Source organism: Wolbachia endosymbiont (group A) of Epagoge grotiana, assembly GCF_947251775.1.
GTDB lineage: Bacteria > Pseudomonadota > Alphaproteobacteria > Rickettsiales > Anaplasmataceae > Wolbachia > Wolbachia pipientis.
Genome location: NZ_OX366387.1, coordinates 692,056 through 749,726 on the forward strand (window position 1 = coordinate 692,056; position 57,671 = coordinate 749,726).

Consider the following 57,671-nt stretch of genomic DNA (forward strand, 5'->3'; position numbering starts at 1 on the left):
TGTGCAGTTTTGTTGATTATACCAAATTCAATCACTGGACAAACATCTTTGATAAACGCAGCGTCAGATGTGCCACCACTTGTGCTAAGTATAGCATCAATGTTGGTAACCTTACTTATTGCATCAAGCATAATATCAGTATTCCTATCGGGAGTAGAGAGGAAAACGTCCCTGCTGCTATGCATAGAAAGCTTATAATCGTTAGTTACACTAGAGCATATTTCATCAATCAGCTTATATAGGCCACCCGGTGTTTGTTCATTGTTATATCGAATGTTAAAACATGTAGTTGCTGAACCAGGTATTAGATTGCTAGTATTATTTCCAACATCGATAGTAGTAACTTCGCAATGTGAAGGCTGAAAATATTTATTACCATGATCAAAAGTAGTATTTTTTACCTTACTCAATATCGATATTACCTTATATATTGGATTATCTGCTAGGTCTGGATAGGCAACGTGCCCTTGTTTTCCATGGCAAATTAATTCAAATGTTACAGAACCTCTTCTGCCTATTTTTATGGTATCACCTAATTTCTCACTACTGGTTGGTTCAGCAACCACACAGAAATCCACCTTTTTCTGCTTACTTTTCATCCATTCCAAAACTGCCTTTGTTCCATATTCTTCCGTGCTTTCTTCAGCACTGGTAATCAATGCACTTATCGAACCATTAAATTGAAACTTCTCTGCAATCAAATTTACCATAGCAGCAATAAACGCAGCTACTCCGCTTTTCATATCAGCCGCCCCTCTTCCATATAATATGCCATCCCTCACTTCTGGATTAAATGGACCAAATGCCCAATCTTTTAACTGACCCGGTGGTACAACATCAACATGCCCAGCAAAGCACAAATTTGGTACTCCATTTATATATTTCGCATAGAGGTTTTTAACTTTAGTTCCATTATCACCAAATTCTAAAATCTCACAGTCAAAGCCACTCTTCTTGAAGATTGTTGCTATATACTCTATTGCCCCGCCGTCCCTTGGTGTTATACTCTCAAAAGAGATCAATTTCTTAGTTAGCTCTACAGGGTCAATTTTCATGTCAATCTTAAAATACTTATATTGCTATATTGTAAACACTCTATGCACTATTTAAAACAAATATTACATCAAGCCGAACAAACTTTTCTAAGGGAAGTAATAACAGATTACCACCTTGCTGATGATATCTATGAAATATGCACACGACACGGAAATGACATCTTTCTAGTTGCAGATGAAAATACAGCAAAACTTTTAAACAAAAACGTATTTAATAAAATTTCTCATTTAATTATTCCAACCCCACCTGCCATTCCAGTGTCACGCGCTGGGATGACATCAGGTAGAGAAATGACACCAAGCAGAGCTGCCTCTCTTGAAACCGTAAATCTAGTGAGAAACAAAGTAAAAGACAGTGACTTAATAGTTGCATTTGGTAGCGGCACCGTTAACGATATCTGCAAATATGTAAGCTACCTCGAGAAAAAAGATTATATATCCTTTCCAACAGCCGCTTCTATGAATGGATATACATCCGCAAATGCTTCAATATTAGTAAATGGATATAAAAAATCGTTCAAAGCACATCTTCCAAGAGCAATATATATAGATATAGACATACTTGCCAATGCACCACTGCGCCTCATATTAAGCGGATTTGCAGATTTCATTTGTCGTTCAACAGTTCAGGCTGACTGGCTACTATCTCATTTGTTGCTTAGCACAGAATACAATGAATTACCTTTTACACTTGTTCACGATTTGGAGCAAATTTTGCTAAGAGAATATATGGCGCTTACTAAAAGAAGTAGAAAAGAGGTCCTATTACTTATGGAAGTTCTACTAATTTCAGGACTTGGAATGGTGATGTCAAAAGGCAGCTATTCTGCAAGCCAAGGAGAGCATATGATAGCTCACGCAATGGAAATGGTAACAAAAGATTATTCCTCACTACATGGTGAAAAAATTGCTGTCACAACGATTACTATGGCTAATTTACAGGAAAAGATATTATCAATACAAAACCCAATAATTAAACCGACCACTTTAGATGTAAAACATATAACTCAGTGCTTTGATAATATTGAATTTGTAAGAACTTTTGAACAGAAGCAAATTCTGCAGCAAAAAATCCAAGAGATTATTCGCAAAGAATGGCATAATATTTCCAGTTTAATTAAGCAAAATTTACTACCTGCAAAACACCTGCAAAAAATATTTGAAGATCTGTCAATTCCACACTTACCAGAGCACCTCAATTGGAATAAAGAACAATATTGTAAAGTGGTCGATCTTGCGTTTGCAACAAGAGATAGATTCACCTTTCTTGACTTAGCTAACTGCATAGAAGAAAGTTAAGTTTTGTAGTGAAATTCTGTCATTTAAAGAGATCATAGGCCAAAAGCTAAACCCTTTTCACAATCTCTTATCCATTGTCTCCTCACCTGAGTGGATATACAACTCATTCCAAGTAACTGACACTGGGTTTCACCAATAGCACTGCTTTGCTAAACATAGTTTAGTTCGAGTGGCTGAGGAGGGACTTGAACCCCCGACCAAGAGATTATGATCCTCCTGCTCTACCAACTGAGCTACTCAGCCTAATTGAAAACCTTGCTATACATGTGACCTACATGTTTTGTATAATATTTCAAATCAAACAAAGATTCAAGTTTTTCCGAGTTAATAACCTTAAGTAAGAGTTTATCTTGTTTCAATTCGGCCAGAAAATCACTGTTGTTTTGTTTCACTTTCATTGCATTGCTCTGAACAATTTTATACGCCTCTTCCCTCGCCAAACCACTATTTACTAACTCAAGCAATACACGCTGTGAGAAAACTAAACCTTTTGAAGAATTTAAGTTCTTTTCAATGTTTTCCTTATTGATCACCAATTTATCTATCAAATCTGTTAATCGCACTAAAGCAAAATCCATTGTTATACAAGCATCAGGAGCAATGCATCTTTCCACAGATGAGTGTGATATATCACGTTCGTGCCACAATGCAACATTTTCTAACGCAGGAAAAACATAACTGCGTATTAAACGTGAGAGTCCAGTCAGATTTTCACTTAAAATAGGATTACATTTGTGTGGCATAGCAGAGCTTCCCTTCTGCCCAGTGGAAAAATGCTCAGAAATTTCGCCGATTTCAGTTCTTTGCAAATGACGAATTTCAACAGCAACATTTTCTATTGAGCTTGCAATCACTCCCAAAACTGAAAAGAACATAGCATGTCTATCACGAGGAATGACTTGAGACGATATGATTTCAGGTATGAGTCCTATTTCTTTCGCTACATATTCTTCAACAAACGGATCAACATTTGCAAAATTGCCTACTGCACCTGATATTTTACAAATTGAGATCTCTTTTTGCGCGCTAATTAATCTCTGATAATTGCGTTTAAATTCAGCATAAAATCTGGCAAATTTTATTCCAAGAGTTGTTGGTTCTGCATGCATTCCGTGACTGCGTCCAACACAAACAATATCTTTATAGTCCTCAGCTTTTTTTTTCAATGCTGCAAGTAAATTTTTTAGATTCTCGAGCAAAATATCACAGGACTCTTTCAGTTGCACCGCAAGGCATGTATCCAAAACATCAGAACTTGTCATTCCATAATGAAGATAACGAACATCAACTCCCGCTTTTTTAGCAATATATGTCAGAAAAGCTATAACATCATGTTTTACAATGGATTCAATTTCGTTGATACATTCAACATCAAATTCAATAGCACCAGAGAGGTTCTCAGCAATATTATTCGGAATCACTCCTAACTTTGCTTGAGCTTCACACGCTAATTTTTCTATTTTAAGCCATATATTAAATTTATTATTTTCCTCCCAAATGGAAGACATTTCTTTTCTGCTATAGCGGGGAATCATTTTTGATTTATTCCAATAATGGTGTCATTCCAGTGCGTGACACTGGAATCCAGGTATAAAAGTATTTGCAAATTATTCAATGGACAACGGATTCTAGAAGCATAAAATAATGTCCATGATGAAATAAACTGGATCCCAGTGTCACGCACTGGGATGACATGAGGGAAGCACTGGGATGACACCAGCTTAGCCATGGCAGACATTTCTTTACGACTATAACAAGGGATCATCTTTGATCAGCTATCATCACCATCAGTAGCTTCTTTATTCGCATCTTGCTCTGCTTCTTGTTGCTCAGACTTCTGATTTTGCAATTTTACTTGCCTTAGCTCATTTGCATCTGTTTCGGATTTCACGACGTATATAGTAATTGGTACTACTACTTCACTATGTAATTCTACGTTTACTTGGTATTCACCCAAGTTTTTGATGCTTACTCCACCAAAAGATAAACTACGGTGATCTATCACATGTCCTTCTTGTAGTAAAATTTTCGCAATTTCACGTGTTGTTACAGAACCAAAAATTTTACCATCCTCTGAAGCTTGCTTTATCAATACCACAAACTTATCATGTAGTGACAATGCAAGCTCTTTTGCTACATTTAATCTTTTTATATTCTCTTCTTCCAGTAATAAACGTTGCTCCTCTAGCTTTGTTAAATTTTCCTTGGTAGCTTTCACCGCTTTTCTTTGTGGAAAAAGAAAATTACGTGCATAACCTGGTTTAACTTTGACAACTTCACCAAGCTTACCTAAAGTCCTTATATTTTCCTTTAAAATTATCAACATAAATTACCTAAACTTTTTTAGTACAGTAAGGAATAAGAGCTAAAAAACGTGCCCTTATGATCGCTAAGCGTAACTTCCTTTGTTTTTTTGCACATACGCCTGTTAATCTTCTAGGTAATATCCTACCATAGTCAGAGGTAAACTTGGATAATAAATCTATATTCTTATAATCTATGTCTTCATCTTTAGACGCAGCAAGAGGGCAAACTTTAGAACGCCTAAAGCCAGTCCTATTATTTACAGATACGTAAGAATTATTAAAACTATTTCGTCTTTTCATCATTATGCGCTTTGCTCCTCAATTTGTTTATTCATCATATGAGATTTACCTTCAAAAATTTTATCAACCTGCACAGGAAAGTGGCGAATAACGTTCTCATTAAGTTTCATTCTACGCATAAATTCATCCAGAATGCTTGCAGTAGAACTTATGCACATTATACAATAATGACCGCTCTTCATTTTATTTTTGTGATATGCAAAATCCAAAAGACCCCAATGTTCATACTTGATTAATCCTGATGCTTCAATGTTTTTCAAAAGCATTTCCAACGCTTTGCTCGATTGAGTTGGACCGTTTATTCTAAAATCTTTTAAAATATCTTGAAAAATCTTTATTAGATGTTCTGAAATATTTCTCTTCAAAGCATTTACTGCGTTATGGATAAACGCACTTTTAGTACTGCCTCCTAGAAATTTTGTAAAATCTTGCGTTATTCCTAAATCTTTTAGGTCATCTTTCAACTCTTTATCGATTTTTGACTTCACTTCTTTCAAATTTGAAAGATCTTCTTCTAATTCAACCCATAAAATTTTTGTAAGATCTTCCAAGAAATCAGAGTAAGCAACTAGACTTTCTTTAATGTCCTCAGCACGCACTTCTAACTCTTGTTTTGTAAGCTTGTCATTTCCTTTTTTCAGAATATCCCTGATTTGCTGGAACATAATATCTGCTTTAATATTTTTCAATGAAACAGCTAGCTCTTGGACCATCTCCTCTACTTCTTGCTGTAACAATCCTTGTTGTGCTATAAAAGTAAATTCATAAAGATTCACTATATCTTCCTTTAATACCGATTAAATATTTCATTATATAAAGCTTTTTTATATAAGCAAGTTATTTGTATTAATTTCTACGCCTTTAATCCAGCTTAAGTTAGATATTTCATAAATAACTTGAGGAGCAATTGAGTATGCACCTGGTAATAAGATGCTCACTTTGTGTTTTTCGAGAAGAAGTTTTAGCATTATTTTGGTTCTGCCTTCATCTTTCAATATTGCGTTTAATTCCATAGCGGCTTTTTGCGAATCCGTGCACTCAGTGGTGAGAACTAATTCTTTTATTGTAGAAGTGACTCTTTTTGTAAACTCAGATATATCTTTGCCTGCCAATCTTGTTGTATTTTCCGAAGCTTCAAGATCAATTATCACAAACGTTCCTGGTGAAAATAAATCTCTTTTTTCTTCTATTATTTCATTATTATAGAATGCTATTTCAGAAACGTTATGGGGATCAGAAAGTGTGAGTATAACAAACCTTCCACGCTCTGAGGTTCTCATACGTGCATTTAATATTACCCCAGCAGTTTTTGCTGTTCTATTTTCTCCGATAAACCCAATATTTAACTTTTCCAGAAGAATTCTAAATTTTTCAAGTGGATGATTAGTTAAATAAAATCCTAGTGAAAATAACTCATGCTCTAATTTTTTCTCTTCATCAAAATCTTCCACATTCTCAAGTTTCGGTTTGAGGACATCAAGACTACCAAACAAAGCAGCTTGACTTGATTCTCTATCCTGTTTGTTTTTATTTGCAAAGTAAATCAGCATGTCCATTGACTCATATAGCTGCTTTCTGTTCTTATGCACGCTATCGAATGCTCCGGATTTAATCAGGCTTTCTAGCGCTCTCTTATTTATTATATGACCTGAATTTTGAATGAATTCCCATATGTCCTTACAAGCGCTTGAACGTACGTTCACTATTCCTTCCGCTATAGAAAAACCAACATTCCTCAAGGCAGCAATACCATAACGTATGCGTTCATCCTCTATTGAGAATTCAGCTTGAGACTTGTTTATATCAGGTGAAAGAACGGTAACGCCACTAAACTTTGCTGCATGATAAAATAAATTCAGTTTATCTCTATCATCAATATTCAGATTCATTAGTGCTGTAAAAAATTCTAATGGATAATTAGCTTTAAGGTAAGCCGTTTGATAAGATATAACCGCATATGCTGCAGCATGAGATTTATTGAACCCATAACCAGCAAATTTTGCAACAAGGTCAAAGATATAACTTGCCCTGTCATAATCAACGCCATTCTTCGTTGCCCCTTGGACGAAAAGTGTACGTTGTTTATCCATCTCTTCCTTGATTTTCTTACCCATGGCACGTCTTAGCAAATCTGCTTCTGCGAGACTATATCCAGAGAGAATACGCGCTATTTCCATCACCTGTTCTTGGTAGATTATTACCCCAAACGTTTCTTTTAATATTCCCTCAAGTAATGGATGAATATAATCTGGCTTCTCAAGTCCATGCTTTCTTGCAACATAAGTTGGAATGTTATCCATAGGTCCTGGACGATAAAGGGAGATTAAAGCGATGATGTCCTCAATGCAGTCCGGTTTTAGTTTAATTAAAGCTTCTCTCATTCCCGAACTTTCAAGCTGGAACACTCCAATTGAATCACCGCTTGAGAGCATCTCATAGGTTTTTTGGTCATCTAAAGGAACTGAAGAAATATCGATCTTTTGTCTATCACGATTAATTAAACGACACACATGATCTATTAGCGTTAGCGTACCAAGTCCAAGAAAATCAAATTTTATTAGCCCAGCTTTCTCCACATATTTCATGCTGTATTGAGTGATTGGCAAAGCTGAATTTGGATCATAATACACAGGAACAAAATTTTCCAACTTTTGATCACATATTACAATTCCAGCAGCATGGGTTGAAACGTGACGATATATTCCTTCAAGCTTAAGAGATATATCAAGAAGCTTTGCAATTACCTCATCACTATCCCGTTCTTTCTGCAGATTTTGATCAAACTCTATCGCTTGCGATAAAGTTACAGGATTTACTGGATTAAATGGAACCATTTTAGATATTTTATCCACTTGAGAGTAAGGCATTTGTAATACCCTCCCAACATCACGCAATACTGCCCTTGCCTGCAATTTTCCAAAAGTGATTATTTGAGCAACATAACCGTACTTTTTCTGAACATAATCAATAACCAGGTCCCTTTTCTCTTGGCAGAAATCGATATCAAAGTCAGGCATCGATATACGATCAGGATTCAAAAATCTTTCAAATATTAGGCCAAACTTTATTGGATCAAGGTCTGTAATCTGTAAGCCCCAAGCAACAATTGAGCCTGCACCAGAGCCTCTTCCTGGACCAACTGGAATGCCATTTGCTTTGCTCCAACGAATGAAATCAGAAACTATCAAAAAGTAGCCAGCGTAGTTCATCGAAGTTATCACACTCAGTTCGTAATTCAGCCGATCGTAGTATTGTTTAAGGTCTATGTCTGTCTCATTCGCAATACGGAATTCTAATCCTGCAACTGCCTGCTCCCTCAGTTCTTCATTCTCAGTTTTATTTTCTCGACAAGGAAATTTAGGCAAAATAGGCTGCCTGCTTCTTGGCATGTAAGAGCACCGCTTAGCTATCACTAAAGTGTTATGAATTGCTTCGGGAATGTCGCTGAACAGCTCCTCCATTTCTGCCACAGATTTGAAATAATGCTCAGTGGTTAGCTTTTTCCTGTTATTTTCGAGAGCATAACTACCCTCTGATATACACGTTAATATATCATAAGCTTCATAGTCAGATCTATTTGTAAAGAATACATCATTTGTTGCAACCAGTGGTATATTGCGCTGATAAGCAAAATCTATTAAAGTTTCTTCAAGCTCTAGCTCCTTGCTCAGCCCATGACGCTGCAATTCAACATATAAATGACCATTGAATGCTGAAAGCAGTTTTTCAACCGTTTCTTTATCTTGCCCCAACAATAGTTGAGCCAAACATCCACCGGTTAAAGCGATCAGACCCGTACTTAAATTCAATAGCTCATCAAAATCAACGTAAGGAATATCGCTGTTATTCTTGCGCTTTCTAAAAGACTCACTCACCAAAGTGACTAAATTAGTGTACCCTTGCTCATTTTTTGCAAGCAATAATATAGGTAAATTTTGTTCTGAATGTTTAACTATAATATTGCATCCTATTATTAGCTGTATTCCCCTACTTGCCGCATATTCTGCAAACTCAAGTGAACCAAATAAATTACCTGAATCAGTAATTGCAACCGCTGGCATTTTATTTCGCAAACAAAGGCCGATCAGCTCCTCAATTTTAACCGAGCTTTCAAGCAGCGAATAAACACTATGAACACGTAAGTGTATGAACATAAGAAACTTTAGATCAACAAAAAAGGATAACATTAATTTACTCATGAGAACATAATTTTCATGAGAACAAAAGCCTATAAAATTCTAAAATTAAAATACAAAAACTTACTTGACAAACTCCGCCAGCTCCCTTACCATAATAGTGAAGCTATTGTATTTGCTTTCGCCAATCTGCAGATTAAAAGGTAAGGATTACTTAATGTATCGGCGTCTTATGTTCAATTTTTTGCAGTATATAGATACTGTATGTCTTTACAAAACTTCATCTACATCTAGATTTTTATCTAAATAAGCTGAACGCGCTTATAAAGCGTTACAAGACATCAAAAAATGCCAATACTCGACAGAGATAGTAAAAGACTAGCTAACTTGGGGATTCTTTGTCTTTTTTTCTGCTTAGTAAATTTCTTAAACATTTGCAGCGTAAGTTAGTTGCAGTTAAAAGCGGCTGAATCTCGCTTGTCAAGCGTTTAAAACATAAAAAACGCCAATATTTTAAAGCGGATAATAACCACGGGGCTTCTTTTGCCTTTTTTTTCATTTGGTAAATTTCTTAATGTTTATGGCTAAACGACAACCGTCATCCCGCTGCTTGTTAGCGGGATTTCTTGTTAGCGGCTGAGATACCGCGAATGAATCGCGGTATGACGTAGGGATTGCATTAGCTATAATTCTTTAGTTTTCACTTTTCTTTTAACCTTGCAATGATATTTTCTTTGCCGATAAAAATTAATAGTTTAGCGAGCTCTGGTCCTGTTTCTGTTCCTGTTAAAGCTGAACGCAACTGCGTAAATAGGTTTTTTGCCTTTATATCCACTGTTTGTCGAATAGTTTTGACCCATTCTGACAACGTGTTTTCATTACAATCACCTTGGGGCAATGCATTGAACGCAATTTTTATAAGCTCCTTATCAAGAATCACAGGCTCTATATCGGATTTGCATATTTTCCACCACTTGGCCACCTCAGAAAACCTTTCTATATTGTTCTTTATAAAATACCAAAACTCTGAGGAGTCCACTCCAATTTGATTTAAACGTTCTTGTATAATTTCAAATGGCATTTGTTGCAGCACTTTGCTATTTAGCTTGTATACTTCACTCAAGCTGAATTGTACAGATGCTGAGCTAAATTTTTTAATATCAAATGAGTCAATCAAAGATTGCATACAGGCGCAAGCTTCAATTGGATTGGATGTTCCGAGCTTTACTAAATAACTAACTAGCGCCATCGGTTCAATTTCATCTTCTTTTATAGATTTGATATCTAGCACGCCGGCTCGCTTGGATATCTTGCTATCATCAAAATGTAGCAGAGAAAGGTGAGCAAATGTAGGGATTTTCGCTTTTAATGCTTTAATCATTTGGAGCTGAACTGCGGTATTAGTTACATGATCTTCCCCGCGTACAACATGGGTTACATTAAAGTCAACATCATCAATAACAGAAGGTAACATGTATGTGTAAATTCCATCTTCTCTTTTTACCACAGGGTCACTTATGCTACTGGTTGCAATATTTATTTCACCTTTAACTTCATCATTCCATTTAACAACTTCATTTCTATCCAACTTAAATCTAAAATGTGGTCTTCTTCCTTCTTGCTCATAACTAATTTTCTCTTGCTCAGTTAGAAGTAACGCGCTTCTGTCATATACAGGGGGAAGTCCTTGTTTTAACTGCAATTTTCGTTTAATGTCTAACTCTTCTCTTGTTTCATAGCATGCATAAATATGCCCTTCTTTTATTAACTGCAAAAACACCTCATTGTAACGCTCAAAGCGCTCTGATTGCTTGAAATTTGCATCCCAATTGATACCAATCCATTTCAAATCTTGTATGATATCATTTATATATTTGACATCTGAACGCTGAAGGTCAGTATCATCAAAACGGAGTAAAAATTTTCCATTTTGATTGCGTGTGTACATCCAACAAACCAAGGCAGTTCGTACGTTTCCTACGTGGAGGTAGCCAGTTGGGCTTGGAGCGAATCTTGTTAGCATTTAAATAGCAATATTGTTTACTCTAATTTATTTTAATTTTATATAAATATATGGCTAGAGCAAGCGAGATCTGCTAATACAATTGAGCAAGAGAAGAATAAGTATGGCTATAGCATTGTGGCACCTTTGATATTTGATGGATTAAGACCATATGATAAATTCAAGAAAATTCACAGCTTGACGACAAAGGCTAATGTAGCATTATATTGGTATCATGACTAACTTAGAAAAGATGAGAGAAAAACTGCAAGATCAAATAAATTATCATAATGTTTTGTATCACCAAAAAAATAAGCCAGAAATAAGTGATGCTGAATATGATGAACTGAAGAAAAAGTTAGCTGAAATAGAGCCAGAAATTTATGCAACACAAGATAGTGTTGGTGCTCCACCTGATGAGAGGTTTTCTAAGGTGGAACATCAAGAACCTATGCTTTCCCTTGAGAATGCTTATGATGAACAAGGTGTAGAGAAATTTTTGTCTAAAATAAAGAGGTTTTTAATTGAGGACAAAATAGAGATATTATGTGAACCAAAAATTGATGGGTTGTCGTTTTCTGCAATTTATGAGGATGGAAGATTTATTAAAGCTGCAACTCGAGGTGACGGTTTTGTAGGGGAAGATGTCACTCACAATGTTGCAACAATAAAAGGCTTTCCTAAGTTTTTGCAAGGTGTGCAAGGAAGACTAGAAGTAAGAGGTGAAATATACATCGGTAACAGCGACTTTTTAAAGTTAAATGAAAACGATGAATTTGCCAATCCTCGAAATGCAGCCGCTGGTTCTCTAAAGCAATTGGATGCAAACATTACAGCAAGCAGACCTCTTAGATATTTTGCTTATTCTTTGATTGGTGGAGCAGAGAAAAGTCAAAGTGAGGTACTAAATAAGCTTGAGGCACTTGGTTTTTGCGTAAATGAGCATCAGTCCTTAACGAGTAGTTTAGATGGAATGCTGAAGTTCTATAACGAGGTCTATAACTGTCGCTATAACTTGGATTATGATATTGATGGAATAGTCTATAAAGTAAATGATTTGGTACTACAAAATCGTCTAGGGAATACTCACAAAGCACCGCGCTCAGCACTTGCATACAAGTTTTCTGCGGTTTATGCAAAAACAAAGTTAAATAAAATATTTATACAGGTGGGCAGAACAGGGGTTTTAACTCCAGTTGCAGATTTAGTGCCAGTCAATGTTGGTGGGGTGCTAGTTAGTAGAGCAAGTCTGCATAACCAAGATGAGATAAAACGTAAAGACATAAGAGAGGGAGATATTGTAACAATCAAAAGGGCAGGGGATGTAATTCCCCAGATCGTTGAAGTAAGCAGAGATTCTCGTCTTCCAAATACACCTGAATTTGTGTTTCCTGAAGTATGCCCTGAATGTGGTAGTAAAGTACGTCAGGTTGAGGGAGAGGCTGCAGTAAGATGTCCTGAGGAATTTGCCTGTAAAGCTCAAATAATAGAAAAACTAAAGCATTTTGTATCGAAAGATGCATTTGACATTGTTGGCCTTGGTGATAAGCAGATAGAGTTTTTTTACGACCTTGGTCTGATAAAACAAATTCCCGATATTTTTACTTTAGAAGAAAGATTGGATGAATTTAATCTGGAAGAACAGTCTGGTTGGGGCAAGAAATCAATAGCTCATTTATTAAATGCTATACAAAGCAGAAGGGTAATAACTCTAGATAGGTTTATATTTTCTTTAGGTATTAGATTTATTGGCCAAGTTGCAGCAGAATTGCTTGCAGATTATTATGTTTCTTATGATAATTGGTATAATTCGATGATTGAACTGTCATCAGATAATACTGAGCTAGTAGGTATAGACGGCATAGGAAAAAAAGTAGCTGAATCTTTGGAATCATTTTTTTCTAAGGAACATAACATCAAAATGTTAAATGATCTTACTGCTTGTCTTCAAATTCTTTCTGTGAGCTCCAACTCTAGTGACTCTGTTTTAAATAATAAAATTATAGTGTTTACTGGTAAGCTACTTGCTATGAGTAGAGGAGAGGCAAAAGTAAGAGCCAAAACTCTAGGAGCAAAGGTCAGCTCACATCTTTCTGCTAAAACTGACTACCTAATTGCAGGAGAAAAACCAGGATCCAAATATAAAAAGGCAGTGGAATTAGGTGTAGAAATTTTAGATGAAGACCAGTGGCATAAAGTGATAAGTTTGGGAGTGTTCAAATGAAACTTGGATTGTATATTAAATCAAAGTTGCAAGACTATTTAGAGAGTAGCCAATTCTTTCCATCCAAGAATCATTTTATTGACTTGCCTCAATTTTTCAACAGAAGGCAAGTCTTCTGTGCTGAGTGGTAGGCGGACAGTTTGATGTTCTATGAGCCCAATATCATGCAAAAGTGCTTTAGTGGGTATTGGGTTGCTGGCAATAAATAACGCTTCGCAAGCCTGTTGCCAGATATCTGCCTGAGGGTTCCTGCCATTGAGGCACTTCTTAACGTATTCATGCGCTATGCGTGGCCAAACATTGGCAGCAACGGAAACCAGGCCAGCCGCACCATAAGCGGCCATATCAGATATCATATTATCATCTCCGCAAAAGACCTCAATATTTGGTGCAACTTTCTTATACTGAGTTAAAGTATCAACAGTGCCACTTGAATCTTTGATAGCCCAAAATTTTTCGTGACTAGATAAGTTGCGTACAGTTTCAGCGTGAAGACTCACTCCTGCTCTCGATGGAATATTGTAAAACATAGCCGGCATATGTGCTTTCTCAAGCAGCTTTTCAAACCATAAAGTCTGCCCCATAATTCCGGGCTTTGCATAAATGGGAGTTGTCATTAGATAGCCATGAATAGGCATACCCTTGCAAAAATCAAGCCATTCAAGAGTCTGATATAGATTCACTCCTGGTACGCCAATTATAATTTTTGTATTTAATTTTAGCTCACATACAAATTCAACTAACTCGCGTTTTTCAGAATCAGTAAGCGATAGGCTTTCACCGGTGCTACCCAGCAACACTACACCATTTTCAGCTTTAACTTGCATTGTCAGTAAACGCTGCAAACTGCTATAATCTATGCTATCTCCATTGCAATTAAAAGGAGTAATACAAGCAGTCCATAAAAATGTAGATTTCAATTTAAATTGTTAAAATGGTATTTCATCATCGAGTAGTTCATCTTTTATATCGTTGTCAAAACTTTCGTGTTTATCTTTTTGTCCTGTTTCACCTTGTTTGTATTCACTTGGCTTGTAATCAGGATTTGGCGCACTATTTCGTGAATCCAAGAGAGTAAGAGCGCTATTAAAATTATATAGAACCACCTCTGTTGTGTATCTTTCACCACCGTTTTGGTCAGTCCATTTTCTAGTTCTCAAAGAACCTTCAACATAAACTTTACTGCCTTTGCGTGCAAAATCTTTGACGATTTTTACTAATCCTTCACTAAAAATTACGATATTATGCCACTCTGTCTTTTCAGAGCGCATACCGGAAAGTTTGTCAGTCCAACTTTCAGACGTGGCTATTGAAAAACTTGCCATTTCTTTTCCATTTTGTGTAGTCCTAATTTCAGGATCTTTTCCTAAATTACCAACTAGTATGACTTTGTTTATGGTACCACCAGACATAATTATGCTCTAAATAAATCCTTTTATTATCTTATGTGAAAATACTATTGTCAAATTTAATTAAAAGTGCGCTTGGAGGGATTCGAACCCACGGCCTTTGCCTCCGGAGGGCAACGCTCTATCCAACTGAGCTACAAGCGCATATATATTTAAGTTATTTAATAGATAAGCCATCCAAGTCAAATTTTTGTTTTGGATAAAGCGTAAACATAATACTCCCATATCCAAAATATACATTTTGAGAATCATTCGCATGCTTTTTTATTGCTTTTTGATCTACGGTCCATACAAAAGTTACATAATTTTCAGTGACTGAGTGCACTTTTAAATCCTTGGTATTTATAAACAGTTTTCCATTTACCCATATTTTCCATGTATCGGGAGAAAGATATAAAATTGAGTCTAAACTCACTACCTTACAGTTGAAATTATCTGATACCTCCTCTTTTGCAGCTCTTGAAGATCGTAAATTGAACTTTTCCATTTCATTGACCATTCTATTAACTGGCTCTTCATCAAAAAAAATGCTTTTTACGTTACTATATTGTGACAAAACGTCAAAGTCACTTTCCACTGCTTCTCTTATTATATCGTCCCGATCTGTATAGCTTAGTTTTTGATTGTTGATAAAGAAACACTCTTTTGCACGCAAATTTGCTATATCAATAAAATCGTCGATTTCTTGATTGCCAACTTTAAGAATACTTTCAAAATATCTTTTTTCTATCATCATTCCATACTGAGAATGATGACAAACCATTTCATCATTACCTTGTTTTTCTATATATACGCATAAATTTCCACTATTTAATCCTAATATTTTATGCTCAATAAAATCTTCATTGCCAATATATTGTCGGCAAGAATACTCCTTACAAATTTCTATGCTTTCTATGATATCTTCACAACTGCAATATGCATTAACATTGGAAATGAGTAGCGTAAAAATAAAAAACAGCTTTATGTTCATCACCTTATCTACTTAATATAGTATACCAATCAAAGACTATATTAGCTCTCACTATCTCTATCATATTACCATTCAAAATCTGATTCATAGTTGCAGCATCAATATTTCTCTGCTTATTTAAAATAAGAGATTTGATCATAACATAACCGGGCAGATTTGGAATAGACTGTAGAAATAAAAAAATATGCTTATCGCTGATTGAGCTTAAATTTAGGACCACTTCACTTTTTATTACTTTTGTGCGTTCACTTTTGTTGTGGAGCTCAACTTCTTCGGGTATAGAAATTGATATTTCAGGTTCTAATATATAGTGCTTTTTATATAACTTGCTAAGCTCGAAATTTAAATTTGCAATGTATCTGCTACTATGTAAATTTGAAGAAGAAATTTTTTTCCATAAATCTAGGTTTTTATTTAGAACAACTTCCTTTTTTTGAATTCCAGTAATCTGTAAATTAATAGAACGTATTTTATCAATCGCAATTTGGTTTTTATTATAAATCTTTTCGTTATAGATAACAACATATGTTAATAACCCTATTAATCCAACAGATAATAACAAATACGATATAAACTGAATTGTAGCTTTTCTTTTTAATTGAGAGGTAGTCATTAATCTACATTGCCTCTCCTATTTCAACATCAATAGATAGATTTTGCTCTTTAGCAGCAGGTAAGCTAGAAATATTAATGTCATAGGTACGAAAATTATCGTTTAAATTTTTTCGTAGTTTCTCGTATTGATGAGAAATATTTTTACCGGATTGAAAATTAAACTTTAAAGTTGTGGTAATATAACTTTTTGCCTCATTATAATTCCATTCAAATGATCGAAGCTCTATACCTGGTATTTTTAACTTTTCTACATACTTAACTTGTGTAAGAGGAGAGTATTCTATTTTTGATAAAATATTATTGATATTAATAAAATCATAAATTTCATCTATTTTTTTTACATTATAGCTTTGGCTAAGTTTTGTTAATTGGTTATTTAAGGTGTTCTGCTTTGCTGATAAATTATCAGCGACATTGAAATTTGAATACAAATTTAGCAAACAAAGGGTGTTTGTTATAACTAAAACCAGGGCGAAGTATAGAAAAATTCGAGGAGAGTTTAAATAAAGGTAATTGAATAGATAAAATTCTTTAGTTTCCTTTGTATTAAAAATAGCTGCTAATTTATTCTTAAAGCTATGAAACAAAATTATGGTATCGCAAAAGTTATCTTTTTCACTTATAGCTAGTTCTGCTCCTAATAGTTTGCCTAACTCATATGGAGTTAATATGTTCACACTGTTCTCTGAAAAATTTATGACTGATAAACTAGCTTTGATATCTTCTGACACTATGATACAAAGGTCGATAGGGTTATTTTTTTCAAACCCAAACTTAGTTAAGGATCGAATAGTATCTTGCACTTCCTGATATATTCCACCAGCGATAATTCCTGGTAAATTATCATTAGTAAATGATGTTAAGCGCGTAAATACCATTTTATTCTCTTTAAGAACCACTTGTCTATAGCCTCCCGTTTTAGTTGCAGCAACTATAATTTTCCAATTATTAGGATCTTTATGTAGAATCTTTTTTGTTATATTACTTATTTCTATAGGAAACATTAATATTCCCTTAAAGTTGGAGCCTATCTCAATAAACACATTCAACCAATATTCTACTAAATGCTTTGCTTTTGATGAAACAAGAAGATAGCACCAGTTTTGATTGAATTTGTTTGGCTTCTCAACCAAAAAAACTGAACTTATGTCATTATTACGAGAAAAATGCTCCATCTTTGTTTTTGCTGATAGATAGGCACTAATCTTGTTTGCCCTTGTAATAAACTGTAGCGAGTAATTTTGATCTGCATGATTAAGCACCAGGTATAAAGGTGCTTTTTTATCTGACGAAAGACATGAAATTAAATCGGAAACTGCTTTATCGTTTTTGCCCTTAACAAAATACCTTTTATTTAAAGTATTATTTTTAAAATATAGTAACATTATGCCTTCTTCTCCAATAGAAAGCATAAACTTACTTTTGGATTTTGAACTAAACATATTAACAAAGCATATACTTATCTAGAATTAAAAAGGCAATTTATTGAAATTCATTAAACGTTAGAGGGAAATATTGTTATAAATTTTCGCAGCAACATTATTTATATTATAATTTTTTTATAAAATTACCACTAATATTAAGTTATTTAGATAACAAATTAAGAAAATTCATTAAGACGAATTTGTTGTTTTTCAAATTGTAGGTAAACCTAAGCCACTTTAGCTATATCTGCCGATTGACTTTAATTAATAAGAGTTATTAATCTATTTACTATTCTTGTAATATTATTTCTAATGGTAAAGAAATATATATTTTTCTGGAACAGTTGTTATTTCAGATACAGAATTTATTGTAAGTAAACTAACCATTTGCTGAAGAGCGCTCATCTTCTGTGGTACTTGATGATGGAGCAACTAATTTGCTCAAAATCTCATCTTTTGGTCCCATAGCGTAAATGACACCATCTGACATGAGGATCACCTTATCAACTACGGACAATAACGGTAGCTTGTGAGTGATGATAACAGTAGTAGTATTTTGTTTTCTTGCAATGCCAATTGCATTAATTAAGCATGCCTCTCCATTGCTATCTAAGTTAGCGTTTGGTTCATCAAGTACTAAAAGTTTTGTGTGACAATAAAAAGCTCTGGCAAGTCCAAGAAGCTGTTTTTGGCCGCCAGAGAGCGTTACTCCTCCAGGACCTCCTATTGTTGTATCATATCCATTTGGTAAGCTTAGTATTAGTTCATGTATTCCTGCAATTTTTGCTGCTTTGATTATTTCTTCAGGATTTGGATCTGGCCTCATGCGAGCAATATTAGCTTTGACACTAGTGTTAAATAACTCAATATCCTGAGGTAAGTAGCCAACATAATTACCAAAATTTTCTCGATTCCAAGTATATACATCAGCGCCATCTAGTCTGACTACACCAGATATTGGCTTCCATACACCAACAGTTAATTTTGCGATAGTGGATTTACCAGAAGCACTTGCACCAATAACACCAACTACATCTCCAGGATCTATAATGAATGATATTCCTTTTACTGTCGGCTTATTGCTTCCATAAGGAGTAAAAAATACTCTATCAAATTCCAATTTTCCTTCAGGTTCTGGTAGAGCCATCGTTTGCTCTCTTTTTGGCGATGTTAATATAAGTCTTTGTAGCCTTCCATATGACATTCTAGCCTGATTTAAAAACTTCCAAGTATGAACCGCAGCATCAAATGGTGCTAATACTCTACCCATTAAAATTGAAGCAGCGATGATGCTACCGGCAGTCTTATGAGCTGTGATTGCAAGTAATGCACCTGTTCCAATCACTGATATTTGCAGAGTTGAGCGCAAAAATTTAGTGATTCCAGTAATTACATTAGAGCGATTTTGTGCTTTAATTTGCATTGCTCGGTTCTGATCATTTCGTTTACACCAATCAGAGACTATGAATTCTGACATGCCCATAGCTTCAACCACTTCTGCATTTCTTGTTGCAACATCTATAGCATTGATATTCCGTATAGTTTCTTCGTTGGTTTCTTGTAATATTCGTTTAGTGGCAAGTTCATTCCATATTGCCATAGAGACTAATATAATAATTCCAGTAATAGCTATAAACCCCGTGGAGGTATGTATCATGAAAATCACAACAAGGTAAATTAACGACCATGGAGTATCAAACAGTGAGAATATACCATTTCCTGTAATGAAATTTTTTATCACTCCGAGATCTCGTATTGCTTCACCACTTGAAGTTGAGCTCTGCACTGACGTTAGCCTGATTGACCTTACTATCAGATCTGGTGTTGCAGTTTTATCGATCCAATCACCTATTTTTGCCATGGCTAAATATCGACAAGTTTCAAGCATTGCAGAACATGCAAATGCAGATAAAGTGATAATTGTCAGCATAGTTAGTGTTGATACACTTTCGCTCGATATCACCCGATCAAGCACTTGAGAGGTATAAAGTGGTAGGAATAACATTAATAAATTGATTCCCGCACTAAACCAAAAGATAAACCAAAATGCACTTTTGCATTTTTCTAGGCAAATATATAGAGTACTTTGCTTCAATTCTTTTTTTATTGATGGCGTAATTTCCACAATCTTCCTCTTAATTTGATTACATGCACCATATACAATTTTTATTACAAAAATATTAATAACGGTAGTTAGCTTACTTTAAGTGAGTAAAATATTAATATATGTGAATAGGAAATATAAACAATGGTAAAAAGAAGTATAGTTAATATTTCCTTCATTGCCTATAGCGAAGCTACGTCATACCGCGATTCATTCCATAGCTGTACGAACATTCATTTTTGAAGGTAAACTGCACAGCAAATGGTGTCATGAAAGTAGCTGACACTGGGATGGCTTTGTTGCATCGCTACTTATGAAAGGCTAACTATAATTAGGATTATAAGCAACTTATTGAAAATCTTGTTTTTTTGCAATCAATCTGATCAAATTTAAGAATAGTAATTTGTTATTTATATTAATAAATTTAATTCTATTGAAAATAGCTAAAGCATTGAAATTCTTGAATTTTAGCCAGATTAGTGAGTGGTAGTGAAATTTCTTTTACTCAAATTTAGGTATTCACTGACCGTTCTTATTATAAATACCAGAATAATAAGCTACTGATATTCTGCACCTTTTTTATCTTTAATCCATCATAGCTAGCGATGCAACAAAGCCCACCGATTCATTCTACTGCAACGCAGAAAATTCGTACAATTGTGCATAATGTGGGGCTTCTGGCTACATTTTTCTATTGAACTCACCTTTTCTCTATGTGACAGATTTCGTATTAAATTTTAAATTTAATGCGCCTAGATATACAAGCATTCCTAGCAAAACCATAGGTATAGAAAGCAACTGCCCCATAGTTAAATCAAGCCACAAATAGCCAATTTGATAGTCTGGTTCGCGAAAAAACTCAACGAAAAAACGTGCTATTCCATACCACATAACTGCAATACCAGTTAACGCACCGTGATACAGTCTTATTCTAGTTAAGAAAAACAGTGAATTTGCAACTGCAAAAAGTAGCAGTCCTTCAAAAAGTGCCTCATAAAGCTGGCTTGGATGATGCAGCAAATTATCACCACTCTCTGGAAATACCATACCCCATGGCATAGTTGTAACTCTGCCAAATAACTCTCCGTTTATAAAATTGCCTATGCGACCTAAAAATAAACCTATGGGAACTCCGCAAGAAACTAGGTCCAGTGCATAAAATATAGGAATGTTATGTCTTCTGCAGGAGATTATTACTGCAAGCAAAACTCCTATAGCACCGCCATGAAATGACATCCCTCCTTCCCAGGTCTTCAATATCTCGATAGGGTTGCTTATATAAAGAACTGGATCATATATCAATACGTAGCCAAGTCTACCTCCAAGGATAATACCTACAATAGTGGCTGTTAATAACGAATCGTAAAAATTCTTAGTAAATATTTTTTGGTCATCTAGCCTATGTAAATACCAATATGCAAACACTATACCCAAAACGTAGGCTAAGGAATACCAATATATAGAAACAGGACCGATGCTGAAAATTACTGGATTTAAAGACATATTTTGCTATAAATTATTTTTAGACAATCTACTTTTTTCACGATCCCACTCTCTCTGTTTTATGGTTGCTCTCTTATCGTAGAGTTTTTTTCCTTTTACAATGGCAATTTTAGTTTTTGCAAATCCTTTATCGTTAAAATAGACCGAAAGCGGCACAACAGTTATCCCAGCAGTCTTGATTTGACCAATTAGTTTATTTATCTCCTTTTTATGCAAGAGTAATTTACGTTCCCTTTTTGGTTTATGATTTTTTCGGTTCGCAGCTTTATATTCTGCAATATGCATATTGTGCAGCCATACTTCGCTATTCTTTTCAACAACGTAGGCGTCGGAAATATTTACTTTTCTTTCTCTTAGCGATTTAACTTCACTGCTTAATAAGACCATACCCGCTTCAAATTCTTCTAAGATGAAATATTCAAACCTTGCTTTCCTATTTTCTGCAATAACTTCCATATCTAAAGATATCTTTAAGCTTCAATATATTACAGAGTTTTTGACTTAATTCATAATAAAACAGTTATCCCAATAAATATAAGGTGCCAGGCTAGTCTGATAGCAACAGGATAACAAAAATCAAGTAAGTGCTTTTTCTGTCTCTCTAGGCACAAGTTCCTTTACTTCTTTCATTTCAGTTTTAGGCTTTGACATTATATATTGACCAGCACCAACTATGAGCGCAGATCCTGCAGCTAGTCCAATTATTGCTGGTACAGATAGGGCAGTAGCAAATGCAAGTGCAACACCAACTATCACTGCAGTTACAAAACACACAATAACACCTTTTACAATTGCATTTTTTGCAGATTGTTCTTTTTCTTTCACAATTGCATTTTTTCCAATTTGTTTTTCTTCCTTTTTCTCTGGAAGCTGCATTACATCTTTATTTTCAGTAAGATCCTTTGGCGTTTTTTTATTCTCATTTTTTAACGTTTGCTTTTTTTCCGCTTCCTCTAAAAGCTGAATTATACCTTGATATTTAGTAAGGTCTCTTGGCGTTTTTCCATCAACATCTTTTAATGAAGGGTCTGCTTCAGTGTGTAGCAGAACTTCCACCACTTTTATTTTGCCATTTTCAGCAGCAAGATGTAAAGGAGTACGTCTATCACCATTGTTTGCATTAACCTCTGCTCCTTTTGCGATTAGAGTTTTTACTACATCTTCGTGGCCATTTTTAGCAGCAAGATGTAAAGAAGTACGTCTATCACCATTTTTTGCATTAACCTTTGCTCCTTTTGCGATTAGAGTTTTTACTATATCTTCGTGGCCATTTTCAGCAGCAACATGCAAAGGAGTCCATCTATCAGCATCCTTTATATTAACATCTGCTTTCTCAACTAGAATTTTTACTACCTCTATGTGGTTATTTTCAGCAGCAAGATGTAAAGCAGTACATCTATTATCATTTTCTGCATTAACCTTTGCTCCTTTTTTGATTAGAATGTCTACTACATCTTTATGGCCCTCTCTGGCTGCAAGATGTAAAGGAGTACATCCATCATCATCTTTTGCATTAACGTTTACTCCTTTATTTAATAGGTTTTTCACCTCCTCCTCATTATTATGTTTAACAGCTGAATGCAAAGCTTTGATGTTCTCTTGTGCCTTTAATAGAGCTTCTTTTACCGCTTTATGGCCTTTTTGAGAAGCAAATGTTAAAGGAGTCCATTTATAATGGTCTTTCGCATTAACATCTGCTCCTTTTTCAATTAGAGTTTCTACTATATCTTTGCGGCCATTTGCAGCAGCAAGATGTAAAGAAGTCCACCCATCACTATTTTTTGCATCAACGTTGATTCCTTCTGCTTTTGATAGAACTTGTACTATCTCTTTGTGGCCATTTGTAATAGCAAGATGTAAAGGAGCCCATCCTTTATCATTTTCTGCATTAACATTTGCTCCTTTTTCAATTAGAGTTTCTACTATATCTTTGCGGCCATTTGCAGCAGCAAGATGTAAAGAAGTCCATCCATCACCATTTTTTGCATCAACAATTGCTCCTTTTCCAGTTAGAATGGTTACTACATCTTCGTGGCCATAGTGAGCAGCAATATGTAAAGGAGTAATTTTATTATCATGTTCTGCATTAATATCTGCTCCGTTTTCAATCAGAGCTTTTGCTACATTTGCACAGTTCCAATAAGAAGCAAGATGTAACAATTTGACTTCCTTAGAATTTTGACCACGAGATATAGTAAATATGTAATTTATGCCAGATCCACTATCATTGTCAGGTTTACTCTTTTCCCACTCTTGACATAAATCTGGATCTTCTTCTTGTAACTTAGCTTTTATTTTTTCAACTATATTGTCCTTGCTCAAATCTGAAAGGTCATTTATTTTTTTTAATATTTCCATAAATTTATCATATTCCATAACTTCCTCACTTAAAATACATAACTTAGTTGTTATATCTTTTAACATAGAAGTCAAGAACCTAAATATTCGTTATTATCTTTCCTTAAAGAGTCATTTTAGTTATATTACAGACTATGAAAAACCTCAACTTTAGGAAGGAAATCAAGTTTTTTTCTCTGTCATTTATAATTTTATTTGTTCTATGGACTGTATTGTCTGGTTATTTTGAGCCGTTTTTTATTTTTTGTGGAGTGTTTTCCTGTATATTCACATCGTTTATCTTTAGAAGGTTGATAAACGCTGAAAGAGCTCTTAGCCAGATTTTAAATAGTACGAGTAGACTGTCGTTTTATAAGTTAGTAAGTTATATACCATGGTTAATGTACCAAATCATTTTATCAAGTGTTTATGTAACAAAAAAGGTGCTACAACTCAAATCTAAGCTTGAGCCAATCATTATCCTAAGAAAATGCAAAGGGCATAATGATGAAAGCATTGCGTTATTTGCCAATTCAGTCACAATCACTCCCGGAACTTTAACTATCAATGTTGAAAGTAAGCAGAAAACATATTTCTCTACCATGTATTTGATAGATAAAGATCTTGAAAGCGGCATTTCTGAAATAGAAAATAAAATCTTAAAAATACTACGTTCAGTTAAGTAATTGCTTTAAATAAGTTAACAGCATCCTTATATTCCCTTACAAGACTTTCAAGCATTTCTTTTGGAAGGCTATTGTTAACAATAGAACATAAATAATTATACAAATCTTCTAACCTTAATACGTTATTTCTCTTCTTGCTGTTGAATTTATACGGAAAAATACCTTCCATAACTTCAATAGTAGTAGCCTTGTTTAAAAATACATTTTCACTTGTCACGCTTATTCTTGCTAAAACAGTGTTAATTTCAGGTTCGTCACTCGTATAAAAATCTGATAGCTGAGTTATTCTAATAACGTACAAAGTTACTATTTTTGACAAGCAATTATCAGCATATTCACAATTTTTTATTACCTCCCACTGAGTAACCTGAGATTTACCTATTTTTGCATTGTTCGGTAATTTACTCATTGAACTTTCTCCATTTAATCCAGTGTAATAAATTATACTAATACTTTGTTAAATAAATAATAACGCGATTACAAAAATATATACTTATAGTAGTATATTATACAAAAATAGCACAATATCTAAGCATTAAAGCTAGTTTTAGCTGGGTACATGGGGCTATTCGTTATTTTGTGTTGTCCAGTGAGGTCCAAAATTAGAGGTCCACTTATATAAAGAGTTTAGTCTGCCTTCTTTGCTATAAAATAAGTTTTCCTTTTGAGCTGTTTTGTTAGTATTAACTAAATTCTAAACTAACTGTGCTATAATGAAAAAGATAAAACTCGGAATACTAATTTCAGGTAGGGGGTCGAATATGCAGGCCTTAATAGAAGCATGTCAAGATCAGAATTTTTCCGCAGAAGTTGCATGTGTTATCACAAATAATAGCGAAGCTGCTGGTCTGAAAATAGCAGAGCAAGCAGGAATCTCAGCGTTTATTGTTAAAGATAAACCGCTTGATGCTGGTAAAATTCACGAAATACTTGTTCAACATAAGGTTGATTTAATTTGCCTTGCAGGGTTTATGAGAATTCTCAAAGCTGATTTTCTGAGTAAATGGCATAACAAGGTGATAAATATTCATCCCTCTTTACTTCCGTCTTTTAAAGGCCTAAACGCTCAAGAGCAAGCTCTAAAAGCAGGTGTAAAAATTACAGGTTGTACTGTACATTATGTCACTCCTGAAGTTGATGCTGGAGCCATAATTGCTCAAGTTGTTGTACCAGTGTTACCAGCTGATGATATTCAAAGCCTCTCAGAACGCATTCTAGCTGAGGAGCATAAGTGTTATGTAGAAGCAGTAAGGTCAATAGCAGAAGATATATGACTGTAATAATTATTGACCTTGAGCGTTTTTTCCAACTTCAACAAAAAATAAATTTTCAGGTTCCAGTAAAGAACTTGCCAGTTCGTTTACTTCCTCTAATTTAACATCATTAATGATATTCGCATAATTATTTATACGGTTAACATCACGATCATTTATCTGCATATTATCTAGCAGCGTTGCTGTATTTGTGTTATTGGACAGGAAAAGGACAAGATTATTTACCAAGCCAATTTTTGCATCCTTGAACAATTGTTCGTCAATTCCTTGCTTTTTTATTCTGCTAAATGTATCTTTTACTGCTGATATAGCTTTGCCAGCAGTAGAACTATCAGTACTTATAAATCCAGATATAATATTTCCATGTTTATTGGAAATAATACTTGCATAAACACCATAAGTAATACCCAAGTTTTGCCTCAGTTCTGTCATTAATATTGAATTCAGCCTCATGCCACCAAGTGCATCAATTAAGACACCAGCGTTATAATAATTAGGATCTTCATAAGCTATACCTTTTTGAGCAAAAAGTATCACACTCTGTGGTATATCCATAAAAATATTCTTACTTTCTGCAGAACCAAAATTATTTTTTACAGGTATTTTTCTAACTTTTGATCTTTTTGACGGCAATTTAGATAAATATTTATCTAATAGCGTAATAATTTCTTCTTTTTTTGTACAACCAGCAACACTGATAACTATGTTATCTTTAGCAAAATTACGCTTTATGTATGTTAAAACATCGTCTCTAGTAATGCTCATTATAGTATCAAGAGTACCGTACACACTTTTTGAGTAAGGATGTTTTTTAAACAATAACGTATCTAATTCTTTTCCAGCAACAAAATAAGGATTTTTTTCAAGATTATTAAAATCAACTTTGGCTTTCTCGAAAACTCTATTCAACCCTTCAGGGTCAACTTTAGGACGCATTATAGTATCGCTCAGTAATGAAATTGCTTCCTCTAGATTGTCAGACAAAGTATTTAATGAAACCCTAAATGCTTCTAAATCAGCAATAAAATTTAAACTAATCCCTTTATCTTCAAGCTTTTTCGCAAAATCTTTGGCATCATTTTTTCCTGCCCCTTCTTGGATTACAAGAGAAGTAAACCAAGCAAGCCCCTGTTTTTCCTTATTCTCATACACATAACCTGCATCCTTGAACGATATATTTAGTGAAACTTTTGGCAAATCATGATTTTCTACAAATAAAAACTTAAATCCTTTACGGGTAGTGACCTCCTCTATATTTAGGTTACCACTTGCTTGTAAATTAAAGCCTAGACAGAAAAAAAATAGAAATATAATTTTACTTATTCTCATTATTATCTCCTTTTGGTAATAAACGACCAATTAACTTATTAGCAGAAAAAATAGCACGGATTTTATTATTTACATCCTCTAGATTGACATCATTAATCTTGCTATATGAAATATCTATTTCATCAAGTGGAATACCAAGTGCAAGGTGTGGCACATAGAACATCGCTATATGAGTTAAGTTAGATAGATTATCAAACCATACGCGTCAAGTTAAGGAAATAAAGGTATGAAAGAGATAGAATAATAAGGTATAAGTTCTCCCAGATATACTTTTAGTGAGAGAACCAATGAATAAAATAACTTGCTTATCAAAAAAGCTCAAAGAAATTTTTAATGAAAAAGCAGAGAAAATCTCAATTACAACAAGGTTTATAAAAAGAAAGAGAAAGCTAAAAGGTTCATCATTCGTAAAAGCCATGGTCTTGGGTAATATAGGAGTTGATAATTGTAGCGTAGAAACAATGTGTCAATTACTAAACGAGGACTCGATAGATATAACAAAACAAGGTTTGGATTTTAGATTTACTGAAGAAGCAGTGGAATTTATGAAAAGGATGTATAATGAATCTGTGATTCTCTTTAAAAATATCTTGCAAGTTGATTGCAAAATCTTACAGCAATTTAATAGTGTTAAATTATTGGACAGTAGCTATATTACTCTACCTAACAGTATGGAAGAGATGTATAAAGGTTATGGTACTAGCTACAGTGGCTATGAAAGCAATACTAAGTCTGGAATAAAGTTACAATTAGTTTTCGACTACATGAATCAGATAATAGACCAACTTAATTTAACGGAGGGGGTAAGATCAGACCAGGGATATAGGAAACATTTAAGTAATATATTAAGCAATGATTTGCTAATATCTGATCTCGGTTATTTTGTGCCAAGTTCTTTTAAACAAATCAATGAAATAGGAGCTTATTTCATAAGTCGTTATAAATCCGATACCAACATATATGATGTAGAAACAAATCAAAAAATGGAGTTATTAGAATGTTTAGAGGATAAGTTATTTTTAGAAAACGAGGTATTGTTAGGAAAAGAAGCAAAAATTAGAGTAAGAATTATATGTCAGAAACTAACTGAAGAACAGTCTATGGCCAGAAGAAGGAAAGCTAATAGATTAGCAAGATCGCAGGGATATACATCCTCTAAAAGAAATCAAAAATTGTTGAACTGGTCAATATTTATAACTAATGTTCCAGAAAATAAAATTAGTGCTGAGCAAGTATTAACGATTTACAGAGTAAGGTGGCAAATTGAGTTATTATTTAAATTGTATAAAAGCCATATCAGGCTTGATAAGCTAAAAGGAAAGCCATGCAGAGTATTATGTGAACTATATGCTAAATTGTGCGCAATTCTTATATTTCACGGCATAGTTGGTTGCACAGAAGTGAAAAAGAATACAGAACTTAGCTTAACAAAGGCATTTATTGAGCTAAAAAGGCGGGTTAGAGAGTTATTTTTAGTATTAACCAAAATTAATAGTTTAAAAGCATTTCTTAAAAAACTCACTATAACTTGGTCGCGATTTTCATTAAAAGACAAACGTAGAAGGGCTAGAGTATCCACTTTAACCTCTCTAAATTTGCTCACAATCTCTTAACTTGACGCGTATGGTTGAAGATACATGGTCGATAAAGGATCAAAATTTGAAACTTTCGCTTTAAGAATACAAGAGGCAATAAATAATTTGGATGAAATCAGTAGGAGTTCAATTGAAGCGTTAGTTTGTAGTTTGGAAGCAATAGAAAAGTCATTAAGAAAGCTTGACAAAATGCTTTCAGAACAAGGTGAAAAAGACGATGATTGTAAATTGTTAACTACTGTTCCAGGAGTGGGGATTATAGTAGCAATGACGTATAAAGCTGCAATTGATAACCCACATAGGTTTGAGAAATCTGATACAGTTGGAGCATATATAGGGTTGACACCAAGGCAATATTCTTCTGGAGAAGTTGATCGGCATGGCAGCATATCAAAGATGGGACCAGCGGAATGTAGAAGTATGTTATATGAAGCTGCACAAACAATGCTTACAGTTACCAAGAGGACATTTAAATTAAAAAACTGGGGTTGCGAAGAAAAAAGGAATGAAAAAAGCAATTGTAGCAGTAGCAAGAAAATTAGCTGTAATTATGCATAGGATGTTGGTTGATAAAACAGAATTTTATTATCAATAAACATCAAAAGAGCATAGGACAATAATTTTATTGAAAATAAAGATAGCAATGCCGATGGAAGGGACAAGCAAGAACTTAGTTAGACTTCGTGGTAAATATGTTGCCGTCCACTTCCGCCTAACAAGTATAATGCGGCTTGACAAATTTATTGTCATCTCAGACCGCGGAGAGAACCATATGCTACTTTTAACTTATGTAAAATTACCAAGGATTATGGAGAAGATATGCTGTTTTGATTTGTGTGAAAATTATTGTTGACTTATGTGCAATTAGAGAACCTAAGTCACTTTAGCTATAATTCAGAATTGAGAGCTTTTAATAACTCTCTAACTCCCACTTAGGTCTTGGTGCAAAATTAAGTGGATCTATATAATTTTTCTGTAACCTTTCAATTCCTGTCCATCCAACCATAATTGCATTGTCTGTACATAGGTCGTTAGGGGGAAAAAATATGTTTAAGTTTATGTGTTGTTTTAATTTTTCTCTCAAGAAATTATTTGCTGCAACTCCGCCGGTAATCACAAAGTCATTGATTTTGATATTTAAAGATTCGGCCATAATAATCGCATTACTAACCCTGTCCAGCAGTATGTCACTAATACACTCTTGAAACGAAGCACATACATCACACACATCTTGCTCGCTCATTTTAAGTTCTTGTACTAAGTTTTTTACTGCTGTTTTAATCCCAGAAAACGAAAAGTTACATCCAGAACGTTTTATCATTGCCCTTGGCAGTTTGAATCTTGTGCCATTGCCTTTTTTAGCCAACTTTTCAATTAATGGGCCTCCTGGGTAGCTTAAACCCAGCATCTTAGCAACTTTATCAAATGCTTCTCCTAGTGAATCATCGAGCGTTTCTCCAAGTTTAATGTATTTACCTACATCCTGTGCAATTAAAAATTGACAGTGACCACCTGATATTAGTAGGACTAAAAATGGAAATTTTACCTCATGCAGTAACCTAATAACCAATGCATGCGCTTCTAAGTGATTCACTGCAATGAACGGTTTTTGTGCTACATGCGCAATTGCTTTAGCCATCATTGTACCAACTATTAATCCACCTATGAGTCCTGGTCCTGATGTTGCTGCAATTGCATTGAGGTCACAAAAGTTAAGGTTAGATTTTTTTACAGCGCTTTTTATCAGGCCACTTAAATGTTCCATATGAGCACGTGAAGCTATCTCAGGAATCACCCCACCGCGTTTTTTGTGTTCTACTTGAGAAAGAATCTTGTGAGCAAGGACTTGCTTGTCACTATTTACAATCGCTACTGCAGTTTCGTCGCAGCTTGTTTCAACAGCTAAAATGGTTTTCATGTATATTTAGTTACTGTATTACCAAAACTATACTTTGAAACGCTGTAGAAGTTAACTGCAAAGTTAACTTCTATAGCTAAAAGATTTACCGACAACCGTCATTCCGCTACGTGTTAGCTGATGAGATACCGCGCACAACTGTACGAACATTCATTCTTAAAGGTAAACTGCACAGCAAATGGTGTCATTCCAGTGCTTGACACTGGAATCCAGCCTTGCCGTAATCTCATCAAGAACGTTGTGTTTTAACATAAGATCAGCCACTTTTATGCTCACCAACTTAGTGCCCAATCCAAATTCCTGGATTCCAGTGTCAAGCACTGGAATGACACCATCTACTACTCAAATTACCTGCAAATTGCAATGTTCGTACACCAAAAGAATGAATCGCGGTATGACGGTTCGCGGCGGCATGACCTAGGAAAACCTGCACTATAAGCTAATCATCATCTCCAAATATAGAGCTAATTTTTTTGCCCCCAGGAGAAAATTTATTAGTCCAACTGCTTTGCACTTTGGTTACGTCTTTAGTGGCAGTTTTATTGCTGTATTCCTTGATTTCCTTATCTATTCTCTCCATCATTTGTGAATCAAGGTAGCTCTTTTTCCATTGGCCAGTAGCAAGGAACACTTTGTTTAAGTCTTGAGTGCGGATTAAGTATTCTTTATCTTTAGGGTAAACCTCCTGCGCCCAAGCAAATAGCTCAAAATAGCGTGCAAATAATTCAGATGCACGTGATTTTGCAGTTTGATAAGCCTGTATCTCCTTAAATATAACTTGGCCGATAATTTTCTGCACAAGAATATTTGCTTGCTTTAGGTTCTGCTCAATATCCTGGTAAACTTTATGGAGGAATTCCTGCTCCAAATTTAAGTTCAGTTCATTTTCAACCATGTGTGAAAGTTCATGCACTATAATGTATGGGTTTGACTTCCTCAGTACAATAACATATCTATTTACACTGGAAGACCTGATTGTCTTACACACTCCCTCTTCCATATCCACTAATCCCTCTTGGTATATTTCAAATGAGAGCCTATTTTGCTTTATTAGTGATAAAGTGAGGTTTAATGTGTTTCTAAACTTCTCAAATTGATAGAGATATTCGACATACCGTATTGCATTTTCACTGCTTCCTACTTGAGTTGCTTGTTTTATTAAATTCCTGATTAGCATACCTTATTATTAAAGGAATTCTTTTTATACTCAAGAATTGATTGGCTACAAAGTGTTTTTAGGAAGCCTGATTGCATAGCTAAAGTAATTCATGTTTACTGATAACCGTCATACCGCGATTCATTCCATAGCTGTACGAACATTGTGATTTGAGAGCAATTTCCATAAGGGAGGATGTCATTCCAGTGCTTGGCACTGGAATCCAGCCTTTCCATAATCATCAAAACATTGTATTTTAACGTAAAACAGCTATTTTTATGCTCACCAACTTAATAAAATTCCTGGATCCAAGTAGTCAGGGCACTGGGATGACATTACAGGGGCACTGAAATGACACCATTTTCGGTCTCTTAAATTGCTTTAGCCATAAATATTTAAGAAATTTACTAAATAAAAAAAAGGTAAAAGAAGCCCCGTGGTGGTTGGCTATTTACTATGTACTAAAATATCGGCGTTTTTTTTATTCTAAAACGCTTGATTAAGAGCGATTTAGCTGCTTTTAACTTGCAACTAACCTACACCGCAAGTGTTTAAGAAATTTACTAAGCAGGAAAAAAGGCAAAGAAACCCCGTAGTAGCTAGCATTCAAATTCTCCCTTGTCAATTTGACGTTTTTTGCTGTCTTAAACGCTTTGTAAGCGCGTTTCGGCTTATATAGGTAAAAACCTAAAAATTTTTAAAGACATGCGATGCACGTAGTGCGAAAAATTAAACATGAGACGCCAAATACCCTAAGTTTTTTGTCATTAACCTGCACAGATTGCGAAGATAAATAAATAGCTTCACTGTTATGATAAGCATACGCGTCAAGTTAAGGAAATAAAGGTATGAAAGAGATAGAATAATAAGGTATAAGTTCTCCCAGATATACTTTTAGTGAGAGAACCAATGAATAAAATAACTTGCTTATCAAAAAAGCTCAAAGAAATTTTTAATGAAAAAGCAGAGAAAATCTCAATTACAACAAGGTTTATAAAAAGAAAGAGAAAGCTAAAAGGTTCATCATTCGTAAAAGCCATGGTCTTGGGTAATATAGGAGTTGATAATTGTAGCGTAGAAACAATGTGTCAATTACTAAACGAGGACTCGATAGATATAACAAAACAAGGTTTGGATTTTAGATTTACTGAAGAAGCAGTGGAATTTATGAAAAGGATGTATAATGAATCTGTGATTCTCTTTAAAAATATCTTGCAAGTTGATTGCAAAATCTTACAGCAATTTAATAGTGTTAAATTATTGGACAGTAGCTATATTACTCTACCTAACAGTATGGAAGAGATGTATAAAGGTTATGGTACTAGCTACAGTGGCTATGAAAGCAATACTAAGTCTGGAATAAAGTTACAATTAGTTTTCGACTACATGAATCAGATAATAGACCAACTTAATTTAACGGAGGGGGTAAGATCAGACCAGGGATATAGGAAACATTTAAGTAATATATTAAGCAATGATTTGCTAATATCTGATCTCGGTTATTTTGTGCCAAGTTCTTTTAAACAAATCAATGAAATAGGAGCTTATTTCATAAGTCGTTATAAATCCGATACCAACATATATGATGTAGAAACAAATCAAAAAATGGAGTTATTAGAATGTTTAGAGGATAAGTTATTTTTAGAAAACGAGGTATTGTTAGGAAAAGAAGCAAAAATTAGAGTAAGAATTATATGTCAGAAACTAACTGAAGAACAGTCTATGGCCAGAAGAAGGAAAGCTAATAGATTAGCAAGATCGCAGGGATATACATCCTCTAAAAGAAATCAAAAATTGTTGAACTGGTCAATATTTATAACTAATGTTCCAGAAAATAAAATTAGTGCTGAGCAAGTATTAACGATTTACAGAGTAAGGTGGCAAATTGAGTTATTATTTAAATTGTATAAAAGCCATATCAGGCTTGATAAGCTAAAAGGAAAGCCATGCAGAGTATTATGTGAACTATATGCTAAATTGTGCGCAATTCTTATATTTCACGGCATAGTTGGTTGCACAGAAGTGAAAAAGAATACAGAACTTAGCTTAACAAAGGCATTTATTGAGCTAAAAAGGCGGGTTAGAGAGTTATTTTTAGTATTAACCAAAATTAATAGTTTAAAAGCATTTCTTAAAAAACTCACTATAACTTGGTCGCGATTTTCATTAAAAGACAAACGTAGAAGGGCTAGAGTATCCACTTTAACCTCTCTAAATTTGCTCACAATCTCTTAACTTGACGCGTATGCTTTTTTGAACATTCCCTGATTTTCTCTGCTTTTTTAACTTTTTCCTTGCCACTTTTCATATCTTCAGATAGAGATTTGACTAATGATTCTTGTTCTCCGTACTCATCCATTAAACTCAATAGCTTTTTGCTTTCTCTTGTTTTAGGTAGCAGAACTTTAATATTCACTGATAATGCATCTGATATTTCATATAATTTATCAAATGTTATAGCAGTATACCCTCTTTCATAGTCGTGTATTTCCTTGAGTGTTAAACCAACTTTATCCGCCAAATCTTTTTGAGTGTATCTCCTTATCAATCTCCATTCTCTTATTCTTTGCCCTACTCTGTAGTATATAGAATCAGTGCAGACTTCTTTCTCTGTATTATCATACTCGTAAATAGATAAGCCGGTTGCTTGGGAAATTATGTCAACTGAAACTCCTTCTTTAACTAGATTTTTTGCTACTTCTAATCTTGCCTCCTCTTGATTGATTTTCTCGCTAATATGAACAAACCTGATTAATGAAGGTACTATTTTGCCTAACTTTTGATTCTCATATATTTTTGTTAGATAGAGTATTTCTTCGTCTTCATCTTCATACTCTCTTACTGTTATTGGTTTAGGTAATAGATCTACAACATTAACTGACAGTACTCTTGCTATTACATATAGTACTTCAATCGTAATAGGAATATACCCATTTTCATAATTGGTTACTTCTTTATATGCTAATCCGATTTTACTTGCTAACTCTGCTTGAGTACACCTTTGCATTAATCTACAATCTTCTATTTTTTGCCCTATTTTATAACTTATAGAACTAATATCTCTTACAGAAACAAACATATATACCTTACTTAGAAATAAATTTTCATGCAATTTGATCAGTGGATAAACCAACTATTTGCAAAATAATATCAATAGAAATTCCCCCTTTTACTAAATCCTTTGCAACTTTAATCCTTTCTATCTCTCTCACTTTCTCCTCACAAATACGTATTCCCTCAAACAGAGATTTTATTAGTGCATTACGTAGTTCTTGGCTCTCAATTTCTTTGTATTCTTTAATCAAATCAGGTAGCTCATTTTTCACTTTACTCCCTTCCTCTATTAGTAGATCCATAATATTAATCGATAATGCTTCTGCCATTTCATATAATTTATCAAGTGGAACAGCAGTCCTTCCTTGCTCATAGTTACTTATTTCATCACGTGTTGTAGTCATTTTCTCTGCTAAATCCTTTTGAGTGCACTCTCTTACCAGTCTCCATTCCTTTATCTTTTTGCCTATTTGGTAGTAGATAGAACCAACTTTTTCTTCAACACATTCATCAGCAGACAGACCAATTGTTTTTGCAACAATATCAACAGAAACTCCTGCTTTAACCAGACTCTTTGCAATTTTTATTTTTTCCGATTTTCTACTACTTTTCTCACTAATTTGGACAAATTTGGTTAGCAAACAAAACATCTTACGTAACTCCTGATCGTTAATCTTTTTATATTCTCTTACTAGATTTAATATTTCTTCTTCATCTTCAAGACAGCTTTTTGATACAGGAATAAGATCCGTAATACTGATTGATAGTGCCTCAGTTATAGCATACAACCTTTCAATTGGAACTCTACGATTCCCTTTCTCATATTGCAATATCACCCAGTATTTTACACCAATTTTCTCTGCTAAATCTTTCTGAGTGTACCCTCGCTCTAACCTCCAGCTTTTTAATTTTTGCCCTACTTTATAATCTAGACTTTTTTCCACAAAAAGAACCTTGCATATAATATTTTCTATTATAGCTCAAAGGCTCCAGATATAATAGCCAGACTCTGGAACCTTTAAATTAAAGTGCCCTACAAGTTTCTTTACTATTTTCACGTACTTTGTCTGCCCATGAAAACAATTTTTCACTTGGGCTATCAACCTCCTTCATAAGCTGCTTGCTATTCCATATGCCACACCTCATAAAACTTCCCTTTTCTACTGCTTCTTGAAGTTTCACTCCTCCAAAAAGGCAGTTTTTTCCTATTTCTTCGCCTCTTTTTTGTAATTCAGCCCACATTTCCTTGTTTTCTACTCTGACTTGTACTTGATCATATTTTTTTACATCGTGGTACAATATAATATTTAGCTTACCAATGCTTGTAGGAAATTCTAACATGATAGAGCTTTCATCTGACATATCGATATAGTTTCTTATACCTCCCTTCTCACTTTTAACCTCAACTGCATCATTGCCAATTTTTAAAATATTAATTCCTAACTCTCTCAGTATTTTGGCTACCTCTACCTTGCTATCCCCAGAAAATTCTATATACGATGTTGTATTATCTATCTCAACATCTATTAATTCTCCTTCTTGCATAGCATTTTCGCCAGCTTTCTCTAGTTCTTCTAGTCTCTCATCTATCTGTGGCTGAACTTCTGGCTGTAGCTCATTATAGATTTCACCTATTAGTTTATTCTGCAATAAAGTATCATGAAAATCTGCACCACTTAGCATTAATTTACGCATTATCTTTTTTCGATCAGTCTTATCAAATTTATGAAAATGTGTACCCAATACTACATACTCTGCAATGCTCCATTCCCCATCGTTATATGCATTTATTCTTGCTCCAGAGGCTAGTACTTGGTCTATAGTTTTGTGCAATTCATTTACGTTTTTTGCCTCTACCACTTCACTTTTAAACCAGCTCAACTTTTCGCTTTCGCTTATACTTGGCTTTATTTTTTGCAAAGCTGAAGCAAATGGATTTAACCCTTCTGGATAATCTGCTTGATTACTCAAAGGTTTTGTGCCATAAATATAGTCAAATCCTTTCCCATAGTTGATTTGGTTTTCGCGAACTTCTCTACAAGGGAAAGGTACTACTTCCTTATCTCCAAGCTTTTTAGCATTATTAATTTTGCTTACAAAGGTGGATTGCTCCTTAGTACGACCAATTCCTACAATAGCATTTAACATCTCACCTTTTGATAATCTATCAAGATCAACGTTTAACTCGTAAACACCCCCCTCTTTATCACTAAAAGGTACAATTATTTTATTATTCATATTAGCCTCCGCTATTAAATATACTTTCTAAGTGTATAGTTATTATACACTGTATTACTTATTATAAATTATAGTGAGTAGATTTGCAAATACTTTCTGCTATAACAATCCGTTTTCTCTAAAGCTAAAATAGCCACCACTTGTGATGATAATGTGATCAAATAACCTAACGCTTACAGTACTACATGCTGCTGCTAAGCTCTTCGTTACTTCTTGATCTTCTTCTGATGGTTCTAAGCGTCCCCCAGGATGGTTGTGTGACATTATTACTAATGTTGCATTCTTTATTAATGCTTTTCTTATAATTTCCTTTATGTATACTGGTGCTTTTTCCATTTCACCAATATAGGATTCTTCTCCAATTAGTTGACGCCTTTTATTCAAGTACAGTATTTTTACACATTCCCTCTCTGCATGACCTATACTTACGTTTAAGTACTCTACTAGCCCTTGTAAGTCCATTATTGGCTCACTCTTAAGCTTTTCTTTCAGTACCCTTTCTAGTGTTTCCTTAACACACATAATCATTGCTACTGCAGAATCAGTTACTCCTTCTATAACTTTCAGGTCATCCATTTCTCGGCCTAAAATCCTTCCTACTCCCGTATAAGTGTTCACCAGATTTTTAGCAATTTCTTGAGCTTGTGGTCTTTCATGTACTGCACTTAAAAACGTTTCCATTATTTCACGATCAAGTAGTGCTTTGCCTTTGCTTTCTAATATTCTGAATTCGATTTCTTCTTTACTTTTATTCATATAATTTACCCTTCACTAACAACAAACTTTTTTTAAATATTTACTGCTGTTTTTTTATCAGCATTGGCATAGAGCCATAGCTTTCGAGTGAAGTCAAATCAATTTTTCAATCTTTTTTACTTATTTTTTCATTAAGAAGTAAAAATATTAATATATAATGATTTTTTATTTTAAATTTGTTGAATTTCGTTCAAAGAGATGCCTACCGCTTGCAAAATAATATCAACAGAAATTCCTTCTTTTACTAAATCTTTTGCAATTTTGATTCTTTCTTCTTCTCTAATTTTCTCCTCACAAATTTGTATGCTTTCAAACAGAGATTTTATTAGCGCATAGCGTAATTCTTGACTCTCAATTTTTTTGTATTCTTTTATTAAATCAGGTAGCTCACTTTCTACTATCTCATCTTCCTCTATGAGCAGATCTGTAATGCTAATTGATAATGTTTCTGCTATTGCATATAATTTTTCCAGTGGAATGGCCACACGTCCTTGCTCATAGTTGCTTATTTCATCACGTGTTGTATCCATTTTCTCAGCCAAATCCTTTTGAGTATACTCCCGTACTGCCCTCCACTCCTTTATCTTTTTGCCTATTTGGTAGTAGATAGAACCAACTTTTTCTTCAACACATTCATCAGCAGACAGACCAATTGTTTTTGCAACAATATCAACAGAAACTCCTGCTTTAACCAGACTCTTTGCAATTTTTATTTTTTCCGATTTTCTACTACTTTTCTCACTAATTTGGACAAATTTGGTTAGCAAACAAAACATTCTACGTAACTCCTGATTATTAATCGTTTTATATTTTCTTATTAGATTTAGTTCCTCATTTTTAAAGCAGGCTTTCTCATTTGATACAGGAATTAGGTCTACAATACCAATCGACAATATCTCTGCTATAGCATACAATTTTTCAATCGAAATTTTACGTGTTCCTTTTTCATATTGTAGTACTACTTGATACGTTACACTGACTTTCTTCGCTAAATCTTTTTGAGTATATCCTCGCTTTAACCTCCAGTTCCTTACTTTTTGTGCTATCTGATACCTTATTGAGATGTTTGCCATAAATATTATACATGTTAATACTACCAAACAAAGATATACAAAAACTTCTATGTTTGCATTTTAGTTGAATATTTCTTCAGAATTGTGTATAATTATTAATGCTTTTTAGGTACTCTTGCTATGGCTCTCTCGAAGTTTCTCGATCCAAAATTAGACTTAACATTTAAAAAAATATTCGGTACTGAAAAAAATAAGAATATCCTTATCCACTTTTTGAATGATATTTTAGGGTTTACTGAAATAAATACTATACAAGAAGTCGAATTCCTTAGCACCATTATGGACCCTGAAATTGCTTCTGATAAGCAGAGTATTGTTGATGTCCTGTGCAGGGATTCTACTGGGGCAAGGTACGTGATTGAGATGCAACTCGCTCGTGATAAAGGATTTGAAAAACGCGCTCAACTTTACGCTGCTAAGGCTTATTCAAGACAGGCTGATAAAGGCGGTAAGTATATTGATTTAAAGAAGGTTTTCTTTATTGCTATTTCCAATTGTAATTTATTTCCTGATAAGCTTGATTATATATCTAGCCATACCATAAGAGATGAAAAAACTAACGAGCATGATTTAAAAGATTTTCAATTTATCTTCATTGAGTTGCCAAAGTTTCCTAAGAGCAGAGAAGAGCAGCTAGAAAATGTAGTAGATCGTTGGCTATTTTTCTTCAAATACGCAGAAGAGACAACTGATGAAGATTTAAGAAAAATAGCAGAAAAGTCACCGATAATAAAGTTAGCATATGATGAGTTAGATAAGTTTCATTGGAATGAGAAAGATCTTGTAGCTTATGAAGAAAGGGTAATGGATTTACAAAAAGAAGCTGCTATCTTAGAACAAAAACTTGACGATGCTAAACATGAAGGAATCCAAATTGGAGAAGAGAAGGGCAGGAAAGAAGGCATCCAAATCGGCCATGAAAAAGGTAGACAGGAAGGCAAGGCAGAGGGCGAAAAACAAGCTAAAATAGCTGTGGCAAAAAAACTACTTAAAGCTGGTGTCTCTACTGATATCATATCACAAACTACAGGTTTTTCTCATTCTGAAATTTCACAACTCAAAGAAAAAACATAATATCCCTACTTATTCACTTCAACATTGATGAAAATCTTTCCTAAATTAGACATATCCCCTAATTAAGAATCTAGTGAACTGTCTAAAATGGCTATAAAGATTGCACATAGAATTATATAAATTACTATCATAACATTACCCAAACTTCTATATCAAAGCTACGTGCTGTAAGTTCAATATGGAAAACACATTAACCACTTATTTACCAATTCTAGTCTTGTATTTCTTATTCCTATTTCATCCATTTTAGTATTGGGATCATCAAACTTAGTCTGGTATCCCTAATTATTTTGGCTACCCTCACTTTAAATTTTCCACTACTTGGCATATTATAGCTCCACCTCTTATATTATAACCTACCTATTGAGATTACCTCCAAGTTTGGTTACTCCTATCTCAGAAAGACAATTTGATACTTCTGAATAGCTGTGAACTGAAGCATTACTTAAATAACTTTGAGGCTCTAAATTCATTTGCTTTGCACCATCAACTTCTAATCTACCATCTCCGTTGTGTAATATCTGCTCTATTGATTGACTTAGCAGCCCATTATTAAATTGAGCTATAAACTTGTCAAACTTTTTAGAACTTAATTTACCAGGACATCCTGCTTCTCTACTAGGACATGCTTTCTCTAAATACGAGCTTAAAACTCCTGAGATCTCATTAAATTGACCTCTTACGACTTTTCTAACAATATCTTTCTGCATTCCCATATAATCAATATTTAATCGATGCATTGATACACCACTTTTTAATCCAGCTTGCTCTACTACTTTCTCAAATCCCTTTGTAATATCGAGTGCATAGCCCTGTGCTTCTAGTGAAGATATAGATTGATCTGCTGTAGAAATATACTTTTGACCCGTAACCTTTCTAACAAGCACATCAAGTAACATTATCGTACTATTTACATCTATTGGCGCATCAACTTGTGGTATTGAACTTGCAGTATTTGATGTTTCCTCAGGTAAAGCAGCTCTAGAATAAAATAACCCACCTACAGAACTTTTCACCCAACTAAACAAATCATTTATCCATGAAGATGGTCTTGTACCATTACTTGTAATATTCTCACTGCGACGATGACGAGTTTGCTGTCTGCGTCTGCTATGTCTATGCTTGTGAGCCACAGGTTGATCAGATAACATCATTACTTCTGGTTCTGTACAATTGAAAACGTCATGATAAACTTGTTCCTTATGTTCTTTTTTCACAACATTCACGTTTCTTGCAGTACTTATTTCTTCCTGATGATCTTCTAGAATTATTTCCTTATCAGCAAACTTTATTGATAATGTTGCCATTTTAGGTTTTTCATAAAACTTACTGAGTGTAATAGTACAGAGATCGTCTTTAGTAATACTAGCATCAAAAGCATTAGTTATCATTAAATCATTACCATTACTACGAACAAACGTATAATTTCCTCCTTTTCTAGGCGTGATAAGCTCAGTACCTTTTTCCACGTCTTGATTCGTTACCACAATAACTTCTTTATCCTTTTCAAACATTAAAGGCTGTGGTTTTAAACTCCATTCATCATTATCAAGGCTGATTCTCATAGGAACGTTGTCCATAATTACATGAGTCTTGTTATACCAATTAACCCCATCTTTTAATCTAACGGTAAAATACTCATGTTTTTCACTTATCGATGAATCTCCTATTGGCTTTTCTACTATTGCTTTTAGTAACAAATCACTTGCAGATTTAAGAACTTGTAATTTAAAATTATTTGAGAACTCACCTCTTGCTTGTTGTACTAAGCTTCTTAAATCAATCGTATCTACTGAACTTTCTACATCAAGGTCATAAATAACCACTTCAGGTAGAGGAATTTCAAACCTTTTGCTTTCAGAATCAATCACATATACATTTTCACCACCATTGCCTACTAAGTGACTCTTTTGTAGTGGATTATTATGTATTACCTCGTAATTTCCACTTCCTATTGCAACAGTTTCATTGCTTAATAGTGATTGTATAAAGAATGACATTCTATTTAGTCGATTTGCTACAACTAAGTAATCCTTTATAATTTCATTAACAGATTTATTAGTGTTCTCAAGCATGTACAGGTTACCCTTATTTCCTACTTTTATTTCAGTATTATTACCTAGTCTATAAGAAGGATTAGATGCACCAGAGATTGTTATATTAAATTCCTTGTCTGACATTGGTGAAAAATTGAACGTGATTATATGTGAAGTCTTATTTAGTACATTTATATTTCTCACGTCGACATTTTTTATCTGAGCAGGCTCATACTCAAATGCAAAAGTATTATTTAAGTTCAATGCTTCAGCAGTATAAATGAAATCAACTTTAGCGCTACCAAGTGCATATGGTACTGTATAATGGAAATTACCTTCCAATGCACGATTAAATATTATAGTATTAGGTCTTACTGTCATTTGCATCTTATAAGTACAATTATTATTATCTATTACTATAACATCCAAATTATTTTCAGCACCGCCTTTTCCATCTAAAAGCTGTGTATCACATGTACTAAATATACGGTCTACCTTACCTTTCCTACCAAGAACCCTGTTCATTCCAAACGCTTTTAATATATGATGATTGTCATATATTATATCTCCTCTATCTAAAACGACATCTACATTTTTAGCTTTCAAAGCAAATCCTGTAAGATCTAAAGTATTAATCCCATCTTCTCCATACAAGTATCCCCTTATAGAATTTCCCTGTAAAATGAATATATCGTCTTTACTACCACCTTGATATTGTTTATATCCACTATTTACTACAAAGATATTTGCACTATCTATAAATCCTTTTGCATAATCTTCACCTTCTCCTAAGTTAATTAGAGTATAACTTCCTGTTTTATTAGTAGATAAGTCAGTTATGCCAATTGCATTTTTACACAAATAAGATCCATAACTTGGAACACGTTCATGATTTCCTTTAGGTAAACAAAACAATTCTCCACCACTTGGATTATCTGGCTTTGCTCTGCTCCATTTTATATCAGTTCTTTTTCTATCAAGCTGTACTGTACTGTCTAAATCTACCTCAAACTTAGTTGTACATTTCTCAGAATAACGTGTAACTGTGCTTGCTCTAAGGCATCCACCCCCAAATCCTCCACTAGCACATATACTTGTTTTATATGGTACTCTACGACAAGAATCTACAACTGACTTACCAGTAGGAAATACATAGCTTTGAATATCGCTATGTTGCTTTAAATACTCAAGTCCTTGCCTTACTAATTCATTACTTACTTCTTTTTCTTGCAATAACTCTTGTATATGATTTTCAGGTTGCATACCTATAAACGCACGTAAACCTTCAATAAACTTCTCTTTTCCAGTTAAATGAATAAGCTCATCAATTTTATCAACTCTCTTTACTGCCATGTAAACATCAGTACCAACAAATACTACAGCGCCAATTGCAGCTCCAATAGGACCAGTAACACTTGATACTCCTTCTAGTACTTCAAAAGCTTCAGCAACTTCTATACCAATCTCTGCAGCGTCAACTCCCAAGTAAATACTATCTCCTACTACGCCAACCAGTGCTTCTTCCGTACCATTTTTAAATGCTTTCACTTGATTTACTAGATCATAGACAACAAAAGCAGAAGTACCACGAGCAAGGAAAGGAGATGCTGCTCTTAAAGATGTACCAAGTAATAACTTTCCTTCTGAAGCTAATTTTAATCCTTTAAGAGAAGCAGCTTCAGCAACTTTAGCAAATCCTTGACCACCGGCAATAAAGCCAACATTAACTGCTACACCTTGATAATCTCCATTTAGAAAGTCAGCTAGAACATTTTTAGCCATCATTCCATGCATAGTTATACCAGAAACTCTTCCTACTCTATTTAGATGACTTATGACTTTTTGATTACCAATCAGCTTATTAACCAAACTCTGAGATTCACCGGTAACCTTTACCCCACTTGCTAGCTGAATTAACTGATCACGTTTTTCTTCTGCCAGATCTTTAATATAATTAACGAATTTTTCGCTATCTATCTTAATTTTGCTTAAATCTCTTTTCTCATCTTTTTCTGCATTAAATTTATCCACATCTTCCCAGGTGAATAAACATTCTCCTTCAGCGTTTCTTTTCTTTCTACCTTTTAAGCACTTCTGTAATGAGGGTAGAGTTGGATTTTGTTTATCAAGTGTTAACTTGTCAAGAAAAGGTTTTGCCTTCTTATATTCTTCACTATTAACTTCTAAAAGTATGAGATTTGCTCGACAATGTGATATTGCTTCATCTATATTACCAACCTTATCATACAAATGAGCAAGTTGATTGTGTGTATATGAAACACTTTTTTTAGTCTTTAAAGTATACTTATGTTCTTCACCTAAGCTACCTTTTTGAAACTCATAGACTTGTTGATAGATTTCTAATGCTTTTTTGTGATGTTCTAATGCTTCCTCTGGATTATTTGATGATTTTGACGAGCCAAGTCTATTATTTACATAAGCAACATTATGCATAGCTTGTATAATATCTTGTATAGTTTTTGAATTTGCTGGATGAGTTTCCCACTGCTCTTTTTCTTGAATTCTCAGTACCCGACTGTACATTTCAAGAACCTTGTCATAATGGCTTAATGCTTCATTTAGTTTTACCTCATCTGTGAGGCCAGATAATTTTAATTTAGCAAGATTGTTATTAACATATGCAATGTCACGAATATTCTTCACAATATCTTGGCCAAGTACTGAATCAGTTGCTTTTATTTCATAAACCTCTTCATAAATTTTAAGTGCATCTTCATAACTTTTTAAAGCTTCATCTTGTGATTCTTTTTCTTTACTCAAAGCAAAAGATCTCAGCTCATACGCCATATCACTTCTGATTTTTAAAATGTCAAGATACTTTGGGGAATATTCCAAAATACTCACATATTTTTGAGACTTCATAACTTTATTGTAAGTACCAACTAGATAGAATTTACTCCAATCATCAATAGAGCGATTAAGTGATAATTCAATCATTTTTTTATACAAAGCTTCGTATTCTTTATAAGCTTCCTTGTATTCTTCTTTTAAATGTTTTGTATATGCTATGTCACTTGAAACTAAAAGGAAAAAACTCTGTGTATCTTCTTGCGCATTAAGTTGTATTCTATCCTTAATATCTTCCAAAGTCCTTTTTGCAGTGTCATATTCTTCATCTTTCTCATTTTCTATAACTGCTATCCTGCGACGAATCTTTAATGCGTATAAATCTGAATTATCAATCTGAAGTAGCGTACTAACTAAATTCTCAACTCCTGCACTATTTAAAATCTTATGTAGGCTTTCGTAATCCTTTTTATAGATTAATTCCTCAGACACTCTATCCAATAAATCTAGAGTACTTTTTATTAGATCGATTCTTTGCTGATCTAAATTATTAGCATTTCCCGGTATTATTATTTCGCTTAACTTGTTTAAAATTTTATTAGCATGAACTTCATCTTCAAGTAGCTGATAAAGATTACTTACATTATCTATTCTTATTCTTTCACAAACTTGCTTATAGAGCTCTGATTTGATATTTTCTCTATTAAGACTTACATTATTTTGACCAAGTATTGTTAGAAGTTTATCATCGCTTATCTCTAACAGCTTTTTAAGATGTACAACACGTAAATTACTTTCTAATAATTTTTCTATTATTCCATTGAACGCATCAAAATTAACTAAGCCTCTACTTATTAGTCCACTTTGATCATTAAGTTGATCTCTTACAATCAATTCTACAATGTAAGGAGAGAGATAATTTATTCTTAGTAACTTGTCCCAAACTTGACTGGAGAAATTTATGTTATTATGCGTCAAGAAGCTAAGAAAAGTTTCGTCATTAAAAGCTTCCTCTACATTATTAAAGACGTTTTTATATTGGCTAGCTATACTGTCAAATAGCTTAAGTATGTTTACAACAAACCTATCAGTACTGACATCCACTCCATTGATATTTACTATCTCACCTTTAGGAATACTTTTGAATTTTTCTTCAGTAGATCCCTTTTTAGCTTGCAAGCTTTCCCTCTTGCCATAAGATTCGATTATATCACTAATCTTAAGATCCTTGCCTTTCCCTTTTATTTTAGATACAGTACCAATATCATCATAAATTCTTTTAATGAACTGATCCCCATTTATGTTGTTCCCACCTTTCACATATAGATCAACGATTGATTCAAAGCTGGGTTTTAGTATTCCACATTTTTTTTTCAATTCCTTTGCAAGTTGCACTTCGATTAGCTTATATTCAGATTCATATGATGAACCCTTTGAGTACAGTTGCTTAAGGAGATTAAAATGCTCATATACATACAACCTCATATCACTTAGCCGATCATAATTATCAGTAAGCTGATCATACCGTTGTGGTAATGAAGGACCTTTTTTCTTTCTTTTTTGTATTTCATCCTCATTATCAATAAAATGCATTAACTTAACATAGTTGCTTATGAAATTTCTAAGAGAATCTTCTGATGATGTTGATGGTTCCAGCATTGAGGCTATAGACTGAAAGGTAACAGCTTTGTTTTGATCTCCAAACTCATCAGCAACATAATTAAAATCTTTTAAAAGTTCCCTTAATGAATTTTTGAGCTTTAGTTCTATTGTATTTTTTGAAAATTGAAGAGTAGATCCTTTCAATAATTCATAAATTCTTTGACTATAAATATACTTAAAGAAAGTGGGTTTTATTTTGTCTATAAACTTTTTTAATTCAAACTTTCTGGCTATTTCACTCTCATATTTGTGAAAGTTATGCATAAGTTCATTTTTTTCTTTTTGTATATTTCGTAATTCCTCTATTTCTAACTTTTTATCTTTATTTTTCTTTTTATCACTGTACAAACCTTCTAACAAAGGTATAACATTTACAACTAATTTAAACATTATCATCTGTGTATCTTTAGATGAGTAGGAATTTGTGTTAACTAACTTCCTAAAACTATTAGATAAATACTCTTTTATTTCCTCTTCTGTTTTAACTTTATAAGAGATCTTTTCTATTTCACCCTCTGTTTTAAAGAAGGAGTCAACCTTGATTTCATGAGTACTATCAATTGTCTTTCTATTTAGCTTATCTATTATTTGATTCAAGTAAGTTTGCAACTTCCCAAAGAACTCAACTCTACTAACTCCATCCCTGATAAATTTATTTATATCGCCACATTCGATTATAGTATTTATATTACTATCACTGCGATGCACTAAATTCTTTGAACGTATTATATCGATAACTTTAAAATCTTCATCTTTATGGTTATCCTGCCCCATAATTCGTGTTCTAATCCTTCGAAGCTTTTCACCTAAAGAACGCGAAAGCTCCACATCCTCTAGTGCAATTGACTCCAGAAAAAGGATTAAAATATTAGATTGTGCTTCAGTGAAATCTTTACTAATTAGCTTAGTCCTATACTGTTTAATATACTTGTCAATCACAGATTTACATCTTACAATTTTATCTTCTATCTTGTTTCTTGCCTTTAGTCTATTAATGACTCCTTCTATCTCTTTTCCTGAAACCGCTTTCTTTAGTTCATCCTTGGCAAGAGTAATGTAATCATGGTTCTTAAAATAGTTTGTTACTACCTTTGCACTTTGTAGAATAAACAGCTCAATATCATTATCAAATTTAGATAACAGTGTACTTATATTATCTCTGGCAAATATTGGAATAATACCTTTTTGAGAAAGTAAATTTTTGATATTATCCTTGTAAGTATTATCGTTTGCAACACAGTAGGCAACAACTTGCTCATCGCGAAATCCAACAGTTAATATTGCCCCATGAGTATCATCAGAAAAAATTATAAACGTAGCTTCACCATTTTTGTCTCTTTTTAGTTGTGAACATAGCAAATCCAGTTGATTTTCTAAATCATCATAACCTACTCTTTTGTACTTATTATTCTTACCAATTTCATCTTTTAAACCTTGACCATTCTTTGGTGGCTTCATTTTTTCCAATTCTGCATTGATTCCTATTGAAAAGCTTGGCCTCTGTTCTAATATTACTTTTTGAGTGCTTCGTTTCCCTTTAAATATTACTTCTAAGTTTTTTAGTGCAAATATTCCAGTGTTAAAATCTGTTTGCTTGACCTCAATATTTGGACAGTGAATATTTTCCTTTTTTAAATGTTCCTTTAGATTATCGTCTACTTTTTTTCCAAGAGGATCAATATAGTAAGCAAAAAACTGTTCGTCACGATAAACAATAACTAATGTAACCCAGTAAGAGCTACCTAGATCTACTATATAAACTAAAGGTTTATTATTTTGCTTTACTTTGTCTAATAGTTGACTAGTGCATTTCCTTAAAAGTTCATTTGTATCAACTACATCAAATATTACTGCACTGCTATCTCCTACACCCCAATCATATTCAATGTCTGCAATATTAATAATGTCCTTTTTGGTAAGCGGAACTTCATTTCCTTCATCTGAGTCACCACTAAAAGGAACTGGATCGTTTTTCGAACTGGTTTTCAAAACTCGAGAACTGTCCTTAAGCAGCTTATCATAATAACCACAAGCAATATCTTGATCGAGATGGTAATTATAGTGGTTATTATTTACATAAGATAAGCTGATGCTGACACGTTCAACGTTGTTGTTATTACCCCGTCCAACTATTGACCTATCTAAGTAACGGCTAGTAATATCAAGATCGATATTAAACCTTTCCATCACAGCACCTATTTCTGGGTTATCTGCCCATGATGAAACATCAATACTGTCAATTCTCATATTTTCTATATATTGCTCTCTTTTACTTTCTACTATATGACCAAGAAGACGTTCTTGTTCAGAGGAAACATAATCCACTACACGATTACGAAATACTCTTCTCATTAACTCTTTAAGTGAATCATTTTCAGGATAACCATAAAGAGGATTATAATTTTGAAGGAAATTTCTAACTTCAGCTTCTTTTTCAAGTACGTCAGGAGGATGACCAAACCTCTGATTATAATTGTGATTAAACTGCTGATCACTATCATCTCCAAACAAATTCCTATATCTTCTACTAAAACTTTGCTCATCGTCTTTTACAGGAATCAAGTAAGCCAAAGCAACGGACCAGAAAAAACAACTACCGTCTTCCGGTGCTTTAAATGCTTTGGTGTTACTATGATTACCGTTAGCACGTCTAATACGCTTTAAGAAAGGTTGCTGTTCTGACTGTCCCTTGCTTAATAGCTCATTGATTTTCGAATTAACCCCTTCCCCTTTTAGATAGTCTGTTGAATGTTCAATCTTCATAATAAAGCCCCCTAGCCATATTCAAATGAAAACTTAATGTTGTACTAGATATAGCTATATGCTAATAAATACAATTGGCAATGCAAGTAATTTTTATATATATTTTGACATTTCATCTATTTTGTTTAAGTTTTTGTGCTGAGCTTATAGAAAAGCTTTTTTCTATCTTTAAACTTTGCTTTTGCTGTAAATCAGCTCAATTCCTCTTTATTACTATCAAATAAATTATTATTAATTCAGCAATATACTTGACTAAGAATTTAATTCAACCACTATGGATTGAAATCCAAAGATTGAGAGAGAGCATAGAATGCTAACTTTCGACTTGAAAGTCACCAAATTTATCTTCTTTTTTAGAGTGATTTTCAATATAATTTTTTATCATTTCGTCAGTTACATTTCCGCTAGTTCTGACAAAGTTTTCCTTTTATTAACTGCACTAACTTACTAATACTTAAGTATGGGGGTACAGAAACGTATACATGTACATGACTTGACGCAACTCTACCTCTGATAATTTCTACTTGATTATCTCCACATACTTCTTGTACAACTTCTTTTGTTTTCTGACCAATATCTCCAACTAATACTGGATATCGATATTTTGTTATCCACACTATGTGATATGTACACTCATATACAGAGTGACTGCTTTTTCTATAATATTCCACATTCTTTCAAATTTTTCAGCTTAAAATTATATTCTTGAAAGGATGGTCCAGGGTTTTTCTCCCAAATTTGGGACAATAAAATAGCTATTTTCAGCACTCAAATCAAGAGACGTGAGAAGTTTTTTCTTTGAGATGTGTTGGTCTACCGCTAGATCTGTGCGAACTTTACTATATAACAATTTTACCATACCATAAAATCAGTTATATTAGCCTACTTTTGCCACATTTAGATATGAACTAATTTGCTTAGCTTTGTTGTAACAATTTTACGTTTTTATTTTTACAACCACGTTTTTACGCAACGCGTTCTCGCAAATATACGTACTATTTTTACGTTTTTGAAGAAAGTAAATATTTAATTTTTTTGCGACGCTAATAAACTTGTGTTTTTATAAAAAATAATTTTTTGATATTCTCTATGATAGAAAGGATATATAAAACAATATTTACAAATTCAAACCTTTCACACTATAGAAACTCCAAAACTCTTATTTCCTCCAAGAAGGTCCTGCAACTAAAGATTCAATATCCATGTCCTGTAACGCACTAAGAGGTAGATCTCCATTTTTTAGCTGCAATAGTAAGCGTTCATAAGCTTCATTTTTTGCTTCTGCATCTTGAACTTTTGCTTCTGCATCTTGAGCTTTTATTTCTGCTTTCTTTCTTTCCTTTATTACTACCAATAATTCCTTTTTATCTACCTTTTTTTTGTTTTTTTGTGACTCTTCATATTTTTCTTCTTCAGTTTTGAACCTATTCTTTAAATCTTCATATTGTACATTTAAATTCTCAATATCTTCTCGTTGCTTAGTTGACTTATATTCGCTTTTTAAGTGTTCATATTCATGACATACACTTATATATTCACCTGCCAAACCTTTTTGATTACCAGTGTTATAGTCCAAGACAAGGCACAATTTAGTTCCTAACTTAACCACTCCTGACACTAACTTGTCTTCTCCTTTAATACAGTAGTGTTCTGCTAACTCTTTATAGCTCACGGGCTTTGCCGTTTCTTTAGACAGGTAAATTAGCAAAGTTTCCATTACTTCTTTCTCTTCTTTTAATTCTACCAACCTTTTTTGATATAACCTCAGCCTTCTCTCATCTACAAAAGTGTTGAGTTTTTCTTGCTTTATTTTCCTTTTGCACCTATCTATCTCTTCTTCATCCCACTCATGGAGAACTTTCCATTTTTTTGCAAAATCCACCTTACCAGCACATACATCCTTTAAATAACTAATTTCTTCCTCATACCTTTCTATCATCGGGTCATACAATGGTACAAAATACTCTACTAATGATTTCATTCTTTCCTTTTTTTCTTTCAGACACTTTTCTCTTTCTTTAATTCCCCTCTCATCATTTTCTATCTCATTATCCAGATCCTCTATTTCCTCTTCTTTTATTCTCCTGTGGTTTTCTTCTATGTCTTCCAACTGCTTCTTTTTCTCTCTATGCAAAAGTTTCTTTTGTCCCAATACAATGTATTCTCTTGCTAATTCCCTATATTCAACTAATATTTCATCTTTCCCATTCAAAATACCTGCTTTTTCGCTTCTATAATTTTCCATCTTAAATGTACCCGGTGACCTTTCGCACTTGAAAAACCTTTCATCCCAAATGCTATATCCAAAATTAGCACCCTCTGGCCCAACCTTAGAGAAAAGATGCTTATAAACTGCCAGTGCCTTTTTTCCTCTGTCTTCCAAGATGTGGTGTAAATTCCTCTCTTCCTCCTCTCTTATCTCTTTTATTTTTCCTATTCGCCAAGTTAGAAACTCATCTAGCTGACACGAAGTGTAGGAACAATTTGTATATTTTTCAAAATCATCAAGTATTATGAATATCGGATTGTGTATATTTTCATTAATTAATGTAAAAATCTCTTTGGCTTTTTCGTGCTTATTTCTGTCTGGGTGATATTGAAATAGCATTTTTTTTAGCACATACACTAATTCAATATTATAATCACCTACCAGCTCTAATAAACCAAGTGATTTTAAAACTTCTCCTAAAGTGGCCTTTTCGTAATCTATTCCACTTAATATTCTGTACAAATTTTCAATGCTTTCATTTTCAGATATTGCTCTATTTTCACAATAAGAAGGAACAACTTTCCAAAAAAACTTCCTTGTTTCATCAAATAGAGTACTATACCTGTATCGTTCCTCTTTATTGATCTTTATGCTACTATATTCTCTAAGGCGAGATACATGTACTTCAAATTCATCATTAGTTATCTCCCCGCTACGTAATGCCTCCACATATTTCAAAAATCTTTTTCTTGTCTCTTTATGGTTCACAAGTGTTGTTGCAAGAAGGTGCTCTTTATACTCTTTAAAGGCTTCGCTACTAATACCATGTAAATATGTTACATGCATCTCAAACTCTGAAACATCTACTAATCCTCTTATTGACTCAACATAACCTGAATACCCTTCATTCCTTGGATGACTCAACATAACTTTCTCACTATACACTTCAACATATTCTTTAATTCTATTTGCAAAACATAAGTCAAGTAAACCTGGCCACCAAGAATACCCAGCATACCAAGAAATGGCAGACAATACTGCCCAACCCGATAGAGCTAATAATTTCTTTTGCCCATTGGGCTGAATACATAAAACCAGTGACCCTAACCAAAAAGAAAAAATTAATGCTCCTGCTTGCCAAGTAATAGTCCTCCTTCTGCTTGCATAATAGGACACATCACCGCTCAGGTAGAATGCTATCTTCTGCTTGCCAAACTCATCAAACAACTTCCCTACTTCTACGTAATTACTTGGAATATGATCACTTTGCCACTCAAGTTTTTTGTATAGAACATCTTTTAGCTTTTTACGTTCTAAAAACTTGATAAATTCTTCTATTGTCATTTTTTCTGAGAAGGTCCTGCAACTGGAAATTCAATCTCTATATCCTTCAACGCACTGAGAGGTAATTCTCCATTTTTTAGCTGCAATAGTAAGCGTTCATAAGCTTCATTTTTTGCTTCTGCATCTTGAACTTTTGCTTCTGCCTTCTTCCTTTTTTCCCTCTCCTCTTCTTTTACATTATCTCTATCCTCAGCTACTATAGTTTGACCAGTGCTTTTACATGGTTGATCTGGCTGACTAAGTTCATCCATATATCTCATTCTATTACATATGATATCTCCAGCAAGTTCACTAAATTTAATAGATTTTGTATTGAAACAAGATGCACTCTCACTACTAACCTTCTGTGCGTTTTCAAATGCTGACAAAACACTTGATAAATTAACCCACTTTTCCTCACTCTTTTTTATATTTGCTATTTCTGTCTCTATCTCCTTACATCTTTCGTTAAATATATCACTTCCTGCTACTACAGAGCATTGTAAATATTCTAAAAAAACTTCAAACATCTCTGTTGCTCTGCCTAAGTCTTCTTGTGCTATCTCTAACTCATTCTGAGCATTTCGTCTTGCATTCCATGGTCTACCTACGTCAACTGCAGTACAAGCTAAACAAGCACTAACATACAAAGCAGCATATGCTAAACTATACCACGGTATAACAACCATAGGAGCTAGTGCAGCCTATTTCCATGAAGGTCTTGTGTATTCTTTTTTCTTAGAATTGAACTTCTTTTGTAACTCACATAGAACTTTTTGTTTTTGCATGATCTGCTCTTTGATAATTAACTTATGTTTATCACATTCTACTAAGGAATCTGCGGCTTCTTTGACTACAGTATTATCAGGTAAAGTGTCCCTGATTTCTGTAAGAGTAAATATATCCTCTACTTTAAATTCTTCAAAATTTCCTACTGACTGTGAAGACCCTTCTACAACAAACTCATAAAATGTTTGAACATCTAGGTTTAAGCGTAAGCTTGCTTTAATTGACGGCATATCGCTATACAACTTTCTAATCACTAAAAAGCCTGGTTTCTTTAAGATCTCCCCATCTAGTTTTTCCTTTACTTTCACTTTCGTTTTATCTTCCCTTTCTCTTTCTAAATTAATATTAGCACCATTACATATTAATAATAATGCACTATTTTGCTTTCCTTGCGTAACTGCCTCCAGAAGCATATCATCCAGAACACTTTGTTCTGCTTTCATAACTTTATCTGGTCTCACCTCATTAATTATTAGCTCAAGTATTTCCTTAAACTTATTGTTACACTTGTTGATTTCTTCCCTTAATCTTGTGTTTATTCCCTCTACAAAAGACTGATAGTCTAACTTACTATTGTCCACTAATTGATCCATCATTATATCTTGTAGATGATAAAATTGCTCTTCACTGCACCTATCACTAACAGTTTCTTTTAAAAGACGTGATATAACTTCTAGAGTGAATTGATTTCCTAGCTTTTCGATAAATACGTCTTCTCTTCTTATATCCTTAGGAAAGCATTTATGTAATATGTGCCCCTCTCTTTCTTTTACGTCTTTCTTTACTGTATTCACTAATTCATTGTACCACTCTCTCAAAAAAGAACGATCTTTTATTTTTCTTAGAGAGTTCTTATATTTAGTAATTTCCCCTTCTTGTACTATAATTTTTCCTCTAAGAACACTTAACTCTTCACTAATTTCCTTTTTTTGCCCCAAACTTCCAAAATAATTTCTCTCCATAACCCCTTTCACAAAGTTCTTTGATTTATGAACAAATGTATCATACATTTTAACTATTTGCTTCGTATCCATAGAACATAGACTACTTATTTCAGTATTACGTACATAACTAATAAGATCCTGATCTGAAATTGATGAGTACATATAATCAGTATTACAAATAGAATCATAATTTTTATCCCTTTTATTAGTTATAGGAAGTAACATATTCGTTAATAATTCCTCTCTTATATCTCTACTGATATCTGAAACTAACCTAGAATATGAATTTGTATTGTCGCTAATACATAATGCTCTACTTTGCTCTTCATCCTCTCTTGTCATATTATCTTTATACTGCTTTAAACACCTCTCCTGTACTTTGTACCATACGCGTCAAGTTAAGAGATTGTGAGCAAATTTAGAGAGGTTAAAGTGGATACTCTAGCCCTTCTACGTTTGTCTTTTAATGAAAATCGCGACCAAGTTATAGTGAGTTTTTTAAGAAATGCTTTTAAACTATTAATTTTGGTTAATACTAAAAATAACTCTCTAACCCGCCTTTTTAGCTCAATAAATGCCTTTGTTAAGCTAAGTTCTGTATTCTTTTTCACTTCTGTGCAACCAACTATGCCGTGAAATATAAGAATTGCGCACAATTTAGCATATAGTTCACATAATACTCTGCATGGCTTTCCTTTTAGCTTATCAAGCCTGATATGGCTTTTATACAATTTAAATAATAACTCAATTTGCCACCTTACTCTGTAAATCGTTAATACTTGCTCAGCACTAATTTTATTTTCTGGAACATTAGTTATAAATATTGACCAGTTCAACAATTTTTGATTTCTTTTAGAGGATGTATATCCCTGCGATCTTGCTAATCTATTAGCTTTCCTTCTTCTGGCCATAGACTGTTCTTCAGTTAGTTTCTGACATATAATTCTTACTCTAATTTTTGCTTCTTTTCCTAACAATACCTCGTTTTCTAAAAATAACTTATCCTCTAAACATTCTAATAACTCCATTTTTTGATTTGTTTCTACATCATATATGTTGGTATCGGATTTATAACGACTTATGAAATAAGCTCCTATTTCATTGATTTGTTTAAAAGAACTTGGCACAAAATAACCGAGATCAGATATTAGCAAATCATTGCTTAATATATTACTTAAATGTTTCCTATATCCCTGGTCTGATCTTACCCCCTCCGTTAAATTAAGTTGGTCTATTATCTGATTCATGTAGTCGAAAACTAATTGTAACTTTATTCCAGACTTAGTATTGCTTTCATAGCCACTGTAGCTAGTACCATAACCTTTATACATCTCTTCCATACTGTTAGGTAGAGTAATATAGCTACTGTCCAATAATTTAACACTATTAAATTGCTGTAAGATTTTGCAATCAACTTGCAAGATATTTTTAAAGAGAATCACAGATTCATTATACATCCTTTTCATAAATTCCACTGCTTCTTCAGTAAATCTAAAATCCAAACCTTGTTTTGTTATATCTATCGAGTCCTCGTTTAGTAATTGACACATTGTTTCTACGCTACAATTATCAACTCCTATATTACCCAAGACCATGGCTTTTACGAATGATGAACCTTTTAGCTTTCTCTTTCTTTTTATAAACCTTGTTGTAATTGAGATTTTCTCTGCTTTTTCATTAAAAAATTCTTTGAGCTTTTTTGATAAGCAAGTTATTTTATTCATTGGTTCTCTCACTAAAAGTATATCTGGGAGAACTTATACCTTATTATTCTATCTCTTTCATACCTTTATTTCCTTAACTTGACGCGTATGGTTATCGATTACAGGCAGGTTTTTTATTTCTTCTCTTGCAGAACGAACAAAGGCTTGTTTTACACAAAAGATGGCAGATATCGCTGCATTGCTGACATCATCAACGTTTTGCAGCGCTTCCAGGTCAGCATTAAAAACTTTATTTAAGCTGCCAAAACTTTCTATCAAACTCTTTGCCACCGGTTTTACATCAATTCTACTATATGCTGAATATAAAATGTGCTCTAAAACTTCATAATCAAGTAATGATTGTCCATTATCTAAAATAATTTTCTCTCTTAGGCGCTTTCTATGCCCCTTTTTGTAATTTTTCATCATCAATGAATTGCTTATCTCTTGTATAATAAGAAATTAGATTTTTAAGTAAAATATTTAATAAAGCGCATGACGCACAATTGTAAGAACATTCATTTTTAAAGACAGCAAATGGTGTCATGAAAGTAGCTGAGACACTGTCCTCCTTTGTCATCCGAGTAGCTGACACTGGTTCCTTTACGACGGCAGTGCCCAGAGGTGTCATCCCAGTGCATGCACATAGTGCAAAAAATTAAAAATAAGACGCCAATACGTAATACTGTTGTCGTTTAATCTGCACAGATTGAAGATAAATGAATACCTTCAGTATCATGATAAAGGGGCTGGCGAAGGGTGTCAAGTAGTTTTTAGCTCTGCCTTCTAAGGCTTTTACTCGTGACAACCACTGTGCCTGCGATCTTATCGTGCCAAGTTTGACAGCGTTTGTTGAAATTTGACCATAAAAAGCCCAAGAACAATGGTGCAACTGACAATATAAAGGAAAAAAATCTCTTTGTTGCTTGTTTTAGGGTCATCTTTTCGAAAGTTTGTGCATCCACAACTCTAAGCCCAAATAATAGTTTTCCAGGTGTAGTAGCAAACTTTACCCACATATATATTACATAGCAAAAGAGCATAATAAACTGGACTATTTGATTTAGGATTAGTAATTTTATAAGTCTACTCTGCGTTGTCTTTTCTTCCGCAGACAGTGGTGCTTGCATTGGGGATTTTGCAGCAATTTGACTTAATATTTTGCTATCCTCTGAGTTCATAAAGAGCTGATTTAAGGCTTGGCTGCAAAACTGCAAGAACAAAACGATAATAATCAAATCAAGCAATACTGATATATAGCGCCTGAGGCCCGTTACATAACATATCCCATTTTCATCTTTCTTTACCTTTTGAATAACATTTATAGAAGAAAAAATAGAAAATAAACGATTAAAAAATTTATGTAACATATATATACTTTCCAATATTTAACCTGCCCCTGGCCGGACTTGAACCAGCATGCTTTTGCAAGCAACAGATTTTGAGTCTGCCGTGTCTACCATTCCACCACAGGGGCATTAAGTTTTAATGCTATAGGCAACACGGAATTAGTCAAATTTTATATGTCTTTCAAATCAAAACTAAATATTCTACAATAATCAACAATTACTCTCAAAACTTAAAATGAATGAAT

At 33.7% G+C, this 57,671-nt stretch carries 42 protein-coding genes, 3 tRNA genes and 3 pseudogenes (2 of these 48 only partly in view); 10 read left to right on the forward strand and 38 right to left on the reverse strand.

The window, feature by feature from the left end:
* Positions 1 to 1,055: the 5' portion of a succinyl-diaminopimelate desuccinylase gene (dapE, locus tag OPR50_RS03240; RefSeq protein WP_264339498.1), read on the reverse strand. Its footprint begins 151 nt before the window's first position; 1,055 of the gene's 1,206 nt are visible here — the first part of the coding sequence; the start codon lies at positions 1,053 to 1,055; its stop codon lies off the left edge, out of view.
* A 42-nt stretch (positions 1,056 to 1,097) separates the two neighbouring features.
* Between dapE and OPR50_RS03245 the strand changes: the two genes are divergently transcribed.
* A complete protein-coding gene (locus tag OPR50_RS03245) occupies positions 1,098 to 2,354 on the forward strand; it encodes an iron-containing alcohol dehydrogenase (protein WP_264339497.1) in 1,257 nt (418 codons plus the stop codon).
* Positions 2,355 to 2,524: 170 nt separating this feature from the next.
* On the opposite strand, the gene OPR50_RS03250 is transcribed toward OPR50_RS03245, so the two are convergent.
* From OPR50_RS03250 to gltX, 7 genes are all read right to left on the reverse strand, one after another.
* Positions 2,525 to 2,597: transfer RNA gene (locus OPR50_RS03250), tRNA-Met, on the reverse strand.
* Entirely contained in the window at positions 2,597 to 3,889 is a 1,293-nt protein-coding gene (gene purB / locus OPR50_RS03255; RefSeq protein WP_264339496.1) for an adenylosuccinate lyase, read from the reverse strand. The genes OPR50_RS03250 and purB overlap by 1 nt, the downstream gene beginning before the upstream one ends.
* 236 nt (positions 3,890 to 4,125) lie before the next feature.
* A complete protein-coding gene (gene rplI, locus OPR50_RS03260; protein ID WP_006279792.1) occupies positions 4,126 to 4,680 on the reverse strand; it encodes a 50S ribosomal protein L9 in 555 nt (184 codons plus the stop codon).
* A 7-nt stretch (positions 4,681 to 4,687) separates the two neighbouring features.
* Positions 4,688 to 4,963: a 30S ribosomal protein S18 gene (rpsR, locus tag OPR50_RS03265; protein WP_007548890.1), complete on the reverse strand. Its 276-nt coding sequence runs from the start codon at positions 4,961 to 4,963 to the stop codon at positions 4,688 to 4,690.
* Positions 4,963 to 5,736, reverse strand: coding sequence for a 30S ribosomal protein S6 (locus OPR50_RS03270; RefSeq protein ID WP_010082465.1), 774 nt, complete (start codon positions 5,734 to 5,736; stop codon positions 4,963 to 4,965). Before OPR50_RS03270 ends, rpsR begins: the two co-directional genes overlap by 1 nt.
* Positions 5,737 to 5,784: 48 nt before the next feature.
* A complete protein-coding gene (dnaE, locus tag OPR50_RS03275) occupies positions 5,785 to 9,114 on the reverse strand; it encodes a DNA polymerase III subunit alpha (protein ID WP_265024322.1) in 3,330 nt (1,109 codons plus the stop codon).
* Positions 9,115 to 9,796: 682 nt separating this feature from the next.
* Entirely contained in the window at positions 9,797 to 11,119 is a 1,323-nt protein-coding gene (gene gltX / locus OPR50_RS03280) for a glutamate--tRNA ligase (protein WP_264339494.1), read from the reverse strand.
* 214 nt (positions 11,120 to 11,333) lie between these two features.
* On the opposite strand from gltX, the gene ligA reads away from it, so the two are divergent.
* Positions 11,334 to 13,322, forward strand: coding sequence for an NAD-dependent DNA ligase LigA (gene ligA, locus OPR50_RS03285; protein ID WP_264339493.1), 1,989 nt, complete (start codon positions 11,334 to 11,336; stop codon positions 13,320 to 13,322).
* 38 nt (positions 13,323 to 13,360) lie between these two features.
* Here the strand turns inward: ligA and dapA are convergent, their stop codons facing one another.
* From dapA to OPR50_RS03335, 10 genes are all read right to left on the reverse strand, one after another.
* On the reverse strand, positions 13,361 to 14,242 hold the full coding sequence (gene dapA / locus OPR50_RS03290) for a 4-hydroxy-tetrahydrodipicolinate synthase (RefSeq protein ID WP_264339492.1): 882 nt from the start codon (positions 14,240 to 14,242) through the stop codon (positions 13,361 to 13,363).
* 9 nt (positions 14,243 to 14,251) lie between these two features.
* On the reverse strand, positions 14,252 to 14,734 hold the full coding sequence (gene ssb, locus OPR50_RS03295; RefSeq protein ID WP_155969077.1) for a single-stranded DNA-binding protein: 483 nt from the start codon (positions 14,732 to 14,734) through the stop codon (positions 14,252 to 14,254).
* A gap of 67 nt (positions 14,735 to 14,801) precedes the next feature.
* Positions 14,802 to 14,875: transfer RNA gene (locus tag OPR50_RS03300), tRNA-Arg, on the reverse strand.
* A gap of 13 nt (positions 14,876 to 14,888) precedes the next feature.
* The gene (locus tag OPR50_RS03305; protein WP_264339599.1) at positions 14,889 to 15,704 is read right to left on the reverse strand and encodes a hypothetical protein; all 816 of its coding nucleotides are present in this window, start codon (positions 15,702 to 15,704) and stop codon (positions 14,889 to 14,891) included.
* Positions 15,705 to 15,708: 4 nt separating this feature from the next.
* On the reverse strand, positions 15,709 to 16,317 hold the full coding sequence (locus OPR50_RS03310) for a hypothetical protein (RefSeq protein WP_265024264.1): 609 nt from the start codon (positions 16,315 to 16,317) through the stop codon (positions 15,709 to 15,711).
* Between the two features lie 4 nt (positions 16,318 to 16,321).
* Positions 16,322 to 17,761 (reverse strand): hypothetical protein, encoded by a 1,440-nt coding sequence (locus OPR50_RS03315; protein WP_015589193.1) that lies wholly within the window; start codon positions 17,759 to 17,761, stop codon positions 16,322 to 16,324.
* Between the two features lie 361 nt (positions 17,762 to 18,122).
* Positions 18,123 to 19,868 (reverse strand): type I secretion system permease/ATPase, encoded by a 1,746-nt coding sequence (locus tag OPR50_RS03320; protein WP_265024265.1) that lies wholly within the window; start codon positions 19,866 to 19,868, stop codon positions 18,123 to 18,125.
* A gap of 690 nt (positions 19,869 to 20,558) precedes the next feature.
* Positions 20,559 to 21,350, reverse strand: a complete 792-nt coding sequence (gene lgt / locus OPR50_RS03325) for a prolipoprotein diacylglyceryl transferase (protein WP_006280508.1) — start codon at positions 21,348 to 21,350, stop codon at positions 20,559 to 20,561.
* A gap of 6 nt (positions 21,351 to 21,356) precedes the next feature.
* Positions 21,357 to 21,806 (reverse strand): SsrA-binding protein SmpB, encoded by a 450-nt coding sequence (gene smpB / locus OPR50_RS03330; protein WP_007548863.1) that lies wholly within the window; start codon positions 21,804 to 21,806, stop codon positions 21,357 to 21,359.
* Positions 21,807 to 21,926: 120 nt separating this feature from the next.
* Positions 21,927 to 23,774 (reverse strand): ankyrin repeat domain-containing protein, encoded by a 1,848-nt coding sequence (locus OPR50_RS03335; RefSeq protein ID WP_265024266.1) that lies wholly within the window; start codon positions 23,772 to 23,774, stop codon positions 21,927 to 21,929.
* 68 nt (positions 23,775 to 23,842) lie between these two features.
* Between OPR50_RS03335 and OPR50_RS03340 the strand changes: the two genes are divergently transcribed.
* Entirely contained in the window at positions 23,843 to 24,373 is a 531-nt protein-coding gene (locus tag OPR50_RS03340) for a Na+/H+ antiporter subunit E (protein WP_006280659.1), read from the forward strand.
* On the opposite strand, the gene OPR50_RS03345 is transcribed toward OPR50_RS03340, so the two are convergent.
* The gene (locus OPR50_RS03345) at positions 24,366 to 24,782 is read right to left on the reverse strand and encodes a hypothetical protein (RefSeq protein ID WP_010082489.1); all 417 of its coding nucleotides are present in this window, start codon (positions 24,780 to 24,782) and stop codon (positions 24,366 to 24,368) included. The genes OPR50_RS03340 and OPR50_RS03345 overlap by 8 nt on opposite strands.
* Before the next feature lie 304 nt (positions 24,783 to 25,086).
* On the opposite strand from OPR50_RS03345, the gene purN reads away from it, so the two are divergent.
* Complete coding sequence (purN, locus tag OPR50_RS03350; RefSeq protein ID WP_010082490.1) at positions 25,087 to 25,647, forward strand: phosphoribosylglycinamide formyltransferase; 561 nt, start codon at positions 25,087 to 25,089, stop codon at positions 25,645 to 25,647.
* A 9-nt stretch (positions 25,648 to 25,656) separates the two neighbouring features.
* Here the strand turns inward: purN and OPR50_RS03355 are convergent, their stop codons facing one another.
* Both OPR50_RS03355 and OPR50_RS03360 read right to left on the reverse strand, forming a co-directional pair.
* Entirely contained in the window at positions 25,657 to 26,976 is a 1,320-nt protein-coding gene (locus OPR50_RS03355) for a M16 family metallopeptidase (protein ID WP_010962819.1), read from the reverse strand.
* Positions 26,963 to 27,172 (reverse strand): annotated as a pseudogene (locus tag OPR50_RS03360) (insulinase family protein); the annotation flags it as partial. The gene OPR50_RS03355 and the pseudogene OPR50_RS03360, both read right to left, overlap by 14 nt.
* 91 nt (positions 27,173 to 27,263) lie before the next feature.
* Between OPR50_RS03360 and OPR50_RS03365 the strand changes: the two are divergent.
* Positions 27,264 to 28,589 (forward strand): IS4 family transposase, encoded by a 1,326-nt coding sequence (locus tag OPR50_RS03365; RefSeq protein ID WP_265023871.1) that lies wholly within the window; start codon positions 27,264 to 27,266, stop codon positions 28,587 to 28,589.
* Between the two features lie 24 nt (positions 28,590 to 28,613).
* Positions 28,614 to 29,129: an IS110 family transposase gene (locus OPR50_RS03370; protein ID WP_065095460.1), complete on the forward strand. Its 516-nt coding sequence runs from the start codon at positions 28,614 to 28,616 to the stop codon at positions 29,127 to 29,129.
* A gap of 352 nt (positions 29,130 to 29,481) precedes the next feature.
* On the opposite strand, the gene tsaD is transcribed toward OPR50_RS03370, so the two are convergent.
* Positions 29,482 to 30,489 (reverse strand): tRNA (adenosine(37)-N6)-threonylcarbamoyltransferase complex transferase subunit TsaD, encoded by a 1,008-nt coding sequence (gene tsaD / locus OPR50_RS03375; RefSeq protein ID WP_182309476.1) that lies wholly within the window; start codon positions 30,487 to 30,489, stop codon positions 29,482 to 29,484.
* A 298-nt stretch (positions 30,490 to 30,787) separates the two neighbouring features.
* Between tsaD and OPR50_RS08770 the strand changes: the two are divergent.
* Positions 30,788 to 30,889, forward strand: a pseudogene (locus tag OPR50_RS08770) (WPE palindromic element domain-containing protein); the annotation flags it as partial.
* 39 nt (positions 30,890 to 30,928) lie between these two features.
* Here OPR50_RS08770 and OPR50_RS03380 read toward each other — a convergent pair.
* Entirely contained in the window at positions 30,929 to 31,666 is a 738-nt protein-coding gene (locus OPR50_RS03380) for a WD_0702 family putative metalloprotease (RefSeq protein WP_012673220.1), read from the reverse strand.
* An 888-nt stretch (positions 31,667 to 32,554) separates the two neighbouring features.
* Between OPR50_RS03380 and OPR50_RS03385 the strand changes: the two genes are divergently transcribed.
* Positions 32,555 to 33,880 carry an IS4 family transposase gene (locus OPR50_RS03385; RefSeq protein WP_265023871.1) on the forward strand — a complete coding sequence of 442 codons (1,326 nt, stop codon included), beginning with the start codon at positions 32,555 to 32,557 and terminating at the stop codon, positions 33,878 to 33,880.
* Here the strand turns inward: OPR50_RS03385 and wmk (OPR50_RS03390) are convergent.
* From wmk (OPR50_RS03390) to wmk (OPR50_RS03410), 5 genes are all read right to left on the reverse strand, one after another.
* Positions 33,867 to 34,724 carry a WO male-killing family protein Wmk gene (gene wmk / locus OPR50_RS03390; RefSeq protein WP_265024267.1) on the reverse strand — a complete coding sequence of 286 codons (858 nt, stop codon included), beginning with the start codon at positions 34,722 to 34,724 and terminating at the stop codon, positions 33,867 to 33,869. The genes OPR50_RS03385 and wmk (OPR50_RS03390) overlap by 14 nt on opposite strands.
* Before the next feature lie 25 nt (positions 34,725 to 34,749).
* The gene (wmk, locus tag OPR50_RS03395) at positions 34,750 to 35,643 is read right to left on the reverse strand and encodes a WO male-killing family protein Wmk (RefSeq protein WP_265023934.1); all 894 of its coding nucleotides are present in this window, start codon (positions 35,641 to 35,643) and stop codon (positions 34,750 to 34,752) included.
* 79 nt (positions 35,644 to 35,722) lie between these two features.
* Complete coding sequence (locus OPR50_RS03400; RefSeq protein WP_265023935.1) at positions 35,723 to 36,937, reverse strand: hypothetical protein; 1,215 nt, start codon at positions 36,935 to 36,937, stop codon at positions 35,723 to 35,725.
* Positions 36,938 to 37,036: 99 nt separating this feature from the next.
* A complete protein-coding gene (locus OPR50_RS03405; protein WP_264330402.1) occupies positions 37,037 to 37,693 on the reverse strand; it encodes a JAB domain-containing protein in 657 nt (218 codons plus the stop codon).
* 170 nt (positions 37,694 to 37,863) lie between these two features.
* Entirely contained in the window at positions 37,864 to 38,766 is a 903-nt protein-coding gene (wmk, locus tag OPR50_RS03410; RefSeq protein ID WP_265024268.1) for a WO male-killing family protein Wmk, read from the reverse strand.
* A 120-nt stretch (positions 38,767 to 38,886) separates the two neighbouring features.
* Here wmk (OPR50_RS03410) and OPR50_RS03415 point away from each other — a divergent pair, with 120 nt between their 5' ends.
* On the forward strand, positions 38,887 to 39,840 hold the full coding sequence (locus OPR50_RS03415; RefSeq protein WP_264704340.1) for an Rpn family recombination-promoting nuclease/putative transposase: 954 nt from the start codon (positions 38,887 to 38,889) through the stop codon (positions 39,838 to 39,840).
* A gap of 356 nt (positions 39,841 to 40,196) precedes the next feature.
* On the opposite strand, the gene OPR50_RS03420 is transcribed toward OPR50_RS03415, so the two are convergent.
* The 10 genes and pseudogenes from OPR50_RS03420 to OPR50_RS03465 all read right to left on the reverse strand — a co-directional run bounded on the left by OPR50_RS03420 (position 40,197) and on the right by OPR50_RS03465 (position 57,554).
* Positions 40,197 to 49,109 carry a latrotoxin-related protein gene (locus tag OPR50_RS03420; protein ID WP_265024269.1) on the reverse strand — a complete coding sequence of 2,971 codons (8,913 nt, stop codon included), beginning with the start codon at positions 49,107 to 49,109 and terminating at the stop codon, positions 40,197 to 40,199.
* Positions 49,110 to 49,422: 313 nt separating this feature from the next.
* Positions 49,423 to 49,780, reverse strand: a pseudogene (gene tnpA, locus OPR50_RS03425) (IS200/IS605 family transposase).
* 488 nt (positions 49,781 to 50,268) lie between these two features.
* Complete coding sequence (locus OPR50_RS03430) at positions 50,269 to 52,662, reverse strand: hypothetical protein (RefSeq protein ID WP_265024270.1); 2,394 nt, start codon at positions 52,660 to 52,662, stop codon at positions 50,269 to 50,271.
* Positions 52,659 to 53,330 carry a hypothetical protein gene (locus tag OPR50_RS03435; RefSeq protein WP_265024271.1) on the reverse strand — a complete coding sequence of 224 codons (672 nt, stop codon included), beginning with the start codon at positions 53,328 to 53,330 and terminating at the stop codon, positions 52,659 to 52,661. Before OPR50_RS03435 ends, OPR50_RS03430 begins: the two co-directional genes overlap by 4 nt.
* Positions 53,331 to 53,345: 15 nt before the next feature.
* On the reverse strand, positions 53,346 to 54,716 hold the full coding sequence (locus tag OPR50_RS03440; protein WP_265024272.1) for a hypothetical protein: 1,371 nt from the start codon (positions 54,714 to 54,716) through the stop codon (positions 53,346 to 53,348).
* Between the two features lie 56 nt (positions 54,717 to 54,772).
* Positions 54,773 to 56,098, reverse strand: coding sequence for an IS4 family transposase (locus OPR50_RS03445; protein ID WP_264339118.1), 1,326 nt, complete (start codon positions 56,096 to 56,098; stop codon positions 54,773 to 54,775).
* Between the two features lie 57 nt (positions 56,099 to 56,155).
* Positions 56,156 to 56,503 (reverse strand): JAB domain-containing protein, encoded by a 348-nt coding sequence (locus OPR50_RS03450; RefSeq protein WP_265024273.1) that lies wholly within the window; start codon positions 56,501 to 56,503, stop codon positions 56,156 to 56,158.
* Positions 56,478 to 56,708 (reverse strand): hypothetical protein, encoded by a 231-nt coding sequence (locus OPR50_RS03455; RefSeq protein ID WP_041573522.1) that lies wholly within the window; start codon positions 56,706 to 56,708, stop codon positions 56,478 to 56,480. The genes OPR50_RS03450 and OPR50_RS03455 overlap by 26 nt, the downstream gene beginning before the upstream one ends.
* Before the next feature lie 142 nt (positions 56,709 to 56,850).
* On the reverse strand, positions 56,851 to 57,447 hold the full coding sequence (locus tag OPR50_RS03460; protein ID WP_015589093.1) for an RDD family protein: 597 nt from the start codon (positions 57,445 to 57,447) through the stop codon (positions 56,851 to 56,853).
* A gap of 24 nt (positions 57,448 to 57,471) precedes the next feature.
* Positions 57,472 to 57,554: transfer RNA gene (locus tag OPR50_RS03465), tRNA-Leu, on the reverse strand.
* Between the two features lie 107 nt (positions 57,555 to 57,661).
* On the opposite strand from OPR50_RS03465, the gene OPR50_RS03470 reads away from it, so the two are divergent.
* Positions 57,662 to 57,671, forward strand: partial view of a replicative DNA helicase gene (locus OPR50_RS03470; protein WP_015589094.1) — the start only. Its footprint extends 1,442 nt past the window's final position; the window shows 10 of its 1,452 coding nt (coding positions 1-10); the start codon lies at positions 57,662 to 57,664; its stop codon lies off the right edge, out of view.

Bases quoted from the DNA above. Each gene is read 5' to 3' on its own strand.
- OPR50_RS03245 (WP_264339497.1), top strand. From the start codon at position 1,098: ATGCACTATTTAAAACAAATATTACATCAAGCCGAACAAACTTTTCTA.
- purB (WP_264339496.1), bottom strand. From the start codon at position 3,889: ATGATTCCCCGCTATAGCAGAAAAGAAATGTCTTCCATTTGGGAGGAA.
- rplI (WP_006279792.1), bottom strand. From the start codon at position 4,680: ATGTTGATAATTTTAAAGGAAAATATAAGGACTTTAGGTAAGCTTGGT.
- rpsR (WP_007548890.1), bottom strand. From the start codon at position 4,963: ATGATGAAAAGACGAAATAGTTTTAATAATTCTTACGTATCTGTAAAT.
- dnaE (WP_265024322.1), bottom strand. From the start codon at position 9,114: ATGTTCATACACTTACGTGTTCATAGTGTTTATTCGCTGCTTGAAAGC.
- gltX (WP_264339494.1), bottom strand. From the start codon at position 11,119: ATGCTAACAAGATTCGCTCCAAGCCCAACTGGCTACCTCCACGTAGGA.
- ligA (WP_264339493.1), top strand. From the start codon at position 11,334: ATGACTAACTTAGAAAAGATGAGAGAAAAACTGCAAGATCAAATAAAT.
- ssb (WP_155969077.1), bottom strand. From the start codon at position 14,734: ATGTCTGGTGGTACCATAAACAAAGTCATACTAGTTGGTAATTTAGGA.
- OPR50_RS03305 (WP_264339599.1), bottom strand. From the start codon at position 15,704: ATGAACATAAAGCTGTTTTTTATTTTTACGCTACTCATTTCCAATGTT.
- OPR50_RS03310 (WP_265024264.1), bottom strand. From the start codon at position 16,317: ATGACTACCTCTCAATTAAAAAGAAAAGCTACAATTCAGTTTATATCG.
- OPR50_RS03315 (WP_015589193.1), bottom strand. From the start codon at position 17,761: ATGTTTAGTTCAAAATCCAAAAGTAAGTTTATGCTTTCTATTGGAGAA.
- lgt (WP_006280508.1), bottom strand. From the start codon at position 21,350: ATGTCTTTAAATCCAGTAATTTTCAGCATCGGTCCTGTTTCTATATAT.
- smpB (WP_007548863.1), bottom strand. From the start codon at position 21,806: ATGGAAGTTATTGCAGAAAATAGGAAAGCAAGGTTTGAATATTTCATC.
- OPR50_RS03335 (WP_265024266.1), bottom strand. From the start codon at position 23,774: ATGTTAAAAGATATAACAACTAAGTTATGTATTTTAAGTGAGGAAGTT.
- OPR50_RS03340 (WP_006280659.1), top strand. From the start codon at position 23,843: ATGAAAAACCTCAACTTTAGGAAGGAAATCAAGTTTTTTTCTCTGTCA.
- OPR50_RS03345 (WP_010082489.1), bottom strand. From the start codon at position 24,782: ATGAGTAAATTACCGAACAATGCAAAAATAGGTAAATCTCAGGTTACT.
- purN (WP_010082490.1), top strand. From the start codon at position 25,087: ATGAAAAAGATAAAACTCGGAATACTAATTTCAGGTAGGGGGTCGAAT.
- OPR50_RS03355 (WP_010962819.1), bottom strand. From the start codon at position 26,976: ATGAGAATAAGTAAAATTATATTTCTATTTTTTTTCTGTCTAGGCTTT.
- OPR50_RS03365 (WP_265023871.1), top strand. From the start codon at position 27,264: ATGAATAAAATAACTTGCTTATCAAAAAAGCTCAAAGAAATTTTTAAT.
- OPR50_RS03370 (WP_065095460.1), top strand. From the start codon at position 28,614: ATGGTCGATAAAGGATCAAAATTTGAAACTTTCGCTTTAAGAATACAA.
- tsaD (WP_182309476.1), bottom strand. From the start codon at position 30,489: ATGAAAACCATTTTAGCTGTTGAAACAAGCTGCGACGAAACTGCAGTA.
- OPR50_RS03380 (WP_012673220.1), bottom strand. From the start codon at position 31,666: ATGCTAATCAGGAATTTAATAAAACAAGCAACTCAAGTAGGAAGCAGT.
- OPR50_RS03385 (WP_265023871.1), top strand. From the start codon at position 32,555: ATGAATAAAATAACTTGCTTATCAAAAAAGCTCAAAGAAATTTTTAAT.
- wmk (WP_265024267.1), bottom strand. From the start codon at position 34,724: ATGTTTGTTTCTGTAAGAGATATTAGTTCTATAAGTTATAAAATAGGG.
- OPR50_RS03400 (WP_265023935.1), bottom strand. From the start codon at position 36,937: ATGAATAATAAAATAATTGTACCTTTTAGTGATAAAGAGGGGGGTGTT.
- OPR50_RS03405 (WP_264330402.1), bottom strand. From the start codon at position 37,693: ATGAATAAAAGTAAAGAAGAAATCGAATTCAGAATATTAGAAAGCAAA.
- wmk (WP_265024268.1), bottom strand. From the start codon at position 38,766: ATGGCAAACATCTCAATAAGGTATCAGATAGCACAAAAAGTAAGGAAC.
- OPR50_RS03415 (WP_264704340.1), top strand. From the start codon at position 38,887: ATGGCTCTCTCGAAGTTTCTCGATCCAAAATTAGACTTAACATTTAAA.
- OPR50_RS03420 (WP_265024269.1), bottom strand. From the start codon at position 49,109: ATGAAGATTGAACATTCAACAGACTATCTAAAAGGGGAAGGGGTTAAT.
- OPR50_RS03430 (WP_265024270.1), bottom strand. From the start codon at position 52,662: ATGACAATAGAAGAATTTATCAAGTTTTTAGAACGTAAAAAGCTAAAA.
- OPR50_RS03435 (WP_265024271.1), bottom strand. From the start codon at position 53,330: ATGGTTGTTATACCGTGGTATAGTTTAGCATATGCTGCTTTGTATGTT.
- OPR50_RS03440 (WP_265024272.1), bottom strand. From the start codon at position 54,716: ATGACAAGAGAGGATGAAGAGCAAAGTAGAGCATTATGTATTAGCGAC.
- OPR50_RS03445 (WP_264339118.1), bottom strand. From the start codon at position 56,098: ATGAATAAAATAACTTGCTTATCAAAAAAGCTCAAAGAATTTTTTAAT.
- OPR50_RS03450 (WP_265024273.1), bottom strand. From the start codon at position 56,503: ATGAAAAATTACAAAAAGGGGCATAGAAAGCGCCTAAGAGAGAAAATT.
- OPR50_RS03455 (WP_041573522.1), bottom strand. From the start codon at position 56,708: ATGACACCTCTGGGCACTGCCGTCGTAAAGGAACCAGTGTCAGCTACT.
- OPR50_RS03460 (WP_015589093.1), bottom strand. From the start codon at position 57,447: ATGTTACATAAATTTTTTAATCGTTTATTTTCTATTTTTTCTTCTATA.